Here is a 56,540-nt window from a genome sequence, read left to right on the forward strand (position 1 = left end):
CCGCGCCGGAGCCGCTGGAGCCCGGCCAGGAGCCGCCGCAGTTCGTCGTCTTCTCCTGGGACGGGGCCGGCGAGGTCGGCAACGGCCTCTTCCCGCGCTTCCTGGACCTCGCCAAGGAGCACGGCGCGTCCATGACCTTCTTCCTCTCCGGGCTCTACCTCCTGCCCGAGTCGAAGAAGCGGCTCTACGACCCGCCCAACAACACGCGCGGCGCCTCCGACATCGGCTACCTCACCGACGCGCACATCAGGGACACCCTCACCAACCTCCGCCGCGCCTGGCTGGAGGGGCACGAGATCGGCACCCACTTCAACGGGCACTTCTGCGCCGGGAGCGGCTCCGTCGGCAACTGGACCCCGCAGCAGTGGCGCAGCGAGATCGACCAGGCCAGGTCCTTCGTGAAGGAGTGGCGCACCAACACCGGGTGGACCGACCTGCCCGCGCTCCCCTTCGACTACGACAAGGAACTCGTCGGCGGCCGCACGCCCTGCCTCCTCGGCCAGGACAACCTGCTGCCCACCGCCCGCGACCTCGGCTGGCGGTACGACGCCTCCTCCTCCGGGGGCCGCCAGGTCTGGCCGGACAAGAAGCAGGGACTGTGGGACCTGCCGTTGCAGCAGATACCTTTCCCCGGACGCGGGTTCGAGGTCCTCTCCATGGACTACAACATGCTGGCCAACCAGTCGGTCAACTCCACCAACGCGCCCCGCCACAACTACCCGGGCTGGCGGGAGCAGTCCGCCCAGTCGTACATCCAGGGGTTCCGGCGGGCCTACGAGACGAACCGCGCGCCCTTCTTCGTCGGCAACCACTTCGAGCAGTGGAACGGCGGCATCTACATGGACGCCGTCGAGGAGGCCTTCACGCACATGGCGCGGGAGAAGGAGAAGGGGGCGGACGTGCGGCTGGTGTCCTTCCGGCAGTTCACGGACTGGATCGACGTGCAGCGGCCCGAGGTGCTCGACCGGCTGCGGACGCTCGACGTCGGGCAGCGGCCGGCCGGCGGCTGGAAGGCGTTCCTGGCGGACACCGCCACGGACACCGCCACGGACACGGACACCGCCACGGGCGCAGGCACGGGTGCCGACACGGGCACAGCCACGAGCACCACCACGAGCACCACCACGGGCCCGACCACCGGCGCCGCCACCGGCGCCACGGCGGAAGCCGCCTGAAATGCGCGTTTCTCCGGCGAGGGGGGGTGGGCAAGATCCCCAGAACGGGCATGCGAAACTTTTCACATGAGTGCCGCCAGCCGCGCCCCCCTGCGCTCGACCGCCAGGATCCGCTCGCGTCGCGCCGCCCTGACGACCACAGGTGGCGTCGTCGCGGCGCTGCTCGTCTCCGCCTGCACCTCCGGAGGCGTCTCCGGCGGCGGCGGTGACACCAACTTCGTCATGGGCGAGGACGGCATCTCCACCGTCGCGAAGGGCGAGCGCGACGCGGCCCCTGACCTGTCCGGCGAGACCATCGACGGCGAGCAGCTCGCGGTCTCCTCCTACAAGGGCAAGGTCGTCGTCCTGAACGTCTGGGGGTCCTGGTGCGCCCCGTGCCGCGCCGAGGCCGCCAACTTCCAGAAGGTCTCCACGGACCTGGCGGCGAAGGGCGTGCAGTTCGTCGGCATCAACGTCGCCGACCCGCAGGTCAAGAGCGCCCTCGCCTTCGAGAAGCAGTACGGCGTCACCTACCCGAGCCTGTACGACCCGAGCAGCAAGCTGATGCTCCGCTTCGAGAAGGGCACCCTCAACCCGCAGGCGATCCCCTCCACACTGGTCCTGGACCGGCAGGGGAAGATCGCGGCGCGCTCCCTGGCCGCGCTCAGCGAGGAGAAACTGCGCTCCATGATCAAGCCGGTCCTCGCGGAGAAGTGACGGAGAAGTGACGTGACCTCAGTCACCACGCTCGCCGCGGAGGGCTACAACGGCACGGTGCTCAACGGCGCCCTGCTGGTCGCCCTGCCCCTCGCGCTGCTCGGCGGCCTCGTCTCCTTCTTCTCCCCGTGCGTCCTGCCGCTGGTGCCCGGCTACCTCTCCTACGTCACCGGCGTCACCGGCACCGATCTGGGCGAGGCCCGGCGCGGCCGGATGGTCGCGGGCGCCTCGCTGTTCGTGGCCGGCTTCACCGTCGTGTTCGTCTCCGGCGGGGCCCTGTTCGGCTACTTCGGCCAGACGCTCCAGGAACAGCAGGGCGCCTTCTCCAAGGTGCTGGGCGTCCTGATGATCCTCCTGGGCGTGTTCTTCATGGGGCTGATGCCCTGGATGACCCAGCGGGAGTTCCGCTTCCACCGCCGGCCGGTGACCGGGCTGGTCGGCGCCCCCGTGCTCGGCGCGCTGTTCGGCATCGGCTGGACGCCGTGCATCGGCCCGACGCTCGCCTCCGTGCTCGCCCTGTCCTCGCAGCAGTCGAGCGCGGGCCGCGGGGCGCTGCTGACCGTCGCCTACTGTCTCGGCCTCGGCGTGCCGTTCGTGCTCGCCGCGGTCGCCTTCCGCAAGGCGCTCGGCGCCTTCGGCTGGGTCAAGCGCCACTATGTCTGGGTGATGCGGATCGGCGGCACGATGATGATCGTGACCGGTCTGCTGCTGCTGACCGGCGCGTGGGACAGCCTCGTGCAGGACATGCAGTCCTGGTCCACCGGCTTCACTGTGGGGATCTGATCCATGAGCAACACCACTACGACCGGTGCGCCGACCGGCGACACACCGGCCGCCGCCCCCGACGACCAGGACCTCGGCGCGGCCGGCTCCCAGTTGTCCACCGCACCCGAGGAGGGACCGCCCACCCTGCCCTCCCTGGGCGTCGTCGGCTGGGCCCGCTGGTTCTGGCGGCAGCTGACCTCGATGCGGGTCGCCCTGCTGCTCCTGCTGCTGCTGGCGCTCGGCGCCATCCCCGGCTCGCTGATCCCGCAGACCGGCAACGACGCCACCAAGGTGGCCGAGTTCCAGGACGACCACCCCACCCTGGCGCCGATCTACGACAAGCTCGGCCTCTTCCACGTCTACGGCTCGGTGTGGTTCTCCGCGATCTACATCCTGCTGTTCGTCTCCCTCATCGGCTGCATCGTGCCCCGCACCTGGCAGTTCACGGGCCAGCTGCGCGGCCGTCCGCCGGGCGCGCCCCGGCGGCTGACCCGGCTGCCCGCGTACACGACGTGGCGCACGGAGGCGGAGCCGGAGCAGGTGCGCGAGGCCGCGCTGGCCCTGCTGAAGAAGCGCCGCTTCCGCGCGCACCTCGCCGGTGACGCGGTCGCCGCCGAGAAGGGCTATCTGCGCGAGGTCGGCAACCTCGCCTTCCACATCGCGCTCATCGTGATGCTGACCGCCTTCGCCTGGGGCCAGCTCTTCAAGTCCGAGGGCAACAAGCTCCTCGTCGAGGGCAACGGCTTCTCCAACACCCTCATCTCCTACGACGACTTCAAGTCCGGCAACCTCTTCTCGACGGACGACCTGACCCCGTTCAGCTTCTCCCTGAACGACTTCACCGGCACCTACGAGGTCTCCGGCCCCAACAAGGGAACCGCGCGCACCTTCAAGGCCTCCCTCACCTACTCCGAGGGCGCCTACGGCAAGGACAGGAAGACCGTCGTCGAGGTCAACCACCCGCTGGAGATCGGCGACTCCAAGGTCTACCTCACCGCGCACGGCTACGCGCCCGTCATCACCGTCCGGGACGGCAAGGGCGAGGTCGTCTTCCAGGACGCCGTGCCGCTCCTGCCGCTCGACTCCAACGTCACCTCCTCCGGCGTGATCAAGGTCCTCGACGGCTACAAGAACGCCAAGGGCGTCTCCGAGCAGCTCGGCATCCAGGCCTTCTTCCTGCCGAGCTACGCCGAGGGCAACGAGACGGCCTCCACGTTCCCCGCGCTGCTGAACCCGGTGCTGAACCTGGAGCCGTACCACGGCGACCTCGGCGTCAACTCCGGCATCCCGCAGAGCGTGTACCAGCTCGACAAGACGCACATGAAGGAGTTCAAGGACTCCAAGGACCTCCAGCTGCGGGGGAACCTCACGCCCGGTGAGACCCTGACGCTGCCCGACGGCGCCGGCTCGATCACCTACGAGGGCACCAAGGAGTGGGCGAACTTCCAGGTCACGCAGCAGCCCGGCAGCGGCTGGGCGCTGGGCGGCGCGCTCGCCGCGATCTTCGGTCTGGCCGGTTCCCTGTTCATCCAGCGCCGCCGCGTGTGGGTGCGCGCGGTCAAGGGCGCCGACGGTGTGACGGTCGTCGAGATGGCCGGACTCGGCCGCAGCGAGTCCGCCAAGGTGCCCGAGGAGCTCGGTGACCTCGCCGGCCTCCTCTACGACCGGGCCCCCGGCGCGCCCGACCCCGACCCGGCCTCGGACCCCGACGCCGACGCCACACACGACGCCACCACCCCCGACCCTCACGTCGTACCTGCCGAAGGGGCTGAGAAGTGACTCTCGCCGCCGCAACCGAGTTGGCCGCCGCGACCAACGAGAACCTCGCGAGCATCAGCAACACGCTGATCTACTCCGCGATGGCCGTGTACACCCTGGCCTTCTTCGCCTACATCGCCGAATGGCTCTTCGGCAGCCGCAGCAAGGTCGGCCGCACCGCCGCCGCGCTCACCGCCGGCGCGCAGGCGAAGGCGAAGGGCCCGGCCGTCACGGTGCAGCGCAACGGCGGCACCGCCGTCCTGGAGCGGCCGCGGGTCGTCGTCCGCGCCGCGGCCGGCGCGCGGGACGTGCCCGACGGGCCGGGCGCGCACGGCGGGGACGAGCAGGGCGACCTCTACGGGCGGATCGCCATCTCCCTCACGGTGCTGGCCTTCCTGGTCGAGCTGGGAGGGGTCGTCGCCCGCGCGGCCTCGGTGCAGCGGGCGCCCTGGGGCAACATGTACGAGTTCAACATCACCTTCTCGACGGTGGCCGTCGGCGTGTACCTCGCGCTGCTCGCCCTGAAGAAGAACGTGCGCTGGCTCGGCCTGTTCCTGATCACCACGGTCCTGCTCGACCTCGGTCTCGCCGTCACCGTCCTCTACACCGCCAGTGACCAGCTGGTCCCCGCCCTGCACTCGTACTGGCTGTACATCCACGTCTCCACCGCGATCTTCTGCGGCGCGGTGTTCTACGTCGGCGCGGTCGCCACGGTCCTGTACCTGTTCAAGGACTCCTACGAGAACAAGCTGGCCGGCGGCGGCAAGCCCGGCCGGTTCGCGAACTCGGTCCTGGACCGGCTGCCCGCGTCGGCCTCGCTCGACAAGTTCGCCTACCGGGTCAACGCGGCCGTCTTCCCGCTGTGGACGTTCACGATCATCGCGGGCGCGATCTGGGCGGGCGACGCCTGGGGCCGCTACTGGGGCTGGGACCCCAAGGAGACCTGGTCCTTCATCACCTGGGTCGCCTACGCCGGCTACCTGCACGCCCGCGCCACGGCCGGCTGGAAGGGCCGCAAGGCCGCCTACCTGGCCCTGCTCGCCTTCGCCTGCTGGCTGTTCAACTACTACGGCGTCAACATCTTCGTCTCCGGCAAGCACTCCTACGCCGGCGTCTGAGAACGAAGCACGGCGTCCGAGGACCAAGCACGGCGTCCGAGGACCAAGCCGCTCACGGCAGAGGCCGGTTCCGGTGACCTGGGTCACGGGAACCGGCTTCTGCCGTGCGGGGCCGTGACCGCGTGCGTGACCCCGGGCCAGGGGTCAGGCTGGTGTCATGAGCGGTTCCATCGAGCAGGGCACCAGCCAGACCCATGGGAACACGCACATCCTGCACTTCCGGGTGCGGCTCCCGCGGCCCATGGAGGCGGTCTGGCCGGCGCTCTCCACCCCGGAGGGGCTGGGCGGCTGGTGGACCGCCGTCGACGTCCTCGAACCCCGGCTCGGCGGCACGGTCGCGCTGCGCGGCGTGGGCGGCGGGCAGGTCACCGCGTGGGACGTGGACCGGGTCGCCGAGTACACGGTGGAAGGCGGCGGCAGGATCCGGTTCCACCTGGAGCACGACGACGAGGGCGGATCGGTCCTGCGCTTCACGCGCGAGGTCCAGGGCGAGGGGGAGACCGAGCCCACCTGGCGGGCCCGGTTCGAACGCTTGATCGATCAAGTGGGGACGGCGGGTGCCTAGGACGACGGCGGCAGGCACTCCTTCGCCGGCGGCCTGCCCTCCGGCCACGCGATCCGGACGAACCGTGAGCCGCCGTCGGCGTGCAGCTCCACGATCGGCACCGCCTTGTCGTACGGGTTGCCGTGCACGTCCAGGCAGATCCAGCCGCTCGCGCCGTCGACCCGCAGCGAGCCCTTGACCTGTGGCCACTGGAGTCCGACGTCCGCCAGCGGCGGGACGGTCCCGCCCTCGGGCGTGGCCTCGCGGATGCCGTGCACGGCCAGCCGCAGCGCGTCGTAGGCGATGATCAGCTGGCCGTCGTCCAGTGCCGTGTCCCCGATCGGGCCGACCGGCGCGCGGGTGCTGCGGGCCAGCAGGTCGGTCAGCGTCCGCGCGTCCGCCGCCGAGCCGCCGGGCGTCCCGGCGGGCGCCTCCGCCCAGGCGTCCGGGTGGGCGAGGGCCGTGTAGCGCACGGAGAGCCGGTGGGTGAGGGCGGTGCGGTCGAGCTTCTCGTCGCCGGTCAGGTACGAGCCCTCGTCGCCGGTCAGCAGGGTGAACGCGCGGTCCTGGCAGCCGCGGGCGCCGAGCGCGTTGATGAACTGCCGCAGCTGGGTGTGGCGGCCGGCGAACAGGATCGTGTCCGTCCCCGGGGACGTGTCGCACACCAGGTGGGTGATCTGCCGGAACGTGTTCGCGGTCGTGCCCTCCTGGCTGCGGTCGGCGGGCGGGGTGAACGGCTGCGGCTCGTACGGCGACCCCTTGATCAGCGACGCGAACGACGTCTGGAGCGTCCGCGTGTACGGGTCGCCCGGCTTGTCGTACACCAGCAGTGCCCGCCCCGCGCTCACCTTCGCGAACGACGCCAGGGCGCGCGCCTCGTCGGTGTTGGTGGGGGATACCCGGGCCAGCCCCGGGAAGGGGTCCTCGCCGCCCGCCCCGTTGGCGAGGTCGTCGGCGGTGATGGACGCGCCGACCACCGGGATGCCCCGCCGGGTCAGCTCCGCCACCGCCTGCTTGTTCCGGTCGGTGCTCGTCCCGACCCCGGCGACCGCGCGCAGCCGGTCGGCGCCCTCCGTCATCCGCTCCAGCCGGTCCACCAGCGGCTCCCAGTGCTCGCTGGTCGCCCCGGGGTTGGCGAGCACCAGCCGGATCGCCGGGGCCTGGCCGTTGGCGGTGTGGTTGGCCTGCCACTGCGCCAGATAGGCGCCCTGCACCTCGTGCAGGATGTCGCTCAGGGTGGACGGATTGGTGGCGGTGTACGGCAGCATCAGCGCCACCGTCACGTAACTCCCCTTCTCCAGCCGGTCGTTCTCCCGGTCGATGGCCCGCACCACCTCCCGCAGCTGAGGCCGCCCGAAGTAGTACGCCGTCGACGTCACGCCCACGCACTCGTCGCTGCCCTCGGGCCGCGCCACCCCGGGCGCGCACGAGCGGTCCACCCGTGTCACCGCCCGCACCGCGACGACCGCCCCGGCCACCAGGGCCGCCGTCACCAGCAGGGCGACGTAACGGTAGAGGCGGATCTCCCAGACCTCCCGCAGCCACCGTACGAACGGGCTCCGCCCCGTTCTCGTGCCCCCACCGGTGCTCGCCATCACGCCTCCCCGTCGCCGTCGTCGGATCCGTCGTCGGCCGGTGTGCGCAGGGGGCGGCCGGCCCGCGCGTCCCGGGGCCAGGCCCGCGACGCCGCGAACAGCAGCGCACCCCCGGCGGGCCGCAGGTCGGACAGTTGCAGCAGTTCGAACTCCAGCCGCCCGCACACCCTCGGATCGGGCAGCACCAGCGGGTCGGCGACCTGCCACACGGCGTGCAGCAGCCGCCGTACCCGCAGGTGCAGCAGGGCGTCCACGCCCTCCGGCGGCCGGTGCGAGGCGTCCGTGCGGCCCAGCGCGACCGCCGCGCGCCGGTCGTGGCGCCCGGCCGGGCCCCGGTCTCCGCCTCCGTCTTCGTCGTCGTCCTCGTCGTCGTGGGCGTGGGCGTGGAAGCAGGGCGCCGACGCCAGGAAGCACAGCGTGTCCAGCCAGGCGCGGGTGTCGAGCGCGGGGAACGTGTCCCGCAGATGGGCGACCGCGTTCGCGGTCTCGCCGAGGGCGAGCTCGTGGGAGAGCCGGTAGCGGGCGCGGGCCGGATCGGCGGCCGGTGCGCCGCCGCCCGCGCCGTCTGGCCCGCCGCCCGCGCCGTCGGGCTCGCCGTCTGGCCCGCCGCCCGCGCCGTCGGGCTCGCCGTCGGGCCCGCCGCCCGCGCCGTCTGGCTCGCCGTCCGGCTCCGCGTAGTGCCGGATCAGCGTCTCGTGCACCGCGCGCCAGCCGTCGTGGCCGGCGTCGCGGTGGTACAGCCGGAGCAGCAGCAGGGTCCGCACGAACGGGTCGCCCACGAAGTGGCCCGGCGCGGACGGCAGGCCCTCCTCGGCGAGCCGCACCCGCAGCGACCGTACGCCCGAGGAACCGAAGTCGTCCGGCAGGTGGGCGGCGGCCAGCGCGACCGCGGAGTCGTGGTCGTGGGCGGCGGCCAGCACGGTCAGCTCGTCGAGCCGGTCGGCCGGGACGAGACGGCGCAGCAGCTCGCCGTAGGCCGGGCCGCCGTCGGTGCCGCCCTCCTCCGGCCGGACGTCCGCGGTGAGCAGCCGCCCCAGGGAGGCCGCCCGCCCGGGGTTCTGGCGGGCGGCGGTGGCGAGCAGGACGATGCCGAGCGGGTTCCCGCCGGTCAGCCGGTGCGTGGCGTGCGGCAGCCGGGGCGGTACCTCGATGTCGTCGCAGACCGCGCCGACCATGTGCAGGGTGTCGTCGGGGGACAGCGGCGGGAGCGCCACCAGCAGCGCCCGCGAGGACGGCGAACTCCCCGGCTCCCACCCGGCGGCCCGCGCCACCTCCGGCAGCCCGCGCCGTACGGCGTCCCCCAGCGCCGGATGCCCGTCCCCGCGCACGGTCGCCACGCACACCACCTGGTCGGCGATCCCCTCGGCCCGGTCCCGCAGCACCGCGTCCAGCAGCCCGGGACCGGGCCCGCCGCGCGCGTTGTCGAGCAGGACGACCGGTCGGCCCAGCCGCCGCAGATGCGAACCGAGCCCCGAGTAGGCCTCCGCCAGGTCGGCGAGCAGCGCCCGTACCAGCCAGCGCTCGGCGTGCCCGCGCGAGGTGTCGCCGGCCCGGAAGTTGCCCGCGAGCAGCAGCAGGCCGCGCTTGGCGTTGCCGCTCGCGTTCGGGTAGGTGCGGTACCACTGGGACGGCTTCTGCTCCTTGTGGGAGGTGAACCCCTCCGACAGCGCCTCCAGCGTGGCCTCGATCGCCGCCGCCACGAACGGGCCCTGGCCGCTCGCCGCCCCGATCACCCGCGCGGCCACCCGGGCCGCCCACCGTCCGGCCATGCCGAACCGCGAGGCCCGTTCGTTCAGCAGCAGGATCCGCACCAGCTCCCGCCGGATCCGCTCGGAGTCCGCCCGCCCGCTCCAGTCGCTGGCCCGCACCGCCACCAGGCCGGCCGTCAGCCGCGGGAAGGTGAGCTGCCCGGCCGCCTTCACCGGCTCCGTCAGCTGCTCGGCGAGCACCAGCAGCGCCTGCCACACGGGCGACCAGGACTCCGGGCTCTCCTCGTGCGGCGGCCGGGCGAACTGCTCGTCCTCGCAGTCGATCAGCGCGACCGGGGTGCGCCGACGGGCCTCACCGCCCCTGGTCCGCTCGGTGTAGGCCTCCCACACCTCGCCGAGCACCGCGCTCTTGCCCAGGCCCCGGCCGCCCGACAGGACCAGCACCGGGAGCGTGTCGGGGTGTTCGACCTTGACCGTGTGATGCTCGTAGGGGCGCAGCCCGACGAGCCGCGGCACGAGACCGGCCGGCTCGACGTCGAACAGCGCACCCCGCCCGTACAACCGTCTGTGCACCGCACCTCCCCCGTGGCCGGTCCTCAACGCCAGGGTAAAGAGGGGGAGTTGGTGTGTGCCAGAGCGTGTGATGTCCGTTGGGTCACGAAAGTGCCGTACGGGGACCCGCTCCCGGTCGCATGAGGGCCCTACGGCTCAGGCGCCGATGTCCTCGTGCCACAGGGCCGGGTTCCGCCGGACGAAGTCGCGCATCATCGCCACGCACGCGGCGTCGTCCAGCAGCACGATCTCCACGCCGTGCCCGGCGAGCCAGTCGTGGCCGCCGTGGAAGGTGGTCGCCTCGCCGACGACCACGCGGGAGATGCCGAACTGGCGGACCAGCCCGGAGCAGTACCAGCAGGGGGAGAGGGTGGTCACCATCGTCGTCCCGCGGTACGACCGCTGCCGCCCGGCCGCGCGGAACGCCGCCGTCTCCGCGTGCGCCGACGGGTCGCCGTCCTGCACACGCCGGTTGCGGCCGCGGCCCAGCAGGGCCCCGCCGGGTCCGAGGAGCGCGGCGCCGATCGGGATGCCGCCCTCGGCGAGGCCGGCGCGGGCCTCCTCGACGGCGGTGGCGAGCCAGACGCGTGCCGTCGCCTCGTCCATGGGGTTCCTCCTCCGCCCGGTGGGCCTCCGTCACCTCACTCTGCGGTGGCCGCGTCCCCGGGGGCAACGCGCCGCCCCGGCGGGAGCCCGTACGGGGCGGCGCGAGGCGGGCGGGGGCCGTACGGGACGGGGGACGGGGACGGGGGACGGGTGAGGCTCGCGGGATCCGTACGGGACGGGCGAGGCGGGTGGGAGCCGTACGGACGGGGGACGGGCGAGGCCGGCGGGAGCCCGTACGGAACGGGCGAAGCGGGCGGGGGCCGTACGGACGGGGGACCGGCCAGTCGGGCCCGCGCACAGCGCCGTCGGTGGGGTCCGGGTGGTCAAGTACCCTGTGCCGATCGCCGCCGTGGAGGCGGCAGTTGCGTCCGGGTGTGCGGGAGGAACGGTCATGGTTGCTGCTCCGGTTCTGGAGGAGCTGCGGGAGGTCTGCCAGCCGCAGGCCAAGCTGGCGAGCCGCAACGGCGAGCACTGGGCGGGCCGGCTGTACATGCGGCGGATCTCCCTGCGGTTCACCCGGCACCTCGTGCGCACCCCGGTCACACCGGACCAGCTGACCTGGACGATGGTGGTGTGCGGCGTCCTGTCCGGCGCCGCGCTCCTCGTCCCCGGCCTCACGGGCGCCGTCCTGGCCGCCCTCCTCATGCAGCTCTTCCTCCTCTTCGACTGCGTCGACGGCGAGGTCGCCCGCTGGAAGGGGCAGAACAGCGCGACCGGCATCTACGTCGACCGCCTGGGCGCCTACCTCGCGGACGCGGCGCTGATGACCGGCTTCGGCTTCCGTGCCGCCGAGTCCGGGCTCGGCGGCTGGGCGGGGTTCAACGGCTGGGTCTCCCTCGGCCTCGCGACCGCGCTCGGCGTCGTCCTGCTCAAGGCCTCCACCGACCTGGTGGACGTGGCCCGCGCCCGCCGCGGCCTCGCCGTCGCCGACGACGAGGCGACCCGGCCCCGCTCACAGGGCGTCGCCTCGGTCCGCCGCCTCGCCGCCGCCTTCAAGATCCACCGGGTGACCAACGGCATCGAGGCCTCGCTGGTCCTGCTGGCCGTCGCGGTCGCGGACGCGGTCACCGGCGGTGTCGAGCCGACCCGCTGGGCGCTGGCCGCCATCGCCGCCATCACCTGGGTGATGGTCCCGGCCCACCTGCTGTCGATCCTGTCGTCGTCGCGGCTGCGCTGACGCGCCGCCCCCCGGGGAACGGCTGAACGGCTGAGGGCGGCCTGGGCCGACGCACTGAGCAGCGGCTTTCCACCGGCGCAGGCGGAAGGAGTGCGACGCCCCCTCCCCGGGCCTGCTCACGCCGGCGCTGCCGGCGGGGGACCGGCCGATCGGGCCGTGCACGCGAGTTTCCGGTAGTGGCACACTGATGTGAGGGACTACACACGGGGGGCCGGCTGTGCGCGGGCCCGGTGAGCCACGGCGTGCGGTGGAGAGGCGGTCCGGTATGCGATCCCTGTTGGCGGTGGAAGGCCCCGAAGGGCCCGACTCCCTCGCGGACCTGAGGGACTGGCTCAGCGACGATGCGCGGTTACGGGGCCAGGTGCGCGTCGCCCCGTCCCGGCCCGGTCCCGGGGAGCTGGGCGCCTGGAGCGACACCCTTGTCGTGGCGGTCGGCGCGGGAGGCGCCCTGACGGCCCTGGCCAGGGCCGTCGCGGTCTACGTGCGCCAGCCGCGCCGCAGCACCGTACGGGTCAAGGTGGTGGCTCCCGACGGGACGCGCACCGAACTGACGGTCCAGCACGCGAAGGACCTCGATGAGGTCGAGAACCTGCTGCGCACGGCCTTGCACCCGGCGCCGGGCACCAGCGGCGGAGAGCTTCCCGGCGGAGCCGCCCCCGCTCTCGGTGAGGCGTCCGAAGCGGGGGACTGATCATGACGCGTCCCCCCGACCCGGTTCGCTCACGCGCTGTTCTGGTCGGCACGGCCGAGTACGCCGACGACGCCCTGCTCCCCGATGTCCCCGCGGTGCGCAACAACATCCGTGACCTTCAACGGCTGCTCACCGACGGACGGCCGGCAGCCTTCTCCGCCGAGTTCACCCGGACCCTTCTCGATCCGGCCACCCCGAGGGATCTCGGACTGCCGCTGCTGGAGGCCGCCCGCCAGGCCGAGGACGTGTTCCTCGTCTACTACGCGGGCCACGGCCTGATCGGCCACGAGAGGCGGGAGCTGTATCTCGGTCTGTCCAAGTCGGTCACCGACGCGCCCTCGTTCACCGCCTTTCCCTTCCAGGGGATCCGCGAGGCGTTCCTGGCCACGCCGGCACGCAACCGGGTGCTCATTCTCGACTGCTGCTTCTCCGGCCGGGCCATCACCGGCGGACTCTCCGGCACCTTCGAGCCCCTCATCGACCAGATGGAGATCGCCGGCACCTACACGCTGACGTCGGCGCCCGCCAACGAACCCGCCCGTTTCCAGGACGGCGAACGGCACACCGCCTTCACCGGCGAACTGCTGTTGACCCTGCGCGACGGCATCCCTTCGACCGCGTCGTCAGAGGTCACCCTGGGCGGTCTGTTCCGGCACCTCAAGCGGGTCCTGCCGGCCAAGGGCCTGCCCGAGCCGCAGCACTGCGGTACGGACACCGCCGAGTTCCTGGTCCTGTCCCGTCCCCCACTCCGGCGCCGGCGCGGACCGATCGCCGAAGCCGACGTGAGCGGGCCCCCCGACAGCAGGGAAGGACTACTGGCCCGTTGGGACCTCGGCCGCCGCCGCGGCGAGGAGGGCCGGACCGGAGAGGCCATCCGACTGCTGAACGAGGTCGTGCCCGATCTCACCCGGACGTTCGGGCCGGACGATCCGGCCACCTTGGTCGGGCGGATCAGCCTCGCGTACTGGACCGGTCGGCAGGGCGACCCCGACGAGGCGCTCCGGCTGTCCACCGCGGCGGTCAGTGACATGACACGGGTACTCGGTCCCGATCACCGGGCCACGCTCGTGGGTCAGAGCCAACTCGCCCACTGGGTAGGCGAATCGGGCAAACACCAGGAGGCGCTGAACCTGTCCACCTCCGTCGTCACCGACCTGACGCGGGTACTGGGCCCCGACGACCGCGAGACCCTCATCGGCCGCGCCCGGCTCGCGCGGTGGACCGGGGAGGCCACGGATCCGGCAGCCGCGGCCCGGCTGACCCGGGAACTCGTACCCGACCTCTCCCGCGTGCTGGGCGCGGAGGACCGTGAGACGTTCACCGGACGCTTGAACCTGGCGCACTGGACGGGGCGGGCCGGCGGGAGGAAGCCCGCCGTCCGGCTGCTCACCGACCTGGTGCCCGACTTGTCCTGGGCCCTGGGCCCCGACGACCGGCACACCCTGCTGGGCCGCTCGCGGCTGGCCCACTGGTCGGGCGCCGCCGGGCACCGGCGCAGGGCACTGAGCCTGTTCGTCTCCGCCGTGCCGGATCTCGAACGGGTACTGGGCCCTGACGACCGCGAGACCCTGCTGGCGCGCAGTCAACTCGCGCACTGGACGGGGGAGACCGGGGAACCGGCGGAGGCGGTGCGGATCTTCGGCCTCCTGGTGGGCGACCTCGCGTGGGTCCTCGGCCCCGAAGACAGGGCCACGCTGGTCAGCAGGGCACGGCTGGCCCACTGGACGGGGGTCGCGGGCGATGTGGGGGCCGCCGTACGCCAGTTCCACGCCGTTCTGCCGGACCTCGGCCGCGTCCTGGGACCGGAGGCTCCCGAGACCGTCGAGAACCGTGTCCTGCTGTCGTTCTGGCGCGGAAAGGCGGACCGGCGGCTGAAGAAGCAGATCTTCCACGGCGCCGGGCCCCGCAAGGACCCGCCGTGAGCCGGGGTGACATGCGGCCCGACCGGGGCACGGGAGGGCTCGGTCCCGGTCCCGGACCCGGTCCCGGTCCCGGACCCGGTCCCGGTCCCGGCCTGGCTCTGGAAGCTTCGGATCCTGCCCGGATCGGGACCTACCAGCTGCTGGGTCGGCTGGGGGCCGGCGGTATGGGCAAGGTGTATCTGGGCCGTTCCGTCACCGGGCAACTGGCCGCCGTCAAGGTGATTCACGACATGCTCGCCCAGGACGGGGATTTCCGCAGGCGGTTCGCGCGCGAGGTGACGGCGGCATCAAGGGTCAGCGGTCGGTTCAGCGCCGCCGTCCTGGGATCCAGCGACGGGAACGAGGAACGCCTGTGGATGGCGACCGAGTACGTTCCGGGGCCCTCCCTGCATCAGGCGGTCTCCGACTTCGGGCCACTGGCCCAACCGGCGCTGCGGGCTCTGTGGTTGGGGCTGCTCGGCGCGTTGGAGTCGATCCATCACGCCGGAGTCGTGCACCGCGACCTGAAACCCTCGAACGTGTTGCTCGCGTGGAACGGCCCCCGGGTCATCGACTTCGGTGTCTCCGCCCTTGCCGACTCGACCGCCCTGACGCGGACGGGGATGGTGATCGGAACCCCCGCGTACATGGCGCCCGAGGAGGCCCGGGGCGACCGGTCGGGACCGGCGAGCGACGTGTTCACCCTGGCGTGCACCATGGTGTTCGCCGCCACGGGTGCCAGCCCGTTCGGGGGCGAGAGCGGGCCGGCACAGCTCTACCGCATCGTCCATGAGGAGCCCGATCTCAGCGGGGTTCCGGACGAGCTGGTTCCGATGATCCGTCCCTGTCTGGAGAAGGACCCGAGCGGCCGGCCGTCGGTCGGCCATCTGATCGGCATGCTGCCCGCGGCGGAGACGGACGGCATCTCCCGGCTGCTGGCGCACGGCCGATGGCTGCCCGCGGCCATTCAGCGCCAGACCCGGGAGCATGCGGCCCAGGTCCTCCAGCGGGACGGGACGGGCTCGTACGTGGTGCCCACGGCGGAGCCGGGACAGCCGGGACAGGCCGAGGAGGACGCCCCCGGGCCTCCCGCCGGGGCATCGCCAGGACGGCCGCGGCCGAGGTCGGATCCGGAGGAGCGAGGGGAGCGGACCGTCAGCCTCCGCCCGGACGGGCCGGGGCGCCGGCCGATACCGGATGCCGTCACCGTCCCCCGGGGAGGCGCCGGCGCGCCGCCGGGCGGCAACATTCCGGGGCCGCCGGGCCCCTACCCCGCCGGTGACGACGGCGGCCACGAGCCCGACCCGTCGTTCGACGTGTCCTTCCGGACCCACACGGTTCCTCTGCCCGGCGAACTGCCGCCGCTGCCGAGGATTCCGCGCCGGCCCTGGCGCCGCTGGTGGCCCGGCCGCCGAGACCCGCGCTGACGCCGTCAGTCCTCCGTGGACGCCTCGCCCGCCTCGCGGTGCTCGACGCGGCGCCTCGCGGTGCTCGACGCGGCGCCTCGCGGTGCTCGACGCGGCGCCTCGCGGTGCTCGACGCGGCGCCTCGCGGCGGCGCGTGTCGGCGCGTGTCGGCGCATGTCGGCCTCCCGGTCCTTCAGGAGTCGTCGTCGTCCTTCTTCCTCTTCTCCTCTTTGAGGGACTCGAGGAACTCCGGGTTGTCGTCGGGCGCGACCCACCGCCGGTTCGTCCCGCCGCCGCGCACCCCGGACCAGCCCTCGGCGGCCGGGCTGCGCCGCTTGCCCGCGATCAGCCAGGAGATCGAGCCGACGAGGGGGAACAGCAGCACGAGGATCGCCCACAGCGGCTTCGGCATGTGGCGGATCTCGTCGTCCTTGGTGCTGATGCAGTCGATGAACGCGTACACGCTCAGCGCCAGCGGTACGAGGAACATCAGTACCCGGAGCATGGGGCCTCTCCAGCGAAGTGGTCGTCGGGGCCACGAGACGGGCCCCAGGTACTGGGCCAGGGTAGTCGCTCGGGGATACTTGACCCCATGGCTTACGACGATCTTCGTTCCCTGCTCAGGGCCCTGGAGCGGGAAGGCGACCTCAAACGCGTCAAGGCGGAGGTCGATCCGCACCTGGAGGTCGGGGAGATCGTCGACCGGGTCCAGAAGTCCGGCGGGCCCGCGCTGCTCTTCGAGAACGTGAAGGGCTCGTCGATGCCCCTCGCGATGAACGTCTTCGGCACCGACCGCCGACTGCTCAAGGCGCTCGGGCTGACGTCGTACGCGGAGATCACCGAGCGGATCGGCGGGCTGCTGAAGCCCGAGCTGCCGCACGGCTTCGTCGGGGTCCGGGAGGCCTTCGGCAAGCTCGGCGCGATGACCCACGTCCCGCCGAAGAAGGTGAAGGACGCGCCCGTGCAGGAGGTCGTGCTGCACGGCGACGACGTGGACCTGGAGCGGCTGCCCGCGCTGTTCACCTGGCCCCAGGACGGCGGCTCCTTCTTCAACCTGGGCCTGACACACACCAAGGACCCGGAGAGCGGGGTCCGCAACCTCGGCCTGTACCGGCTCCAGCGTCACGACCGGCGCACGATCGGCATGCACTGGCAGATCCACAAGGACAGCCGCAACCACTACCAGGTCGCGGCCCGGCGCGGCGAGCGCCTGCCGGTGGCGATCGCCTTCGGCTGCCCGCCCGCCGTGACGTACGCCTCCACCGCGCCCCTGCCCGGTGACATCGACGAGTACCTCTTCGCCGGGTTCCTCGCGGGCCGACGGATCGAGATGGTCGACTGCAAGACGGTGCCGCTCCAGGTGCCGGCCCAGGCGGAGGTCGTCCTGGAGGGCTGGCTGGAGCCGGGGGAGATGCTCCCCGAGGGCCCGTTCGGGGACCACACCGGTTTCTACACCCCGCAGGAGCCGTTCCCCGCGCTGACGATCGACTGCGTGACGATGCGGAAGCGGCCGCTGCTCCAGTCGATCGTCGTCGGCCGCCCGCCGACCGAGGACGGCCCGCTGGGACGCGCCACCGAGCGCTTCTTCCTCCCCCTCCTCAAGATCATCGTCCCGGACATCGTGGACTACCACCTGCCCGAGGCCGGCGGCTTCCACAACTGCGCGATCGTCTCGATCGACAAGAAGTACCCCAAGCACGCGCAGAAGGTCATGCACGCGATCTGGGGCGCCCACATGATGTCGCTGACCAAGCTGATCGTCGTCGTCGACGCCGACTGCGACGTCCACGACCTGCACGAGGTCGCCTGGCGCGCCCTCGGCAACACCGACTACGCCCGCGACCTCTCGGTCGTCGAGGGCCCCGTCGACCACCTCGACCACGCCTCCTACCAGCAGTTCTGGGGCGGCAAGGCGGGCATCGACGCGACGCGGAAGTGGCCCGAGGAGGGGTACACGCGCGACGGGGGATGGCCCGAGATGGTGCTGTCCGACCCGGAGACGGCGGCGAAGGTCGACCGCCGGTGGAAGGAGTACGGCCTGTGAGTTCGGCGTCCGCCGCGATCCCGCAGCAGCCGGGACGCACCAAGGCCTTCCTCCGCCTGGTGATGATCGAGCACTCGGTCTTCGCCCTGCCCTTCGCCTACATCGCCGCGCTGACCGCGATGTTCCAGCTCGACCGGAACATCCACTGGGGCCGGCTGCTCCTGGTCACCGTCTGCATGGTCGGCCTGCGCACCTTCGCCATGGCCGTCAACCGGATCATCGACCGCGAGATCGACGCGCGGAACCCGAGGACCGCCCACCGCGAACTCGTCACGGGCGCGATGTCGGTACGGCACGCCTGGACCGGCGCCCTGATCGCGCTGGTGGTCTTCCTGGGCGCGGCGGCCCTGCTCAACCCGCTCTGCCTGGCGCTCGCCCCCGTCGCCGTGGTCCCGATGGTCGTCTACCCCTACGGCAAGCGCTTCACGAACTTCCCGCAGGCCATCCTGGGCCTGGCCCAGGCGATGGGCCCGGTCGGCGGCTGGCTCGCGATCACCGGCGAGTGGTCCTGGGAGGCGGTGATCCTGGGCCTGGCGGTCGGCGTCTGGATCGGCGGCTTCGACCTCATCTACGCCTGCCAGGACGTCGAGACCGACCGCGAGATCGGCGTCCTGTCGGTCCCCGCCCGCTTCGGCATCCCGGCGGCGATCCGCGCCGCCCGCGTCTGCCACGCGATCACGACGGCCCTGTTCGTCTGGTACGCCGTGGCCACCGACGCCGGCGCCTTCCTCTGGCTCGGCCTGCTGATCGTCGCGGGCGCGTTCGTCTACGAGCACACCATCGTGCGCCCGCACGACCTGTCCCGCCTGAACAGGGCGTTCTTCTCGACCAACGGTTTCATCGGTATCAGCCTCTTCGTCTGTGCGCTCATCGACCTGCTGGTGCGGGGCCTGACCGTGTAGTCCGTACGGGTGGCGTCAGCCCGTGAGGCCGGCCGGTGCGCCGTCGGACGGTTATGTTGTCCGGGTTGTTCCCCGCCGTAGCAGGGATGATCCGAGGGCGATTCCGATGAACCCGTTGACGGTCAAGTAGTCCCCGCTCACGCGGGGATCCGGTCGGGCAGTCGGTGTGATCCGGCTGCCCGACCGAGTCGGCGCCCAGCCTCGCAGGGGAACCAGGGCCCCGACGGTTACCGGGGCCGCGACACCCCCGTGTACGGCCCTGGCGTCACCGTCGACTCCCCCTCGGCAAGATCACCCTTTCCACCGCCGGCCTCCCCGTCGATCCGAACGCCCCCCACCGGTCCTGAAGACCTTCCCGCCCACCGGTACGCTCAAGGTGTGAACGCAGGAGAAACGCAGCGCGTGCCTTGGATCGTGGGGGTGTCCGGGGCGTCCGGTACGCCCTATGCCGCCGCTGTCCTGCGCGCGTTGCTCGCGGCGGGCGAGAGCGTCGACCTGGTGGTCAGCCGGGCGTCGCGGCTCACGTTGCTGGACGAGACGCGGATCTCCTTCCGGGACGCGCACTGGCGCGACGACCTGCGGGAATGGCTCGCGCGGGGCGCCGACGGCAAGCCGGACGCCTTCGATGTGGACCTCGGCGGCGCGGGCGACGGGCGGGTGCGGTACTGGGGCGCGGGCGACCTGGCCGCCGGGCCGTCCTCGGGGTCTTACCCGGCGAAGGGGATGCTGATCGTCCCGGCGTCCACGGCCTGCGTCGCGGGAGTCGCCCTGGGGCTGTCCAAGGACCTGCTCCAGCGGGCGGCGAGCGTGACGCTCAAGGAGCGCCGGCCCCTGGTCGTCGCCGTCCGGGAGGCCCCGTTGGACGGACGGACCCTGCGGCACCTGGTCGCCCTGGACGACGCGGGCGCGAGCGTCGTCCCCGCCTCCCCGGCCTTCTACGCGGGCGCCGGCCACATCCAGGACCTGGTGGACTTCGTCGCCGGCCGGGTCCTCGACGTGGTGGGGGTGCCGCACCGGCTCTACCGCCGCTGGGAGGGCGAACTCGGCGGCGCCCAGCGGCCCGCCTGACCCGCCCGGCCCCCCTGACCCGCCCGACCCGGGGACGGCGGCCGGGCACCGGCACCACCACCAGCACGTACTCGGCAGCACGCACCACACACGCAGCACGTGACACAGCAGCACTCAGCACCACCCAGCACCACCCAGCACCACCCCCTCAGGAACGCGCACCTCCAGACCTCATCTTGATCGGAAGGCTTCGATTCGCATGGACGCGGTGGACAGGCAGCTCATCCAGGCCCTCAGGGAGAACGGCCGGGCCTCCTACGCCGAGCTGGGACGCCTCGTCGGCCTGTCGGGACCCAGTGTCACCGACCGCATCAACCGGCTGGAGGCGGCCGGCGTCATCACCGGCTACCGCGCCACGGTGGACGCCGCCACCCTCGGCCTCGGCGTCACCGCCCTCATCGGCATCTCCCTCTCGGACGCCGCCGACCACGAGGACGTGGCCGCCCGGCTGAAGGACTTCGGCGAGATCGAGGACTGCTGGTTCATCGCCGGCGACGACTCGTACATGCTGAAGGTCCGCGCCAACGACGTGGACGGACTGGAGAGGATCATCCGGCGGCTGTCCGGGACGAAGGGCGTCTCCCGCACCCGGACGACGATCGTGCTCTCCACGAAGTGGGAGAACCGGGTGGGTGACCTTCCCGAAGAGGTGTGACGGCGTGGGCGTACGGTGGGAGACCCCTGTCTTGAGTCTTGGAAAGGTGTGAGCATGGACGTCGGGCTCAAGCGCGAGCTGGAGGAAAAGGTCCGCTCCGGTGAGCGGCTGACCCGCGAGGACGGCATCGCCCTGTACGAGTCGGACGACCTGGCCTGGCTCGGCGGGCTCGCCCACGAGGTGCGGACCCGCAAGAACGGCGACGTGGTCCACTTCAACGTCAACCGTCACCTCAACATGACCAACGTGTGCACGGCGTCCTGCGCGTACTGCTCCTTCCAGCGCAAGCCGGGCGAGAAGGACGCGTACACGATGCGCATCGAGGAGGCCGTCAAGCTCGCCAAGGCGATGGAGGCGGAGAACCTCACCGAGCTGCACATCGTCAACGGGCTGCACCCGAACCTGCCGTGGCGCTACTACCCGCGCTCGCTGCGGGAGCTGAAGGCCGCCCTGCCGGACGTCTCCCTCAAGGCCTTCACCGCCACCGAGATCCACCACTTCGAGACCATCTCGGGGCTGTCCGCCTCCGAGATCCTCGACGAGCTGATCGACGCGGGCCTGGAGTCGCTGACCGGCGGCGGCGCCGAGATCTTCGACTGGGAGGTCCGGCAGCACATCGTGGACCACCGCACCCACTGGGAGGACTGGTCGCGGATCCACCGGCTGGCGCACGAGAAGGGCCTCAAGACGCCCTGCACCATGCTGTACGGCCACATCGAGGAGCCCCGGCACCGGGTCGACCACGTCCTGCGCCTCCGCGAGCTCCAGGACGAGACCGGCGGCTTCCAGGTCTTCATCCCGCTGCGCTACCAGCACGACTTCGTGGACATGAAGGACGGGAAGGTCCGCAACCGGCTCCAGGCGCGGACGCAGATGGCGACCGGCGCGGAGGCGCTGAAGACGTTCGCCGTCTCCCGGCTGCTCTTCGACAACGTCCCGCACGTCAAGGTCTTCTGGGTCATGCACGGCGTCCAGACCGCGCAGCTTGCCCTCCAGCACGGCGCGGACGACATGGACGGCTCGGTCGTCGAGTACAAGATCACGCACGACGCGGACAACTACGGCACCCCGAACAAGCTGACCCGCGACGACCTGCTGGACCTGATCCGCGACGCCGGCTTCCGCCCGGTGGAGCGCAACACGCGCTACGAGATCATCCGCGAGTACGACGGCCCGGACCCCCTGCGCAGGGAGTCGCCGCAGCCGATGCGGGTCTGAGATCCCGGCCGACGGGCCGACGGGAGTGTCCTGACCTCCAGGGGCGCGGGGAACTGCGCGACCGGCCACCCGCGACCCGCAGTCGGCCACCGGTCTGCCGTGTCCCCTCGTTCGCCGCTGAGGGCGAGGGGTACTCGGGGGCGGTGAGTTCCCGCACCACCTCTCCCGAGGACCGCTACACCGCGGAACCCTTCGTCCCCGACGGGGCGGACCTCACCGCCCTGCGCGAAGCCGCCGCCGGCTGCCGCGGCTGCCCGCTGCACCGGGACGCCACGCGGACCGTGTTCGGCGAAGGCGCGGCGGACGCCCGGGTGATGCTCGTCGGCGAGCAGCCCGGCGACCAGGAGGACCGGCAGGGCAGGCCCTTCGTCGGGCCGGCCGGCCAGGTGCTCGACCGGGCGCTGGCGCAGGCCGGCATCGACCCCGGCGAGGCGTACGTCACCAACGCCGTCAAGCACTTCAAGTTCACGCGGGCCGAGCCGCGCAAGCGGCGCATCCACAAGGCGCCCACCCTGCGCGAGGCGGCCGCCTGCGCGCCCTGGCTCGCGGCCGAGCTGGCCGTGGTGGAGCCCGAGCTGATCGTGGTGCTGGGGGCGACGGCGGGCAAGGCCCTGCTGGGCTCGTCGTTCAAGGTCACCGAGGCGCGCGGGACGGTCCTGGAGCGGGAGATCCACGGCCGCCCGGAGCGGCTGGTCCCCACCGTGCACCCGTCGTCGGTGCTGCGCGCGGACGACCGGGAGGCGGCCTACCAGGGCCTGGTCGCGGATCTGGACGTCGCGGCCCGCCTCCTCCGGTAAGGGCTACCATGCCCGCATGCCGCTTACCTTCACCCTCGATCCCGCCGTCACGCCCGCCCTCCGCGACGGTGTCCTCGACCTGTGGACGGAGGTGTCCAACGCGGGCGGGGCCGTCGGTTTCGTACCGCCGGTGACGCCTGAGGTGATCCGGCCCGAACTCGTCCGGCACCTCGCGCAGATGGCCGAGGGGCGCACCCGGCTGCTCGTCGGCCACGACGAGACGGGCGGGGTCGCCGCCACCGCGTTCCTCACCCTCAACACACACCGTCTGATGACCCACTGGGTGTGGCTGTACACGGTGATGGTCCACCCCCGCCACCAGGGCAAGGGCTACGGCCGGGACCTGCTCGCCGCCGCCGCGGACGCGGCCCGCACCCTCGACGGCATAGAGGCGATACGTCTCACCTGCCGGGGCGGCCTCGGCCTGGAGCGCTTCTACGGCTCCTGCGGCTACAAGGAGGTCGGCCGCGTCCCCGGCGCGATCCGGGTCGCTCCCGGTGACGACCGCGACGACATCACCATGCTGCTGCCGCTGCACTGACCCTCCCCACCCCCTGCCAAGATCCGGGGCCCGGCGTGCTTCACTGGACGACGGCCCCTTTTGGAATCGGAAGAGTGGATTGAGATGCTCCGCTACACGCTGATGCGCCTCGGTGTCTTCGCAGGCTGCCTCGTGGCCGTCTGGGGGCTCGTCTACTTCGGCCTCGTCCCGCGCGGCCTCGGCGACGCCAACGGCATGTGGATCATCCTGCTGGCCCTGGTCCTCTCCGCCCCGATCAGCTTCGTGGTGCTGCGCAAGGAGCGCGACCGCGCCTCGGAGACGGTCGTGCGCCGGGTGGACCGGATGAAGGCCGGCCTCCAGGCCAGCCAGGCGCAGGAGGACGAGGCGGTCGACGCCGCCGCCACCGACGCCGAGGTTGACGCCGACGCTGCCACCGCCAGCGACGCCACGGCGGCCGACGCCCAGGCTCAGACGACCCGCGCGTCCTAGATCCGTTCCCGTCGGGGCAGTTGCCCGCGTCGCGGGCCGAACTACGCTGACCCCATGGGTGCCGTGAAGACCAAGCGGATGCCGCGTGCGGTCCGTGAGCAGCAGATGCTGGACGCAGCCGTGGAGATCTTCGGGCGGCGGGGGTACATGGCCGCGTCGATGGACGAGATCGCCGAACTGGCAGGCGTGTCCAAGCCGTTGGTCTACCTGTACCTGAACTCCAAGGAAGACCTCTTCACCGCCTGCATCCGGCGCGAGGCCACGGCGCTGCTGGAGGCGGTGCGCGCGGGCGTCCACCCCGACCTGCCAGCCGACCGGCGGCTCTGGGACGGCCTGCTGGCCTTCTTCGCGCACACCGGGCGGCACCCGCACGCCTGGTCCGTGCTGCACCTCCAGGCCCGTACCCACGGTGAGCCCTTCGCCGGCGAGGTCGCCGCGATGCGCGCGGAGATCGTCGCGTTCGTGACGCGGTTGATCGCCGTCGCCGCCCGCGAGGCCCACCGGGACCCCGACCTCCCCGAGCACGAGGTCGCCGGTCTCGCCGAGGCCCTGGTCGGCGCCGCCGAGTCGCTCGCCGCCTGGGCCAACACCACCGAGGGTGTCACGGCGCGGCAGGCGGCGGCGACCCTGATGAACTTCGCCTGGGCGGGACTGGGCGACCTGATGGCCGGCCGCCCCTGGTCACCGCCGGAGGACCCGCCGCTCGACTGAGAGGTCCGCTCGGTGGAGAAGTTCGTTCGGTTGAGAGTCCGTACGCCTGAGGAGTCCGTACGCCTGAGGGATCCGCTCGGCCGAGAAGTCCGCTCAGCCGAGGGGATCCACCCGTCCGCTCACGTGGACCCGGTTCCCGCCGCCGCCCTCCCGCAGTTCGAAGCGGTTGCCGTCGGCCGCGAAGAACACCGTCCCGGGCAGCAGCACCGGCGCCCGGAACTCCACGTGGATCCGCGCCGCCTCCGGGGTGCCGTGGGCGGCGAGGCAGCGTGCCGCGGTCCACATGCCGTGGGCGATGGCGCGCGGGAAGCCGAAGAGGCGCGCGGTGAGCGGGTGCAGGTGGATGGGGTTCCGGTCACCGGAGACGGCACCGTAGCGGCGGCCCACATCGGCACCGAGCCGCCACTCGTCGAGAACGGGCGGCACTTCGGCCCCCGGCCCGCGCCCCCCGGACGCCGCCCCGTCCCGGTCCCTGTTCCCGTCCGCGGAGGGGGAAGCCCCTTGGGTGCGGTGCCGTGCCAGATACGTGCTGTGGGACTCCCACACCACCTCGCCCCCGTCCCGCAGGGTGGTGACGACGGTGGCCTCGGTGCCGCGGCGGTGCGGGGCCAGGGAGTCGACGTGGACGGCGAGTTCGTGGTCGCCGGTGGCCCGCAGCGGCCGGTGGCGGGTGATGCCGATCGACGTGTGGACGAGGCCGAGGAGGGGCAGCGGGAAGTCCCGGTCGCTCATCAGCCGCATCGCCAGCGGGAAGCCGAGGACGTGCGGATAGGTGACCGGCAGGCAGTCCTCGCCGGTGGGGAACCCGCAGACCCGCTCGTAGGCGGCGAGCCGGGCCAGGTCGACGCGCAGGCCGGGCAGCACCAGACGGGTGCGCGGGTGGCCGGCGTCCGGGCGGGGGCGCTTGAAGGGCGACAGGAGCGCGCCCCGGGCCAGCAGCGGCGTGAGGGCGGGCGGGCTCGTCAGGGTCCGCCCGCTCGTCGGGGTCCGCATCACGCCCCCAGCAGGCTCTGGCCGCACACCCGCACGACCTGGCCGTTGACGGCCTGGGAGGCCGGGTGGGCGAGCCAGGCCGTGGTCTCGGCGACGTCGACGGGCAGCCCGCCCTGGGCGAGGGAGTTCATCCGGCGCCCCGCCTCCCGGATGAACAGCGGCACCGCCGCCGTCATCCGCGTCTCGATGAAGCCCGGCGCGACCGCGTTCACCGTCACGCCGTGCCCGGCGAGCGCGCGCGGCGCGAGGGCCCGGACCAGCCCGGCGATGCCCGCCTTGCTCGCGCCGTAGTTCGTCTGGCCCGCGTTGCCCGCGAGCCCGGCGATGGAGGCGGTCGCCACGATCCGCCCGCCGGGCCGCAGGGCGCCCTTGGCGAGCAGGGCGTCGGTGGTCCGCAGCACGCTCGCCAGGTTGACGTCGAGGACCTGGCTCCAGCGCTCGGCCGGCATGTTGACCAGCCGGCGGTCGCGGGTGACGCCCGCGTTGTGGACGAGGACGTCCAGCCCGTCGGGGAGCGCGGCGGCGATGCGCTCGCCCGCGTCGGCGGACGTCATGTCGAGGGAGAGGGCGAACGCGCCGCCGCCGAGCCGTTCGGCGACCCGGCGGGCGTCGGACTCGGCCTGCGGCACGTCGAGGACGACGACCCGGGCGCCGTCCCGCGCCAGGGCCTGGGCGACCGCCTCGCCGATGCCGCGCGCGGCGCCGGTGACGAGGGCGGTCCGGCCGGCGAGGGGGCGCTCCCAGTCGACGGGGCCCTCGGCGCGCTGTCCGCTCGTCTCGACGACCTGGCCGCTGACGTACGCGGACTTGGGGGAGAGGAGGAAGCGCAGGGTGGACTCGGCGGCGGCCGCGTCGGTCAGCCGCAGCAGGTTGACGGTCCTGCCCCGGCCGATCTCCTTGCCCAGGGAGCGGGTGAAGCCCTCCAGGGCCTGCTGGACGGCGGCCTGGTGGTGGTCGTCGGGGTCGAGCGGCGCGCCCAGCACCACGACCCGTCCGCTCGCCGCGACCGACCGGACGACCGGGTGCAGGGCCGCGTGCACCTCGGCGAGCGTCTCGACGTCGCGTACGCCGGTGGCGTCGAGGACGACGGCCACCGGGTTTCCGGACCCGGCCGTCGGGTTTCCGGACCCGGCCACCGGGTTTCCGGACCCGGCCACCGGGTTCCCGGTCCCGGCCGTCGGGTTCCCGGTCCCGGCTGCCGGGTTCCCGGTCCCGGCTGCCGGGTTCCCGGTCCCGGCCGTCGGGTCGGAGGAACCGGCCGTCGGCTCCGTGGACCCGGCCGTCGGGCCGGAAGAGCCGGCCGACACGCCGGAGGAGTCGGCCACCGGCCCCGAGGAGCCGGCCGACAAGCCTGAGGAGTCGGCCACCGGGCCCGCGGACCCCGGCGCGAGCCCGGCCGCGGACCCCGCCGAGAGCCCGGCCGCGGACCCCGCCGCGGACCCGACCGTCAGCCCCGTCCGGGCCAGGACCGGCGCGAGGTCAAGGGCGGACGGGCCCGCCGTGAGGTGCAGCAGGGGGCCGTCGAGGGACGGGTGCTCCGGTGACCAGCGCCTGAGCGCCGCCGGCTGGGGGAGGCCCAGTCGGCGGGTGAGGAAGCGGCCGGGTGCGGTGGCGGTGAAGCTCAGGTAGCGGTCGGCCACGTTCGTCTCCTTGTGGTTCCAGGTGGTTCCAGGTGGGTCCCGGGTGCTGCGCCAAGTCCTTACTTTGGAGTAAGGTTACCGGTGGTAAGCCTAGAGTAGTGGTGAGGAGCAGGTCGAGATGACAACCGTGCAACGGCCGGAGGGGGTCCGCCGCGTCGCGATCATCGGCGGCAGCCGTGTCCCGTTCGCGCGCTCCGACGGCCCGTACGCCACCGCCTCCAACCAGGAGATGCTCACGGCGGCGGTGGACGGCCTGGCCGCCCGGTACGGGCTCGACGGGCCCGGCGCCGTGGGCGAGCTGGTGGCCGGCGCCGTCCTCAAGCACAGCCGCGACTTCAACCTCGCCCGCGAGACCGTCCTCGGCTCGCGGCTGGACGCGCGCACCCCGGCCTACGACATCCAGCAGGCCTGCGGGACGGGCCTCCAGGCCGTGATCGCCGCCGCCAACAAGATCGCCCTCGGCCAGACCGACTCGGCCGTGGCGGGCGGCGCCGACACCGCGAGCGACGCCCCGCTGGGCGTCAACGACCGCCTGCGCCGCATCCTGTTGGAGGCGCGGCGGGCCAAGTCGGCCGGTGCCCGACTGAAGGCCCTCGCCCGCGTCCGCCCCTCCCACCTGGTCCCCGACATCCCCCGCAACGCCGAGCCGCGCACCGGCCTGTCCATGGGCGAGCACGCGGCGGTCACCGCCCGCGCCTGGGGCATCGGCCGCGCGGCCCAGGACGAACTCGCGGCCGCCAGCCACCGCCGGCTGGCGGCCGCCTACGACCGCGGCCTCTTCGAGGACCTCGTCGTCCCTTTCCGCGGCCTGGCCCGCGACCAGAACCTGCGCCCCGACTCGACGGTGGAGAAACTGGCCCGCCTCAAGCCGGTGTTCGGCCTCGACGCGCCCGACCCGACGATGACGGCCGGCAACTCCACCCCGCTCACCGACGGCGCCGCCGTGGTCCTCCTCGCCTCCGAGGAGTGGGCGCAGGCGCGCGGCCTCGAACCGCTGGCCTACCTGACCGCCTACGAGACGGCGGCCGTGGACTTCGTCCGCGGTGACGTCGCCGACGGCGAGGACGGACTGCTGATGGCCCCCGCGTACGCCGTGCCGCGCATGCTGGAGCGGGCCGGACTCGGCATCGAGGACTTCGACCTGGTCGAGATCCACGAGGCGTTCGCCTCCCAGGTGCTGGCCACGCTGGCGGCCTGGGAGAAGCGGGGGCTGGCGCCGGTGGACCGGGAACGCCTGAACGTGGCCGGCTCGTCCCTCGCGACCGGCCACCCCTTCGCGGCGACCGGCGCCCGGATCGTCGCCACCCTCGCGAAGCTGCTCGCCGGACGCGAGGGCCCCGCACGCGGGCTGATCTCGGTGTGCGCGGCGGGCGGCCAGGGGGTGACGGCTGTCCTGGAACGCCCCTGACCTGCATACTTGAGGGTAAGTCAGATAACCGCCGAGGATGCACAGCCCCGACTCCGGAACACCTTCGAACCCGCACAGCCTCCACACGACAACGCCGTACGATCTCCATCCTGACCGGGCGTGATCCCTCAGTTCCGGGGAGCGACCGGTCGACGCCTCGGTGCGCGAGGCCGTACGTCATGCAGGGGCGGTTCCCGTCGCTGCGCGCCCAGGGAGCCGCCCGTGTCCACCCCGTACACCCGTTCCAGCGATTACGACGACGCTCCGCCCGCCCTGGTGGCGCCCGAGACGCGGCGGCTGGACGGCGTCGTGCGGGAGGCGGCCGTACCGGCCTTCGCGCGCCCGGTGACCCACGGGTCGCTCGCCGACCTGCCCTTCGAGAACGCGGACGCGGCCCCGCACACGGTGGTCCTCAGCCGCCGGGGACAGGACGGCGACCGGTGGACGGACGTGACGGCCGAGAGGTTCGCGGCGCAGGTGCACGCCGTCGCGAAGGGGCTGATAGCCGAGGGCCTGGTGCCGGGCGACCGGATCGCCGTCATGGCCCGGACCCGGTACGAGTGGACGCTGCTCGACTTCGCCGCCTGGGCCGCCGGCCTGGTCACCGTGCCCGTCTACCCCACCTCCTCCGTCTTCCAGACCCGCTGGATCCTCCAGGACTCCGGCGCCGTCGCCCTGATCACGGAGACCCTCGGCCAGGCCGCCGCCATCGGCCCCGAACGCGACCGGCTGCCCGACCTGCGCCACGTGTGGGTGATGGAGAAGGGCCACGTCGAGACCCTCGCCGAGATCGGCGGCCAGGTCCCCGACGCCGAGGTCGACGTCCGCCGGGGCGTCCTCGGCCCCGACACCCTCGCCACCCTCATCTACACCTCCGGCACCACCGGCCGGCCCAAGGGCTGCGCGCTCACCCACGGCAACTTCCTCGCCGAGGTCGACAACGCGATCGAACTCCTCTACCCGGTCTTCAAGTCGTCCACCGACGACCTCTCCGTCCTCCTCTTCCTGCCGATGTCGCACGTCTTCGGCCGGATGGTCGCCGTCGCCTGCGTCCGCGCCCGCGTCCGCCTCGGCCACGCCCCGAGCCTGAAACCCGCCGAACTCCTCCCGGACATGGCCGCGTTCAAGCCCACCTGCCTCCTGGCGATCCCGTACATGCTGGAGAAGGTCTTCAACACGGCCCGCGCGAAGGCGGAGGCGGGCGGCCGGCTCACCTCCTTCGACCGCGCCGTGAACACGGCCGTCCGCTACGGCGAGGCCGTCGAGGCCCAGAAGACCGGCACCGGACACGGCCCCGGCGCCACCCTCCGCGCGGCCCGCTCCTTCTACGACCCGCTGGTCTACCGCCGCATCCGCAACGCCATGGGCGGCCGCGTCCGCCACGCCATCTGCGGCGGCTCCCCGCTCGGCCGCCGCCTGGGCGCGTTCTACCTGGGCGCCGGCATCGAGATCTACGAGGGCTACGGCCTGACCGAGACCACGGGCGCCTCCACGGTCACCCCGCCGCAGAAACCCCGCCTGGGCACCGTGGGCTGGCCCCTGCCCGGCACGAAGATCCGCATCGCCTCCGACGGCGAGATCCTCATCGCCGGCGGCCACGTCCTGCGCGGCTACTGGGACCCGGCGGCCGGCGGAGTCGTCCCCGCCGCCCCCGACGGCTGGCTCGCCACCGGCGACCTCGGCGAACTCGACGACGAGGGCTACCTGACCATCACCGGCCGCAAGAAGGAGATGCTCATCACGGCGGGCGGCAAGAGCGTCGCCCCCGCCCCGCTGGAGAACTGGCTGCGCTCCCACCCCCTGATCTCCCAGGCCATGGTCCTCGGCGACGGCCGCCCCTACGTCTCCGCCCTGCTCACCCTCGACCCCGACGGCCTCACCCACTGGCGCCAGATGAACGGCAAGCACCCCGTCCCGGCGAAGCTGCTGATCGGCGACGAGGAGTTGGAGGCCGTGCTCCAGCGGGCGATCGACGAGGCGAACAAGCTGGTGTCCCGCCCCGAGTCGATCCGCCGCTTCGCCGTCCTCCCGCACGACTTCACGGAGGCCGGGGGCCACCTCACGCCGTCGATGAAGCTACGGCGTGAGGCGATCATGCGGGACTTCGCCGTGGAGGTGGAGGGGTTGTACCCGCGGTGATGCGCTCGGGCGGGAAGGCCCGGGGCACCTGGATTCTGCCCCCCTGCTGACGACGTGGCCGTCGGGGCCGCCCGCTTCCCGGCCAGTGTCGTGCCTCCACGAGCCGAGTAAAGGGCGCTCCGCGTCGGCTGCGCCGATCGGCCTGCGGCCGACCCTTGACTCGGCTCGTTCCGGCACGGGAGAGAAGCGAGCGGGCGGCCGGGAGAGGCGGGGGCCGGGGTCGGCCGCCCCTTACGTACGTCGTGGGGTGAGCCGGTGACGGGGGCGCGTCTGCAACGTGGCGGCACGCCGTCCAGGCTCAGCGGCTGCGGCCCGGCCGGTGGGGAGGTGTGGTGCAGTGGGGTTCACGTGTGAACGGCTGCTGCCGGGTCTCCTTCCGGGGAGGTGCCGCCCCCGAGGGTGGATGTGAACGCAGCCCAGGAGAGGGGGGAGAGGGTGAGGTGGGGCCCGTCGGGGCTCTTGGAGTCGCGGATGTGGATGGTGTGGGGGCAGTCGGCCACTTCGAGGCATTCGCCGCCTTCGCCATCGCTGTACGTCGACTTGCGCCAGGTGTAGGCGGCTTCCAGGCATTCGCCGCCCTCGCCGCCGCTGTGGCTGGACTTGAACCAGTTGAGTTCTTGGCTGCTCACAACTCCCCCAGCTTCTTTTCGATCAGTGCCCGGGACTCCGTGGGCGCGAGTGCCATCGCCCGCATGATCCCATAGCGGTCAACGATCGTCCGGACCTCTTCCGGGTCGGTGATCAGACGGGGGTAACCCTGTACCTCCGTGTACGCCACCTGAGGGTGTTTCTTCGGGGTCAGCAGGTTGAATCCACCGTCCATGTTGGGGTGATCCGCGATACCGGTCGGCATCACCTGGAGCTCTACGTTCCGCAATCCGCTGATGCGGAACAACTGCTGCAACTGGGCCTCGCGGACGGCCCGGCCTCCGATCGGCCGATCCAGGATGACTTCTTCCAGGACGAAACTGCACATCGGTGCGGGCCACTTGTCGAGGAGCTGCTGGCGTGACAGTCGGTCCGCGATGCGCTTCTCGATGGTCTCCTCGTCGAGGAGCGGCCGTCGACGGGAGAACACCGCCCGCGCGTAGTCCTCGGTCTGCAACAGGCCTGGCACGCCTTGATTGGCGTAGAAGTGCAGCTCTCGTGCCTCAGCCTCCAAGGCTGCGTAGCTCCGGTACCACTCCGGATGCCGAGTCCGAACCTTGCCCACCGCCTCCCGCACCTCGGGAATGGCGTCCGCGAGCATGCCCCCGGCGTCCAGCAGTTCGTCCGCCTTCTCCAGCACCTCCGGCCGGATGAGCCGTACCCCGCGCTCCATGGAGGAGATGGCGTCGGGCCCGTACCCCACCAACTGCCCGAACTCCTTCTGCGTCAGCCCCTTCCGCTCGCGCAGCCGCTTCAGCATCTTGCCGAGGGCGGTGAACAGTCCCGTCGTCCCGTCGGCCTCCGCCGGTGTCTCCGGCCGCCGCTCGCGTTCGTCCGTCACGCCACTCCGCCTTCCGTCTCGCTGGTCACGCCGACACCACGTACGCCCGCGCGACCGTAGCCGTACCGCTACGGAGAGTCGCCAGGTCGCCCCTGGCCAGCGTAGATACAACCGGCCAGGCTCGGTGAGGTGAACAGCAGAATCTCCCCCCAGATCTCCATCCCTCTCGGCGAACTGACCCTGCGGCTCAGCTCCACACCACGCGGGGCCCGCCTGGCCCGGCGGCTCACGGTGCAGCAGCTCGACGCCTGGGGCCACCCGCACGACACGGAGGTGAGCGAGAACGCCCAGCACGTGGTCGCGGAGCTGGCCGCCAACGCCGTCACGCACGGCCGGGTGCAGGGACGGGACTTCGGTCTACGGCTCCTGCTGCTCCCGGAAGGCGTGCTGCGGGTGGAGGTGAGCGACGAGCGGGCGGACCGGGGCCTGCGGATCGTGCCGGGCTCCGAGGAAGCGGAGGGCGGCAGGGGCCTCGTCCTGGTCGCCGTCCTGGCCCGGACGTGGGGCGTCACCGAGCGGGAGACCGGCAAGACGGTGTGGGCGGAGCTCCCCCTCAGCTGAACGGGTGCTCAGGCCTGCGGAGCCTCCGAGGCCTGGGGTGCTGCCTGGGCGTCGGAGGCCTGTGCCTTCCCCCTCCCGGAGGCGAAGCCGACCGGGGCGAGGAACAGCGCGAGCGTCGGGACCAGGTACACGAGCCACGCCGTGCACTGGAGGACCGTGGGGTCGGGCTGGAAGTTGAGGACGCCCTTGAGCAGGGTGCCGTACCAGCTGTCCGGCGGGATCGTGCCGCTGATGTCGAAGGCCACGCTGGTCAGGCCGGGGACGATGTCGGCCTCCTGGAGGTCGTGGACGCCGTACGCGAGCACGCCCGCCGCGACCACGACGAGCATCCCGCCGGTCCAGGTGAAGAACTTGGAGAGGTTGATCTTCAGCGCGCCCCGGTAGAACAGCCAGCCCAGCAGGACGGCGGTGGCCAGGCCCAGGGCGACGCCGATCAGCGGGCGCGGGGTGCCGTCACCGGCCGCGTGCACCGACGCCCACACGAACAGCGCGGTCTCCAGGCCCTCCCGGCCCACCGCGAGGAAGGCGGTCGCGACCAGCGCGCCGGTGCCCATCACCAGGGCCGCGTCCAGCTTGCCGTGCAGCTCGGTCCGCAGATGGCGGGCGGTGCGCCGCATCCAGAAGACCATCCACGTCACCAGGCCCACCGCGACGATCGACAGCGAGCCGCCGAGCGCCTCCTGCGCCTGGAACGTCAGCTCCTGGGAGCCGTACTCCAGGACGCAGCCGAAGCCGAGGGCGAGGGCGATCGCGATGCCGATGCCCGTCCAGATCGGCCGCAGGGCGTCCCGGCGGCCGGTCTTGACCAGGTAGGCGACCAGGATGCAGACGACGAGGCTGGCCTCCAGCCCCTCGCGCAGACCGATCAGGTAGTTGGAGAACACGGATCTACGCCTCCTCGGAGAACAGCGTCCGGCCCCACCAGTCGCTCGCGTCGCGAACGCCGGGCGGGATCGCGAAGACCGCCGAACCCACGTGCTGGATGTACTCGTTGAGCGCGTCGGACGCCGAGAGCCGGCGCTGAAGCGGGATGAAGCCCTTGCGCGGGTCGCGCTGGTAGGCCAGGAAGAACAGACCGGCGTCCAGCCGTCCGAGGCCGTCGGTGCCGTCGGTGAAGGAGTAGCCCCGGCGCAGGATGGTGATGCCGTCGTTGGAGTCGGGGTGGGCGAGCCGCACGTGCGCGTCGGGTTTCATCGCCTTCAGGAACGGGGCGTCGTGCTCCCCGGCCTTGCCGACCGGCGCGCCCTCGCCCTTGTCGCGGCCGAAGACGTCCTCCTGCTCCTGCAACGACGTACGGTCCCAGACCTCGATGTTCATCCGGATGCGCCGGGCGACCAGGTACGAGCCGCCCGCCATCCAGCCGTCGTGCGCGCCGCCGTCCCCGTCGCCGACCCACACGTACTTCTTCAGCCGGGCCGTCTCGGTCCCCGCGATGTTGCGCGTCCCGTCCTTGAACCCGAACAGGTTGCGGGGGGTCTGGGCGTCGGGGGTCGTCGACGAGGTCTTGCCGAAGCCGAGCTGGGACCAGCGGACGGCGACCTTGCCGAAGCCGATGCGGGCCAGGTTGCGGATGGCGTGCACGGCGACCTGCGGGTCGTCGGCGCACGCCTGGACGCACAGGTCGCCGCCGGTGCGGGACTTCTCCAGGTTGTCGCCGGGGAACCTGGGCAGGTCGACGAGGGCCCCGGGCCGCTTGCCGGCGAGGTCGAACCGCTCGAAGAGGGAGGGGCCGAAGCCGAGGGTCAGCGTCAGCCGGGACGGGCTGAGACCCAGCGCCTCGCCGGTGTCGTCCGGCGGCGCCTCGGCGAGTCCGCCGTAGGCGCCGTCACCGACCGCCTCGCCGGCCGTCATCCGCCGCGCGGCCGCCGTCCAGTCCTTGAGCAACCGCACGAACTCCGCGCGGTCCTCGGTCTTCACGTCGAACGCGGCGAAATGCAGCCGGTCCTGCACCGCGGTGGCGATCCCCGCCTGGTGCGTGCCGTGGAAGGCGGCCGGGCCGCCGGTGTCGGCCGGGTCGCCGTCGTCACCGGCGCGGGCCACGACCGCCGCGCCGCCGGCCGCGGCGGCACCGAGCGCGAGGCCGGCACCGCCCCAGCCGATGAGCGCGCGGCGGGTGGGCGCCGCCTCGGCCCGCACCGGCCCGGAGACGGCCGGGCCTTCGGCTCCGGGCGGCCCGTCCTCACGGTCCCGGCCGTCCTGGCGGACGCGGGGCTCCTCGCTGTCCACGCTGTCCTGGCTGCTCTGCCCGTCCTGGCTGTGCGTCATGGCCGCGGTCCGTTCCTCAGGTCGCCTCGGTCCCGCTACTTCACGACGGCGGCGGCCAGCTTGGACAGCGGCTCGGCGAGCGCGTTGACCGCGTCCGACAGCTCCTTGCGGTCGTCCGCGCCGACCTTGTCGTAGGAGGTGAAGTCGTACGAGCTCGTGCTCGGGCGGTACTGGTCGAGCAGGGCGGTCAGCGTGGCGAACTGCTTGTCCAGCTCGGTGGTCAGCGCGGTGTCGTTCTTCTTGGCGACGGGCTTGAGCAGCTCGTACGCCTTCTGCGCGCCCTCGACGTTGGCCTTGAAGTCGACCAGGTCGGTGTGCGAGTAGCGGTCCTCCTCACCGGTGACCTTTCCGGTGGCGACCTCGTCGAGGAGCTCCTTGGCGCCGTTGGCCATGGAGGTCGGGGTGATCTCGGCCTTGCCGACCCGGTTCTGCCAGTCCTCCAGGTCGGTCACCAGCTGGTCGGCGAGGGTCTTCTCGGCGGCGCCGATCTTCTTGTCCTGCCACAGGGCCTTCTCCAGCCGGTGCCAGCCGGTCCACTCCTGGCCCTCTTCCAGACCGTCGGCGCGGGTGTCGACCTTGGGGTCGATGTCGCCGAAGGACTCGGCGACCGGCTCGGTGCGCTCCCAGCCGATGCGGGAGGGCGCGTACGCCTTCTTCGCGGCGGCCAGGTCGCCGTCCTTGATCGCCTGAGCGAACGTCTCGACCTCGGGCAGCGTGGCGTCGGCCTGCTCCTGCGCGTACTTGCGGTAGGCGGCGACGGCCGTGTCCAGCTGGGGGTCGCGCTGGGCGACCGTGCCACCGGTGACGGTCAGCTTCTGCCGTACGCCGTCGCCCTTCATGCCCGGACGGCAGGCGATCTCGTACGAGCCGGCCTTGACCTCGGCGGTCAGCGTGTACTTGGTGCCGGGGCCGATGTTCTCCTTCTCCGACACGATCCGGTCGTCCGGGAAGAGGATCTCGACCTCGGTCGCCTTGGAGCCCTTGTTCTGGATCTGGAGGGTGACCTGCCCGGCCGGAACGGACTTCGTGGAGGTGGTGCACGTCGAATCGGCGGCGGTGACCTGGATGACGCCACTGCCCTCGGCGTCGGCCTTCTGGGTACAGCCCGTGACGGTGGCCAGGGCCGCCGCGGTGGCGGCGGCGGTGACGACGGAGAGGCGGACGGCTCGCATCAGGGCTCCAGGGCAGCGGGGGAGAACGGCGCGGACGCCGAACGGCGGCCCGTCCGGCATGGTGAGGCTGCCCTAACTTAACCGAGGATTACCTCGGTCATACCTACCGGAGTCGTGATTCGTCTCTCACGGAGGACCCACTGTCATGGCTTGATATCGACGGCGGAAAGTCGACCCCAAGGGCCGGTCAAGTGATGGTCAACGCGCCGGTGTCGACCGCCGACCGTCGACCGAGTGGATGTGGCCTCCGTCACGGCACTCTCGGTGGCTGCCCCCGCATGGGGCATGGATGTACGGCGGTCGACCGACCTTTGACGAAAACCTTGCACCCTAGGTTTTGGTGACCTATGTTCGCGGAGCGCCGGGACGACCCGGTGCAGCGAAGGAGCATCCATGACCCAGCGAAGCTGCCGGGACCTGCGCGTCGAGCACCTGTGCCGCCCCCTCGCGGTGGGTGCCGTCTCCCCGCGCTTCTCGTGGATCGCCGACCACGCGCAGACGGCGTACCGCCTCGTCGTGACGGATGCCTCGGGCTCCGTGACGTGGGACTCCGGTCGCGTCGACAGCTCCGAGACGTCGCTCGTCGCGTACGCCGGCACGCCGCTCGCGGCCGGCGCCGACTTCGACTGGCGGGTCGAGAGCTGGTCGCGGGACAGCGTGCTCGATGGCGGTTCGACCTTCGGCACGGCCCCCGACCTGGACGCGTGGAGCGCTCCGTGGGTCGAGCCCGTGCAGGTCTCCGCCGTCGTCGAGCGCTGGTCGCTCCTCGACTGGATCCGAGGCGGCGGCCCGACGGCGCCGGTGGAGGAGCGCCTGCGGCCCGCGAACCTGCTGCGCCAGGCGTTCGTCCTCGACGAGGCTCCCGTCCGTGCCCGCCTGCACATGACGGCACGGGGCGTGTACACGGCCTGGCTGGGCGGCGAACGCGTCGGGGACGAGGTGCTCGCGCCGGGCTTCGACAGCTACGCACACCGCATCAGCGTCCAGACGTACGACGTCACGCGGCAGCTGACCGCCGGTGAGAACGTGCTCGCGGTCGCCCTCGCCGACGGGTGGTGGGCGGGGCGCATCGGGCTCACGGGTTCGAGCGCGCAGTTCGGCGACCGCACCTCCGTGACGTGGGAGCTGCACGCGGCGTTCGCCGACGGCCGCACCCGCGTCATCCGGCCGGGCGCCACCGACGTGCGCAGCGGCACGGGTCCGTGGCGGTACACGGACCTCTTCGTCGGAGAGTGCTACGACGCCCGCGCGCTCCCCGACGGATGGCGGGAACCCGGCTTCGACGACAGGGCGTGGACGCCCGTGGTCCAACGCGGCGTGGACGCCCGTGCCCTCGTGCCGTTCCGGGGCGAGCCCGTCCGCCGCGTCCAGGAGGTCCCGGCGCGCACCGTCCGCGCCACGCCGGACGGGTGGATCGCCGACTTCGGCCAGGTGATCGCCGGCCGCGTGCGCCTGACGCTGCCGGCACTGCCGGCGGGCAGCCGCGTCGTCGTCGAGCACACGGAGACGCTGGACTCCGACGGCTCCTGGTTCGTCAACATCGCCGGCATCAACAAGGAACAGACCGACGTCTTCGTCGCCGACGGCGAGGAAGCGGAGTGGGAACCCGAGTTCACCTTCCACGGCTTCCGGTACGCGCGTGTCCGCGGCGTCGACGAGCTGCGCCCGGAGGACGTCGTCGCCGTCGTCCTGTCGAGCGACCTGGAGCAGACCGGCCGCTTCTCGACCTCCGACGCCCGACTGAACCGCCTGCACGAGAACGTCGTGTGGAGCCAGCGCGCCAACTTCCTCTCCATACCCACCGACTGCCCGCAGCGCGAGCGCGCGGGATGGACGGGCGACCTCCAGGTGTTCGCACCCGCGGCGGCGAACAACGCGCTCGTCGCACCGTTCGTCTCGCGCTGGCTCGACAACCTGCGCTCCGACCAGCGCTCCGACGGACGCGTCACCATCACGTCGCCCTACTCCCCCTTCGACGCCGAGGCCGCGGAGAAGGCCACCGGCCTCGGCGGGATCGTCGCCGCCGCCGGGTGGAGCGACGCGATCGCGATCGTGCCGTGGACGCTCTACGAGCGGTACGGCGACGTCCGGGTCCTGGAGGACAACTACGACGCCGTCCTCGCCTGGATCGGCTTCCAGACACGGACCGCGGCCGACGAACTGCCCGCCACGCTCGCCGCCGGGGACCTGTCGCCCGAGCGACGCGCCCGGCAGGCGCTTCTGTACAACACGGGCGAACACTTCGGGGACTGGCTCACGCCGAGCACGATGGAGGGGCGACCGACGCACGAGGCGATCGGCATCGCTCCGGCGCTCACCTCCGAACTGGTCGCGCCGATGTTCCAGGCGCACACCCTGACCCTGGCGTCGCGGATGGCGGAGGTCCTGAACCGGCCGGAGGCGGCCGGACTCGCCGCACGTGCCGCGCGCGTGCGGGAAGCGTTCGCCGCGGAGTACGTCTCCGCGGACGGTGGGCTCCCCGTACGACTTCAGGGCATGTACGCCCTCGCGCTGGGCCTCGGCACGATCCCCGACGACCTGCGGGAGGCGGCGGGCGACCGGCTCGCCGAGCTGGTGCGTGAACGCGGCAGCCGCCTCGACACGGGCTTCCTCTCCATGCCGTACCTCCTCGACGCGCTGTGGGACACCGGACACCGCGATCTCGCCCGCGCCGTGCAGTGGCAGAGCGAGGCGCCCTCCTGGCTGTCCCAGGTCGACCGCGGTGCGACGACGATCTGGGAGACCTGGGACGCGATCGCTCCCGACGGCACCATCCGCGCGATGTCCTTCAACCACTACGCGTTCGGCTGCGTGGACGACTGGCTCTTCCGCCGGGTCGCCGGCATCACCCCCACGGCGCCCGGGTACCGCCGAGTGCGCATCGAGCCCGACCTCGACGCGGGCGTGACCCGCGTCGACGCCGCGGTCGGCACGCCCTACGGCGAGATCGCGGTGGTCTGGCGACGCGCCCAAGGGACCGTGACCGTCCGGGTGACCGTGCCCTTCGGCGTCGAGGCCACCCTCGTCGTCGCGGGTGAGACCGTGCCGCTGGGACCGGGAACGACCGAGCGCGCCTGGGACCGTGTCGAGGAACGCGCCCGGGACCGTGCCGACGAAGGAGCGGAACACGTCTAGTCCCTTCTCGCGCGTCTAGTCCCTTCTCACGCGTCTAGTCCCTTCTCACGTCGCGTGGCCGACGGACCGCTCCTGACGGTGTGGTCCGGTCACGGCGACGAGGACTGCCACGGACGGTGCGACCTTCGGGGTCCCGGGAACGTCCCAGGGCCCTGAGGGCAGCTCGACGTACCCCTGTGGGCCCGCGACGGAGGGCACGGCATCCTCCCGACCGCGTCCCACGGCGCCGACCACCTCGCCTTCCTCACCTCGCCTTCCCCACCGCGCCTTCCCCACCCCGACGACTCGCCCGCGAGAACGCGCGCCCCCTCGTCCACCCCGCCATCGATCGAGCTCAGGTCCGCACCGACCGCGGCACCGAACCGGCTCCCCGATCCCGACACGCGCCACCCCTGTTCGAAGGAGAACACGATGTCCCGCGCTGTCCAGGTCGTGCCCAGCACGTCCGCCGAGAAGGCCGCAAGACCCCGCCCGGCCTTCCTCCTCCTGCTCGCCGCCGCCGTCGCGACCGTCTACGGCGTCCTGCTCTCGAACACCATCCTGACCCTGTCCCTCAAAGCCACGGAGATCGACGCGCAGGGCGCCACCACGGTGCTGTCCGTCGTCGTCGGCGTCGGCAGCGTGTTCTCCGTCGTCGGGTACCCCGTGGTGGGGCGTCTGAGCGACCGCAGCCTGTCGCGGCTGGGACGGCGCCGGCCGTACCTCTTCGCGGGTGCGGTGCTGATCGCACTCGGCGCCGTCGTGACGGTGGCTGCGGTCGACGTGCGCACGCTCACCGCCGGGTACATCCTCACGACGCTCGGCTCCGTCTCCGCGCTCGTCGCGTGCACCGCGCTCGTGCCCGACCAGTTCCCCCCGGCGGAGCGAGGGCTGCCGTCGGCCGTGCTCGGACTGGGCGCGCCGGTCGGCGCCGTCCTCGGTCTGTTCGTCGCGCAGCTCGTACAGCCGGACCTCGCCGCGATGATCTTCCTGCCCGCCGGCATGGCGGTGGTCGCGGTGGTCGCCCTCGCCCTGACGGCACGCGATCGGCGGCTCTCCCGCGACGAGCGCCCCGACTTCTCGCTGCGCGAGTTCCTCGGCACGTTCTGGGTGAACCCGGTGCGGCACCCGGCGTACGGCTGGGCCTGGTTCAGCCGCCTGATGATCTTCTTCGGTGTCGCCGCCGTCAACGGGTACCAGGCGTTCTACCTGATCATGGTGCACCACATCGACCCCGCCACGGTCGGTACCTCGGTCTTCGTGGCGTCGCTCCTCTCCACAGGGCTCTCGCTCACGTTCGCGCCGCTGCTCGGCAAGTTCTCGGACATGGTCGGTCGCCGCAAGCCCTTCGTCATCGCGTCGGCGACCGTGTTCGCGATCGGCCTCGGCATCACGGCGATCGCCACGACCTATCCGATGTTCCTCCTCGCCGTGGCCGTCATCGGCATCGGCCAGGGCGTCTACTTCGCCGTCGACTACGCGCTCGTCCTCGACGTGCTGCCGGACCCGGACAATCCCGCGAAGGACCTCGGCCTCATGAATCTCGCGAACTCGCTGCCGACGTCGATCGTCCCCGCCGTGGCGCCAGCCCTGCTCGCCCTCGGCGCGACCGCGTCGAACCCGCAGAACTTCACCACGCTCTTCCTGGCCGGCACCGCCGCGGCCGTGCTCGGCGCCCTGCTCATCCTGCCGATCAAGGGCGTGAAATGACCCTCTGACGGGGCGGCCGTCGGCGGGACCACCGGCCCACCCCACGGCCCGAACGGGCCCCCTGGCCGCCCCCCGCCGACAAAGCCACTCCGAGAACGGCCGCTACGGCCGCTACGGCCGCTACGCGACCCCGACCGCCCGCAGCCCGGCCGTCGCCACCGCCGCCCCCAGCACCACCGCCGGGAACGGCGCCCGCTTCCACGCCAGTACGGCGCCCACCAGCACCCCGGCCGGCCGCGCCCACCCGGCGAAGCCCCCGCCCTCGGTCAGCGCGCCCGTCGCCAGCAGCGCAACCAGCAGCACCACGGCCCCCGCCGACAGCAGCTCCCGCACCCGCGCGGGCAGTTCGACCCGCCCGTGCAGCGCGGGCCCGACCAGCCGGAAGGCGTACGTCCCCACCGCCAGCACCGCGATCACCGCGACGACCGACGCACTCATACGGCGGCCCCCTCACGGCCGTACAGGAACAGCCCGGCGAGCGCCAGCAGCACCGGCACCCCGGCCGGGACGAAGGGGGTCGCCGCGAGGGCGATCAGGGCGCCGAGGGCGGCCGGGCGCCGCAGGGGGCGGCTCGCGCGGAGGGACGGGAGGACCAGGGCCACCAGGACGGCGGGGAAGGCGGCGTCCAGGCCGTAGACGGTGATGTCGCCGAGCGCGGTGCCCACGAGCGCCCCGGCGAGGACGCCCAGGTTCCACACGGCGAACAGGCCGAGACCGGACACCCAGAAGGCGGCGCGGCGGCGCGCCGGATCCGGCTGGGCCAGGGCGAAGGCCACGGTCTCGTCCGCCACCAGGTGCGCGCCCAGCAGACGCGTCGCACGGCCGGGGCCGAGCAGGTCGGCGACGGCGAGGCTGAACGCGGCCGCCCGGGTGTTGAGGAGCAGACCGGTGGCCGCCGCGGCGAACGGGCCGCCCCCGGCCAGCAGCACCCCGACCGCGCTGAACTGCGCCGAACCCGCGTACACCACCAGCGACATCACCACCGGCACCCAGACCGGCAGCCCTCCGGCGACGGAGAGCGCGCCGAACGAGACGCCGACGACCCCGCTCGCCGCCCAGACGAGGGAACTGTCACGGACCAATGACCCGAACGACTGAGTCCGGAGGAGCGAACGCATGTTTTCTACAATGAACAGACCCACTGGTGTTCGTCAAGGCGAACGAACGTACCGACGGAGCGAACGGCATGTCCGACGTCCCCGCCCGCCTGCCCCTCGACTGGATCGCCGCCTCCCTGCGGCGCGAACGCACCCGCGCCGGGCTCTCCCTCTCCGAGCTGGCCAAACGGGCCGGCATCGCCAAGTCCACGCTGTCCCAACTGGAGGCGGCGGGCGGCAATCCGAGCATGGAGACCATCTGGGCGCTGGGCGTGGCGCTGGGGGTGCCGTTCAGCGCGCTGGTCGAGCCGCCGGTGTCCGCCGTCCAGGTGATCCGCGCCGGGGAGGGCCCGACGGTCGCCTCGGAGCAGGCGCCGTACGTGGCGACCCTGCTGTCGGCCAGCCCGCCGGGTGCCCGGCGCGACCTCTACCACCTGCGGGCCGAGCCGGGGGCCGTTCGGGCCTCGGAGCCGCACATCCCGGGCACGGTGGAGCACCTGATCGTGAGCACCGGACGGGTGAAGGCGGGGCCGGCCGGGGAGACGGTGGAGCTGGAACCCGGCGACTACATGACGTACCGGGGCGATGTGCCGCACTCGTACGAGGCGTTGGTGCCGGGCACGACGTTCGTGCTCGTGATGCAGCATGTGTGACAGGCGGGGAAATTCGCCGGGAATTCACCTGAACGTAGAAGATCCGGGCGCCGGACGGCGGAAGGGGCGGGAAAAGGCAGGAGCCCCGTTGCCTTGCGGCACGGGGCTCCTTGGGTACTGCTCTCAGACTTGCGATCTCACGGGTGTGACGATCAGACGGGGGTGACGTTCTCCGCCTGCGGGCCCTTCGGACCCTGGGTCACGTCGAAGGAGACCTGCTGGTTCTCCTCGAGGGAACGGAAACCCTGCGCGTTGATCGCGGAGTAGTGGACGAAGACGTCGGGGCCGCCGCCCTCCTGGGCGATGAAGCCAAAGCCCTTTTCGGCGTTGAACCACTTCACGGTTCCGGTAGCCATAAGCCCTCCTTGGGCCCAAAGGGTTGCCCTGCTCCAGAACCCTGCAAGCGTGAAAGCAAGTGCCGCACAACTGCATACGTCTGAAAACGACGAGAGCCCGCGGTTACATGCTCCGCAGGCTCTGTACTGCAAGGGAAACCAAACTGCAACTTGCGGCGAGCCTAGCACGCGGGCACCCGAAAGCAATAGAGGTCAAGATCACGTCACCCGGATGTTTGAAGATCCGGTGAAGGCGTTGACCCGGGGGCCGGAGATCGGAGCGTACCGGACGGGGTCTAGTCTCGCGATGTGGACAATTCTCGCACCCGGCCGCGCGTCGGCCACATCCAGTTCCTGAACTGCCTGCCCCTGTACTGGGGGCTCGCGAGAACCGGCACGCTCCTCGACTTCGAACTGACCAAGGACACCCCGGAGAAGCTCAGCGAGCGGCTGGTCGCGGGAGAACTGGACATCGGCCCCGTCACCCTCGTCGAGTTCCTGAAGAACGCCGACGACCTGGTCGCCTTCCCCGACATCGCCGTCGGCTGCGACGGCCCGGTGATGTCCTGCGTGATCGTCTCCCAGGTCCCGCTGGACCGGCTGGACGGCGCCCGGGTCGCGCTCGGCTCGACCTCGCGCACCTCCGTGCGCCTCGCGCAGCTGCTGCTCTCCGACCGCTACGGCGTCCGGCCCGACTACTACACCTGCCCGCCCGACCTCAGCCTGATGATGCAGGAGGCGGAGGCGGCCGTCCTCATCGGCGACGCGGCGCTGCGGGCCAACCTGCTGGACGGCCCCCGGTACGGGCTCCAGGTGCACGACCTCGGGGCGCTGTGGAAGGAGTGGACCGGCCTGCCGTTCGTCTTCGCCGTGTGGGCCGCCCGCCGCGACTACCTCGCACGCGAGCCGGAGATCACCCGCCAGGTCCACGAGGCCTTCCTCGCCTCCCGCAACCTCTCCCTGGACGAGGTCGGCAAGGTCGCCGAACAGGCCGCCCGCTGGGAGGCCTTCGACGAGCGGACCCTGGAGCAGTACTTCACGACGCTCGACTTCCGCTTCGGCGGCCCGCAGTTGGAGGCCGTGACCGAGTTCGCCCGGCGCGTCGGCCCCACGACCGGCTTCCCGGCGGACGTGAAGGTGGACCTGCTCCGACCCTGAGGCCCCCGCGAAGCGGCTGCCGTTCCGCCCCTGAGGCCTCCTCCGCGAGGCGCCCCCGTTCCGCCCCTGAGGCCTCCTCCGCGAGGCGCCCCCGTTCCGCCCCTGAGATCCGGCGGGCCCGGGCACTACCCTGCTGGGGAGTGAGGCGTTACGTGAGGCGTTACGGGGGAGAGGGGACGCCATGCAGCCGCTCGGAGCCGACGAACCCACCGAGGTGGGGCCCTACCGGCTGCTCGGCCGGCTCGGCTCCGGCGGGATGGGCCGCGTCTACCTGGGGCGCAGTGCCGGCGGCCGCACGGTCGCGGTGAAGATCGTGCACCCGCACCTCGCCCTCGACGAGGAGTTCCGCGCCCGCTTCCGGCGCGAGGTCGAGGCCGCCCGGCGGGTCGGGGGCGCCTGGACCGCGCCGGTGCTGGACGCCGACCCGGAGGCGGGCGTGCCCTGGGTCGCCACGGCGTACGCGGCGGGCCCCTCCCTGGCGGCGGCCGTCGCCGGTACGGACGGGGGAGCGCTGCCCGAGCACACCGTACGGGTCCTGGGGGCGGGGCTGGCGGAGGCGCTGGTGACCGTCCACGGACTCGGACTCGTGCACCGGGACGTCAAGCCGTCCAACGTCCTGCTGACCGTCGACGGCCCCCTCCTGATCGACTTCGGCATCGCGCGCGCCACGGACGGCACGGCGTCGCTGACGTCCACCGGCGTCTCCGTCGGCTCGCCCGGATACATGGCCCCCGAGCAGATCCTCGGCAAGGGCGTCACCGGAGCCGCCGACGTCTTCTCCCTCGGCGCGGTCCTGGCGTACGCGGCCACCGGCGAGCCGCCCTTCCGCGGCGACACCTCCGCCGCCCTCCTCTACAAGGTCGTCCACGAGGAGCCGGAGCTCGACGGACTCGGCGGTGTCCTGCGGGAGATGGCCGAGGCCTGCCTGGCGAAGGACCCGCGCGCCCGGCCCGCCCCCGGGGAGGTGGCCCGACGGCTGGCCCCCGAGGGCGCCGCCCGGCTGGTGGCGGCCGGATGGCTGCCGGGGGCGGTGGTGGAACAGGTGGGGCGCAGCGCCGTACGGGTGCTGAACCTGGAGGGGACCGGGGCGGGGACCGGCGCCGGAGCGGCCCCGCCGTGGGACCCGGCATCGGTCCCGACCTCGACCCCGGCCGCGGCCCCGGCCGCGGCCCCGGGTCCGGTCTCCGGGCCCGTGGAGTTCAGCAGCCCTTCGGTGGGGCAGCCGCATCGCCCCGTCAGCGTCGGCGAGTTCGGACCGCCCCCCGTGATGCCTGCCCCCGTGATGCCGCCCCCCGTGATGCCGTCTGACGTCACGTCGTCTGCCGCCACGTCGCCACCCGAGACGCTGCCCCCGGCGGACGCGATCCCCGCGCCCCGCCACGGCGGTGACCGGCCCGGCGACCGGCCCGGAAAGCTCTCCGTGAGCCTCGCGGCCACCGCCGGCCCGGGCGAGGCCGGCGGTGGTCGCCGCCTGAGCTGCACCGTCGCCCTGGCGGTCGCGGGGGCGCTGGCCGCGGTGACGGTGGGCTCGGTGTTCGTCCTCGACCTGCTGCCGGGATCGTCCGACAGCGGGCACGACTACGCCGACGGCGCCCCCACCTCGACATCCCCCACGGCCACGGAGCTTCCCGGCTCCGGCGACGGCGAGGGCGACGGCGAGGGCACCGCCACGCCCGCCGCCGCCCTCCCGACCGGCTACCTCGGCACCTGGGAGGGCCAGGCCACCGGCCTCGACGGCCAACTCCCCATGGGCACCTTCCGGGTGACCGTCCACCAGGCGGCCGTGGGCCGGGAACTGGGAGAGATGCGCCAGACCGACCTCCTGGGCGCGGTCTGCGTCGATGTCCTCACCCTGAAGCAGGTGACGGCGAAGGAGGTCGTCGCCACCGCGAAGGGCGCCACCGGCAACCACGCCGGCTGCAACCCCGACCCCCACACCGTCCACCTGACCCCGACGGGCGACGACCTGACGTACACCTCGGACAGCGATGCGGAGGGGCGGCCGGTGGCGCGGATGGCACGGGTGGACTAGCAGGACGGGAGCAGGTACGGATCCGGCCACGGGAACGAGCGCATGACTCCTCGAGCAGTGACGGATCGTCCGCCGACGAGGGTCACCGCGACTCGGCCTTCCGGCGGCACAGATGGTTCGACAGGAAGCGGTGGCTCTGCATCGCGGGACAGAGGTGCGTGGCCGGCCGGGGACGAAGAACAGCCTCATTCTTCGGGGGTACTCCCGCGAGATCGACCAGGACATGGCAATCTGGAGAGGAATGAATGCGCTGCATTGCAGCAGCTGGTGAGAGCGAAGGGTGGCATCACTGCCGTTCCTCGGCTGACGAGAAACCCTCGGTTCGTGAATAATCCGCAGGCCGTTCGGAAGGTGATGGAAATCCACAACCGGACCTATCGATGACCTGCAACCTTTTCACTGTTGATCGCCCGCCGTCGTCCTGGATCGCCGACTCTTTGGCGTCAGTATTCCACGTGACATCAAATGCGGTCTTCTTCCTCCAGGAAGCGGTGACCGAGCGGCCGACAGAAGCGGAATGCGCTGCCAGATTCGCAGCAACGGCACAGACCGTCGTCCTGCACCCGGCGGAGGAGCGCATCCCAGCGCGCACTGGCTGGTGACCCCTACCGGCCTGGTGACCCGCGCTCGTCTCCTGGCCTCGGACGACGAGTCGCCCGTGTACTCCCTCGACGCCGTCGAGGACGCGGTGCCCGAACTTCCCGAAGCGCGCGTCATGCAGCCTTCCGGAGTTCGTGCGTGAGCAGCTCGTCCCGACGCCGACCGCCAGGGACTTCCTGTCGGCTGTGCATGCTCACGGTCAGAACGAGAACAACTGCGCTGATTCGGTTCTCAGTGAGGACGTGGGAACTCCGCTGGACAGCGCCCGCGTGCACCTCGCCGAGTGGGAGAGGACGGTCCGCCGAATGCGATCGGGCTGGCAGCCGACCGGCCGCTATCCAGTCGAGCCTGTTGTTCTGCACTGGAGCGACAGCTGATTCTGATCGGCGGCCCGGTGAGGGATGACCAGAAGCAATGGAAAGGCAAGTTCGGTTCGCGGGCGGCATCCTGAACGGGCCGTGACCGCTGTGCGTCCGGGCCTTCATGACGGGCCTTCGTGACGGGCCTTCGTGACGGGGCGTCGGGTCCCGGCCGCGGCATGGGAAACATCCGTCCAGGAGATCGACGTCTCGGTACGCTCGACGCACCACTGCGACTTCGACAGGAAGGCCGGCGTCATGACCGAACTCACGTCGGTCGACGCCGCGCTGATCGTCGTCGCGGCGCTGTGGGGTGTGGTGGCGGGTGCGCTGCTGCCGCGGGCGGTCTACCGGTTCTCGGTGGAGCTGCCCCCGGAGGAGGAGCAGGACGAGCAGGAGGCCGAGGGGGCCGTGCCTGCCCCGGTCCAGGAGGGCTGGCGGAGCACCTGTCCGGGCGGACACCCGATCACGGGCTGGCTCGGCCCGGCCCGCTGCCCCGACTGCGCCGCCCCCTCCCCGCCCGCATCCCAGGCCCCCGGCGCCTCCCCGCCCGCATCCCAGGCCCCCGGCACCTCCCCGCCCGCACCCCACACCCCCGGCGCCGCCCCCTCCGCCCGCTACGGCCCCGGCGCGGCCCGTCTCGCCGTCGTCACCGCGCTCGTCTGTGGCCTCGCCGCCGTCGCCACGGGGCTCCGGCCCGAGCTGGCCGTCTGGCTGCTGCTCGCGCCCGTCGGCGTGCTGCTCGCGGTCGTCGACCTGCGGGTGCGGCGGCTGCCCGACCCGCTCACCCTCCCGCTCGCCGCGGCCGCCCTCGCCCTGCTCGGCGTGGCCGCGCTGCTGCCCGAGCACGCCGGGCACTGGACGACGGCCCTGCTCGGGTCGCTCGCGCTCGGCGCCGGTTATCTCGTCCTGCACCTGATCAACCCGGCCGGCATGGGCTTCGGCGACGTGAAGCTGGCGCTCGGCGCGGGCGCCGTGCTCGGCTGGTACGGCTGGGCCGCGGTCATGCTGGGCACGTTCGCCGGGTTCCTGCTGGGCGCGCTGTACGGGGGCGCGCTCGTCGTCGCGGGCCGGGCGGGACGCGGGACGACCATCCCGTTCGGGCCGTTCCTGATCGCGGGGGCGTTCACGGGGCTGCTGATCGGCGCGTACGCGGCCTGAAGTCCAGTGGTGCGAAGGGCTGGCGTAGGCTGGGTCGGTCCGTCCACAACCCTTGACGAAAGGGACGCTCCGGTGACCGAGAAGGCCGACCTCCAGTCCGTCCTCGACCGTGCCGCCGAGGGCGGGCGGATCACCCCAGAGGAGGCGCTCGACCTCTACCGCGACGCGCCCCTGCACGCGCTGGGCGCCGCCGCCGACGCCGTACGCCGTCGCCAGTACGCCGGGACCGAGCACATCGCGACGTACATCATCGAGCGGAACATCAACTACACCAACGTGTGCGTCACGGCGTGCAAGTTCTGCGCCTTCTACGCGGCCCCCAAGGACAAGGACAAGGGCTGGACCCGCGACCTCGACGACATCCTGCGCCGGTGCGCGGAGACGGTCGAGCTGGGCGGCACCCAGATCATGTTCCAGGGCGGACACCACCCCGACTACGGCGTGGAGTACTACGAGAAGCACTTCTCCGCCATCAAGAAGGAGTTCCCGCAGCTCGTCATCCACAGCCTGGGGGCGAGCGAGGTCGAGCACATGGCGCGGATCTCGAAGGTGTCGGTCGAGGAGGCCATCACCCGGATCCACCGGGCCGGGCTGGACTCCTTCGCCGGCGCCGGCGCCGAACTGCTGCCGGCCCGCCCGCGCAAGGCGATCGCCCCGCTGAAGGAGTCCGGCGAGCGCTGGCTGGAGATCATGGAGGCGGCCCACGACCTCGGCGTCGAGTCCACCTCCACCATGCTCATGGGCACGGGCGAGACGAACGCCGAGCGCATCGAGCACCTGCGGATGATCCGTGACGTGCAGGACCGCACGGGCGGCTTCCGGGCCTTCATCCCGTACACGTACCAGCCCGAGAACAACCACCTGAAGGGCCGTACCCAGGCGACCCTCTTCGAGTACCTGCGGATGATCTCCATCGCCCGCCTCTTCCTCGACAACGTCCGCCACATCCAGGGCTCCTGGCTGACGACGGGCAAGGAGGTCGGCCAGCTGTCCCTGCACTACGGCGCGGACGACCTCGGCTCGATCATGCTGGAGGAGAACGTCGTCTCCTCGGCCGGCGCCAAGCACCGCTCCAACCGCCTGGAGATCATCGACCTGATCAGGAAGGCGGGCCGCGTCCCGGCGCAGCGCTCCACGACGTACGAGCACCTCGTCGTCCACGACGACCCGGCGAACGACCCCGTCGACGAGCGCGTCGTCTCCCACATCTCCTCGACCGCGATCGAGGGCGGCACGGCCCACCCCGAGCTGAAGCTCCTCGCCTCCAACTAGCCGCCCGATGCTCACGATCCACGCCGACTCCAGGGGCTGGGCGTTCGCCGTCGACGGCGCCCGGATCGCCGAGGCGGGCCCGCTGGAGAAGCTCCTCGCCGACCGCCCGCGGGCCCGGGTGCGCCGGTGGCCCGGCATCCTCACCCCCGGGCTGGTCAACCCCCACGGCACCGAGCTGCTGGAGGAGACGTACCACCCCGATCCGCGGGAGGCCGACGAGCTCGGCACCGAGCCGCTGACCGGGGACGCGCTCACCGCGCTCGCCATGGACGACGCCCGCTGGGGCGCGAGCGCGCGGCGCGGGGTGCAGCGCATGCTGGCGCACGGCACGGTCGCCGCGGCCTGCGGGAGCTTCCGCAACCGGGCCGTGCGGGACGCCGTGCGCCGCTCCGGCCTCGGGGTGGTGGACCGGATCGGGCGGCCCCCCGGGGCGCCCTCGCTCGACCCGTACGCGGGCGGGCGGCAGGGGGAGTTCGCGCCCCCCAGGGAGAGCGGTTCCGCCGCCCGGTTCGCCGTCTTCGACGTGCCGGACGAGGCCGCCCTCGTCGAACGCGGCGCCGCGACCTGCGTGGCCACCGTCCTCGAAGGACGCCTCGTGTACCGCCGACGCTGAGCGGGGCGGTACACGAGACGGCCGGCGCTGAGCGGGCGGTACACGAGACGGCCGACGCTGAGCGGGCGGTACACGAGACGGCCGACGCTGAGCGGGCGGTACACGAGACGGCCGACGCTCAGCGGCGTGGTACGCCGAGACGGCCGGTCCCGGCTCGTCTGCTCGCCTACTCGCCCGCGAAGGCCTCGGCGAACGCCCCGTCCTCCTGCTCGACCCCGCTGCACGTGGTCAGCGCGTCCTCCGTGGAGGCGCCGTCCTCGCACTGCGTGTCGCGGAAGGTCACCCACATCGACACCCAGGAGATGCCGTTCTCCTCGGCGAACGTCCGCACCTCGGCGGCGTCGGCGAGCGTGAACGTCTCGTTGGCGACGTCGTTCACGCCGATCATCGAGGTGAGCGCCATGCCCTTCCAGGCCGCCTCGTCCGACGTGCCGAACATGTCCTTCAGCTGGGTGTGCGCGGCCGTGGCCGAGGTGACCGCGTACTCGCCCATGTCCCCGGTGTACGACGAGCCGTAGTTCATCGTCATCAGGTTGATGGTGGAGACCTGGACGTCGTACTTGTTCGCCGACGTCAGCAGCGCGAGGGTGTCGGAGTCCAGGCCGGACGGCATCACCGGGACGGTGAAGGAGACCTCCAGGTCCGGGCGGTCCGCCTGGAGTTGGGCGATCGCCTGCGACCGCAGGGCGACCGACGCCGAGTCGGTCAGGTCGTCGCCCTCGATGTCGAAGTCGGCCTTCGTGGAACCGGCCGCGTCGAGGGCCGCGCCGTACGCCTCCGCCAGCTCCGACACGCTGTCACAGGTCGAGGCCAGCTCGTCGCCGGAGGCCCCGCCGAAGGAGACGCGGACGGAGGCGCCCGTGTCCGTGAGCTTCGCTATGCGGGACGCCACGGTCGTGTCGTCGATCGCGTGCGTGCCGTTCCACTCCGGCGTACAGCTGCTGCTGTCCGAGATGACGAACGCCAGGTTGTAGGTCGAGGGCGAGCCCGTCGAGTCGGTGTCGTAGGACGTGGTGGCGCTCACATAAGGGGCGTAGGTGGTGCCCGAGGACGCCGTGGCGCTCTCGGACGGGGAGGCCGTCGCGGATTGTTCGGGCGTAGCGGGTGCTGCGTCCGACGAGTCGTCGGACCCCGCGGAGCATCCCGCCGTGGCCAGGGCAAACAAGCAAGTGAGCCCGGCCGCCGGCTTCAGGAGACTCCTCATTGCGCATGCACCCGCTCTCGTGATTTCTGTCTCAGGATGGAAACAAAGTGTGGTGTCGAAGTGGAAATGTCTCACATGCGGGCGGCCCGCGCGGGGGTCCTCAGGGCATGGACAGCCGGTGGACATAAGGGCCCAAAGATGGTTCATTTTCCACCTGAAAGGGGCAAATGGTCCTGCCTTCCGGTCGGTAGGCCCCATGGGGGGACGGTGGGACTCTCAGGCAAGAGACAGGTTCGGCCGTTCCTCATGGCTGCCTCACATGAAGTACAGAGTTTGGATCACATAAACGCTCCCTAATCTCTGTGGAATGCATTCCGAGCCTGGTATCGAAAGCCGTGCGGCCGCTCGCGGTCGCCGTCGCAAACGCGGCAGCGACTCCGCGGAAGGGCCCGTGTTCGTCGACAACTCCGGACGCAGGTCCAAGCTGCTGCGCCGGATCGGCCTCCTCATCAGCGTCGGCTGTCTCGCCTACGCGGGCGTCCTCGGTGCCGCGTTCATGGGCTGGGGCACCTCGCTGACCCCGTCCTCGCTGCTGCCGTTCGGCGGGAGCGGCCAGGGTGCCCAGGGCGGTCAGGGACCCGCCGGCATCCGCCCGGACGGCGGCGTGGGCAACCAGGTCGGCCTGCCCGGCACCACCCCGCCCTCGGGCACCGCCTCACCGTCCCCGTCCGCCTCGGCGACCGCCAACTGACGCCCACACCGACCGGAACGCAGCCACCCTCATGACGACGACTCCCTCCCGCCGGCGGCGCCGTGCCCCCTCCCGCATCGAGCGGGCGGCGGGCAAGGCCGCGGCGCTGCAGAAACCGCGTGTCATCCTCGCCCTGCTGCTCCTGCTGGGGCTCACCAGCGTGATGCTGCTCGACGGCTACCTGCGCTCCGAGGTCGGCAACGACCAGCGCGTCCGCGACGGCGCCAGCGCCAGCAAGGTGCCCGACGAGGTCCTCGAGGGCGGCCCGATCCTGACCTTCCGGGGCGGACAGGCCACCATGCTCTCGGTGCCGGACAAGACGATCGCGCTCACCTTCGACGACGGCCCCAACCCCACGTGGACGCCGCAGGTGCTGGAGATCCTCGAGGAGTACGACGTACCGGGCACGTTCTTCGTGGTCGGCTCGATGGTCTCGCGCTACCCGAGCATCGTGAACGACATGGTCGAGCAGGGCAACGAGATCGGCATCCACACCTTCACCCACGTCGACCTCTCCTACCAGAGCGACGCCCGCATCGAGCGCGAGATGACACAGACCCAGCTCGCGCTGGCGGGCGCGGCCGGCATCACCACCACGCTGTTCCGCGCGCCGTACTCCTCGGAGACGGACGCCATCGACAACTACAGCTGGCCCGTCTACGAGAAGCTCGGCGAGGACGGCTACACCAGCGTCTTCATCGACACCGACAGCGACGACTGGAAGCGGCCGGGCGTCTCGAAGATCATCAAGTGGGCCACGCCGGAGGACGACAAGGGCGCGTCGGTGCTGTTCCACGACGCCGGTGGCGAGCGTTCGCAGACGATCAAGGCGCTGCCGAAGTACATCGAGAAGATGAAGGCGAAGGGCTACACCTTCACCACCGTCAGCGGCGTCATGCAGGAGCAGACCGCAGGCGCTCCGGCGGCGGCGAACTCCGGGCAGCAGCAGGACACGGGGACCGCCACGACCGAGGCGGGCACCCCCACGGCGGGCGCGACCGCCGGCACGGGCGGGCAGCCCGGCACCGCGCCGAACGGTGCGGGCGAGGCCGTCAACTCCCTCCAGGCCGCGCACCGCGAGGCCACCGGCGTCACCCTGTACGAGGGCAAGGCCCTCATCGCGGCGGTCGCCTTCGCCGAATGGACGGTCCCCGCGCTCTCGTACGGACTGATGGTCGTCGGCGTGGCGGTCATGGGCCGCTTCGGGATGATGCTGATCCTGGCCCGCCGGCACTACAGAATCCGCAACAAACGCCGCTTCAGCTGGGGACCGACGGTCACCCGGCCGGTGAGCGTGATCGTCCCGGCGTACAACGAGAAGGAGTGCATCGCCAACACCCTCGAGTCGCTGGCGCGGAGCACCCATCCGATCGAGATCCTCGTCGTCGACGACGGCTCGACGGACGGCACGTCGGAGATCGCGCGCGCCGCGGCCGACAAGCTCGGCATGACGAACGTCCGGGTGATCCGGCAGGAGAACGCGGGCAAGCCGGCCGCGCTCAACAACGGTGTGCGCAGCGCCAGTTACGACATCGTCGTGATGATGGACGGCGACACCGTCTTCGAGCCGGAGGCCGTGCACCAGCTGGTGCAGCCGTTCGCCGACCCGAAGGTGGGCGCGGTCGCCGGCAACGCCAAGGTCGGCAACCGCAACACGATCATCGGCGCCTGGCAGCACATCGAGTACGTGATGGGCTTCAACCTCGACCGCCGCATGTACGACCTGCTGCGCTGCATGCCGACGATCCCCGGCGCCATCGGCGCGTTCCGCCGGGACGCCGTCCTGGAGGTCGGCGGCATGAGTGAGGACACCCTCGCCGAGGACACCGACATCACCATCGCCATGCACCGCGGGGGATGGAACGTCGTCTACCAGGAGCACGCCATCGCCTGGACGGAGGCGCCCGGCTCCCTGAAGCAGCTGTGGTCGCAGCGCTACCGCTGGTCCTACGGCACCATGCAGGCGCTGTGGAAGCACCGCAAGTCCCTCACGGACAAGGGCCCCTCGGGCCGCTTCGGCCGCGTGGGCATGCCGCTGGTCGTCCTCTTCCAGATCATCACGCCGATCTTCGCCCCGCTCATCGACGTGTTCACCATCTACTCGATGATCTTCGTCGACTTCCAGGCGGCCCTGCTGGCCTGGCTGGCGGTGCTCGCGGTCCAGCTGTTCTGCGCGGGGTACGCCTTCCGGCTCGACCGGGAGAAGTACCGCTACCTGCTGATGATGCCGCTCCAGCAGCTCGCCTACCGCCAGATGATGTACCTCGTCCTCATCCACTCCTCCATCACCGCTCTCACCGGCGGCCGTCTGCGCTGGCAGAAGCTGAAGCGGACGGGCGAGGTGGGAACCCCGGCCGGGGTGAGCTGATGAGCTGGGAGCAGCAGGGCCAGGGGGAGGGGTACGGCCAGGGCCGGGGGCAGGGGTACGGCCACGGACACGGCCAGGACCAGAGTCACGGCCAGGGCCATGGACACGGCCAGGGCCATGGACACGGCCAGGGCCACGGTCAAGGGGGCGGGCAGGAGGGCTGGCCGCAGCAGGGCTGGCCCGCCCAGCCCCACCAGCAGCCGTACCCGCAGGGGTACGAGGGCGGCTACGGGTCCGGCTACGGGCAGCAGCAGTACACGCAGCAGCAGTACGGGCAACAGCAGTACGCGGGGCAGGGGCAGCCGTACCCCCAGCAGTACGCGGGGCAGGGGCAGCCGCCGGTCCAGGCGCCGCCCCGGCCCCAGCCGGTGGACCAGACGGCACCGCTGCCCGCGGTCGCGGTGGACGAGCCGGAGCAGACGGGGGAGCCCGCCGAACCGGTGGAGGCGGGGGAGCCCGCCGAGCCGGGCCGGCCCCGTCCCGCCGGCGCCGCGGAGCCCGGCAGCCCCGCGGCCGCCGCGGAGGGGGAGAAGTCCTCGGGGGCGCCCAGGGCGGGCGTCCGCGACCGGTACTTCGACACCCTGCGCGCCCTGGCGCTGATCCGTGTCGTCACCTACCACACCTTCGGCTGGGCCTGGGCGAGCGTGGTCTTCCCGTCCATGGGGATCATGTTCGGCCTGGCCGGCACCCTGATGGCGAAGTCCCTGGAGCGCCCCGCGCTCAAGGTGATCAAGAGCCGGATGCGCCGGCTCCTGCCGCCGTTCTGGTTCTGGGGCGTCTTCGTCGTCGTCGCGATGCTGATCCACGACTGGATGCCGGGCTGGCAGATCGTCTACTGGATCGTGCCGCTGGGGGACCCGCCGGGCAACGCCTGGGGCGAGCAGGCCTGGGAGATCCTCTGGTACCTGCGGACCTACCTGTGGTTCGTCCTGCTGTCCCCGCTCCTGCTGCGGGTGTTCCGCCTCGCCCCGATCCCGGTGCTGGTGCTGTCCCTCGTGCCGATCATGGTCCTGACGTTCGTCTGGGCCGGTCCCGACAACCGCGTCGGCACCGCCCTGTGGGACCTGTCGACGTACCTCTTCTGCTGGATGCTCGGCTTCGCGCACCGCGACGGCGTCCTCCAGCGGATGAAGCCCGCCCTGGTGGTCGTCCTCTCGCTCGCCGCGATGGCCTACGGCGGCTGGTACGCCCTCGCCCACCAGGCCGAGTTCGGCACCTACGACCTGGACGAGAACCCCCTCGCACAGGCCTTCTGGTCGGCCGGTTTCGTGATGCTGCTGATGTGGGCCAAGGCGTACTTCGGCATCGACTTCGCCTGGCTCACCCGCTACCGGCGCACCAACCGGATCGTCACGGTCTTCAACGCGCGCGCCGTGACGATCTACCTCTGGCACGAGATCGCCCTGGTGCTGGCGGTCCCGCTGATCGACACGTTCTGGAACGTGCCCGCGTTCGAGAAGTACCTGCCGCTGGAGAGCATGTGGTTCATGTTCGGCGTCGGCTGGGTGCTGATCGTGCTGTTCGTGCTGCTGTGCGGGTGGGTCGAGGACGTCGCGGGGAAGAAGCGGCCGCGGCTCCTGCCGTGAGCCGCTCCCGGCCGGGCTGCAAGAATGGCGGGGTGACCCGCGCTTCCCTGAACAAGCAGCCGCACGAAGTCGCCTCGATGTTCGACGACGTGGCGGAACGGTACGACCTGACGAACGACGTCCTCTCGCTCGGTCAGGACAGGAGATGGCGCAAGGAGGTCGCCCGCGCGGTCGACGCCCGTCCCGCGCAGAAGGTCCTGGACCTGGCGGCCGGGACGGCCACCTCCTCCCTGCCGTTCGCCCGGACCGGCGCCTACGTCGTCCCCTGCGACTTCTCCCTCGGCATGCTCCAGGTAGGCAAGAAGAAGCACGCCTGGCTGCCGTTCACGGCGGGCGACGCGACGCGGCTGCCGTTCAAGGACGACACCTTCGACGCCGTCACGATCTCCTTCGGGCTGCGCAACGTGCAGGACTTCGACTCCGCCCTGCGTGAGATGCACCGGGTGACCCGGCCGGGCGGACGGGTCGTGATCTGCGAGTTCTCGCACCCGACCTGGGCGCCCTTCCGCACCGTCTACACCGAGTACCTGATGCGCGCCCTGCCCCCGGTGGCGCGCGCGGTCTCCTCGAACCCCGACGCGTACGTCTACCTCGCCGAGTCCATCCGTGCCTGGCCCGACCAGCCCGCCCTGGCCGAGCACCTGCGGAAGGCCGGCTGGTCGAAGGTCGCCTGGCGCAACCTGACCGGCGGTGTGGTGACCCTGCACCGGGGCTTCAAGGAGAGCTGACCCCGGGCCGCCGCGGCACCCACGCGACGCCTACCCGATGACCGGCTCGAAGGCGTCTCCCGGCCGGTCCAGCTCGCGCTCCAGCCCGCCCCCGCCCGGTCTCGGCAGACGGG

The 56,540-nt window shown here is 72.1% G+C and carries 50 protein-coding genes (2 of these 50 cut by a window edge); 34 read left to right on the forward strand and 16 right to left on the reverse strand.

What is annotated here, in order from left to right; genetic code table 11:
- From ACFYWQ_RS05150 to ACFYWQ_RS05175, 6 genes are all read left to right on the forward strand, one after another.
- A protein-coding gene (locus ACFYWQ_RS05150; RefSeq protein ID WP_389512977.1) for a hypothetical protein crosses the window boundary here: on the forward strand, positions 1 to 1,175 show its 3' portion. The gene continues 235 nt to the left of window position 1, outside the view; the window shows 1,175 of its 1,410 coding nt (coding positions 236–1,410); the start codon falls outside the window, past its left edge; the stop codon is at positions 1,173 to 1,175.
- Positions 1,176 to 1,241: 66 nt separating this feature from the next.
- Positions 1,242 to 1,871: a TlpA family protein disulfide reductase gene (locus tag ACFYWQ_RS05155; protein ID WP_389512979.1), complete on the forward strand. Its 630-nt coding sequence runs from the start codon at positions 1,242 to 1,244 to the stop codon at positions 1,869 to 1,871.
- Between the two features lie 12 nt (positions 1,872 to 1,883).
- Entirely contained in the window at positions 1,884 to 2,654 is a 771-nt protein-coding gene (locus ACFYWQ_RS05160) for a cytochrome c biogenesis CcdA family protein (RefSeq protein WP_389512982.1), read from the forward strand.
- Positions 2,655 to 2,657: 3 nt separating this feature from the next.
- Entirely contained in the window at positions 2,658 to 4,415 is a 1,758-nt protein-coding gene (locus ACFYWQ_RS05165) for a cytochrome c biogenesis protein ResB (RefSeq protein ID WP_389512985.1), read from the forward strand.
- Positions 4,412 to 5,512, forward strand: coding sequence for a c-type cytochrome biogenesis protein CcsB (ccsB, locus tag ACFYWQ_RS05170; protein WP_389512987.1), 1,101 nt, complete (start codon positions 4,412 to 4,414; stop codon positions 5,510 to 5,512). Before ACFYWQ_RS05165 ends, ccsB begins: the two co-directional genes overlap by 4 nt.
- Positions 5,513 to 5,669: 157 nt before the next feature.
- On the forward strand, positions 5,670 to 6,077 hold the full coding sequence (locus tag ACFYWQ_RS05175; RefSeq protein WP_389512989.1) for an SRPBCC family protein: 408 nt from the start codon (positions 5,670 to 5,672) through the stop codon (positions 6,075 to 6,077).
- Here ACFYWQ_RS05175 and ACFYWQ_RS05180 read toward each other — a convergent pair.
- The 3 genes from ACFYWQ_RS05180 to ACFYWQ_RS05190 all read right to left on the reverse strand — a co-directional run bounded on the left by ACFYWQ_RS05180 (position 6,074) and on the right by ACFYWQ_RS05190 (position 10,518).
- The gene (locus ACFYWQ_RS05180) at positions 6,074 to 7,651 is read right to left on the reverse strand and encodes a hypothetical protein (protein WP_389512991.1); all 1,578 of its coding nucleotides are present in this window, start codon (positions 7,649 to 7,651) and stop codon (positions 6,074 to 6,076) included. The genes ACFYWQ_RS05175 and ACFYWQ_RS05180 overlap by 4 nt on opposite strands.
- A complete protein-coding gene (locus ACFYWQ_RS05185) occupies positions 7,651 to 9,933 on the reverse strand; it encodes a hypothetical protein (RefSeq protein WP_389512993.1) in 2,283 nt (760 codons plus the stop codon). The genes ACFYWQ_RS05180 and ACFYWQ_RS05185 overlap by 1 nt, the downstream gene beginning before the upstream one ends.
- A gap of 135 nt (positions 9,934 to 10,068) precedes the next feature.
- Complete coding sequence (locus ACFYWQ_RS05190; protein ID WP_389512995.1) at positions 10,069 to 10,518, reverse strand: nucleoside deaminase; 450 nt, start codon at positions 10,516 to 10,518, stop codon at positions 10,069 to 10,071.
- Between the two features lie 391 nt (positions 10,519 to 10,909).
- Between ACFYWQ_RS05190 and ACFYWQ_RS05195 the strand changes: the two genes are divergently transcribed.
- The 4 genes from ACFYWQ_RS05195 (at position 10,910) to ACFYWQ_RS05210 (ending at position 15,714) form a co-directional block, all read left to right on the forward strand.
- Positions 10,910 to 11,695: a CDP-alcohol phosphatidyltransferase family protein gene (locus ACFYWQ_RS05195; protein ID WP_389512997.1), complete on the forward strand. Its 786-nt coding sequence runs from the start codon at positions 10,910 to 10,912 to the stop codon at positions 11,693 to 11,695.
- A 265-nt stretch (positions 11,696 to 11,960) separates the two neighbouring features.
- On the forward strand, positions 11,961 to 12,386 hold the full coding sequence (locus ACFYWQ_RS05200; protein WP_389512999.1) for a hypothetical protein: 426 nt from the start codon (positions 11,961 to 11,963) through the stop codon (positions 12,384 to 12,386).
- 2 nt (positions 12,387 to 12,388) lie between these two features.
- Positions 12,389 to 14,308, forward strand: a complete 1,920-nt coding sequence (locus ACFYWQ_RS05205; protein ID WP_389513001.1) for a tetratricopeptide repeat protein — start codon at positions 12,389 to 12,391, stop codon at positions 14,306 to 14,308.
- An 11-nt stretch (positions 14,309 to 14,319) separates the two neighbouring features.
- Positions 14,320 to 15,714: a serine/threonine-protein kinase gene (locus tag ACFYWQ_RS05210; protein ID WP_389514336.1), complete on the forward strand. Its 1,395-nt coding sequence runs from the start codon at positions 14,320 to 14,322 to the stop codon at positions 15,712 to 15,714.
- Between the two features lie 172 nt (positions 15,715 to 15,886).
- Here ACFYWQ_RS05210 and ACFYWQ_RS05215 read toward each other — a convergent pair whose 3' ends face one another.
- Positions 15,887 to 16,198 (reverse strand): PLD nuclease N-terminal domain-containing protein, encoded by a 312-nt coding sequence (locus ACFYWQ_RS05215; protein WP_389513003.1) that lies wholly within the window; start codon positions 16,196 to 16,198, stop codon positions 15,887 to 15,889.
- Between the two features lie 87 nt (positions 16,199 to 16,285).
- Here ACFYWQ_RS05215 and ACFYWQ_RS05220 point away from each other — a divergent pair, with 87 nt between their 5' ends.
- The 9 genes from ACFYWQ_RS05220 (at position 16,286) to ACFYWQ_RS05260 (ending at position 24,079) form a co-directional block, all read left to right on the forward strand.
- Positions 16,286 to 17,737 (forward strand): menaquinone biosynthesis decarboxylase, encoded by a 1,452-nt coding sequence (locus ACFYWQ_RS05220; protein WP_389513005.1) that lies wholly within the window; start codon positions 16,286 to 16,288, stop codon positions 17,735 to 17,737.
- The gene (gene mqnP, locus ACFYWQ_RS05225) at positions 17,734 to 18,639 is read left to right on the forward strand and encodes a menaquinone biosynthesis prenyltransferase MqnP (RefSeq protein ID WP_389513007.1); all 906 of its coding nucleotides are present in this window, start codon (positions 17,734 to 17,736) and stop codon (positions 18,637 to 18,639) included. Before ACFYWQ_RS05220 ends, mqnP begins: the two co-directional genes overlap by 4 nt.
- A 402-nt stretch (positions 18,640 to 19,041) precedes the next feature.
- Entirely contained in the window at positions 19,042 to 19,707 is a 666-nt protein-coding gene (locus tag ACFYWQ_RS05230; RefSeq protein WP_389514338.1) for a UbiX family flavin prenyltransferase, read from the forward strand.
- Between the two features lie 199 nt (positions 19,708 to 19,906).
- On the forward strand, positions 19,907 to 20,362 hold the full coding sequence (locus ACFYWQ_RS05235) for an Lrp/AsnC family transcriptional regulator (protein ID WP_385070144.1): 456 nt from the start codon (positions 19,907 to 19,909) through the stop codon (positions 20,360 to 20,362).
- Positions 20,363 to 20,416: 54 nt separating this feature from the next.
- Positions 20,417 to 21,580, forward strand: a complete 1,164-nt coding sequence (mqnE, locus tag ACFYWQ_RS05240) for an aminofutalosine synthase MqnE (protein WP_385070141.1) — start codon at positions 20,417 to 20,419, stop codon at positions 21,578 to 21,580.
- 143 nt (positions 21,581 to 21,723) lie between these two features.
- Positions 21,724 to 22,377, forward strand: coding sequence for a UdgX family uracil-DNA binding protein (locus ACFYWQ_RS05245; RefSeq protein ID WP_389513010.1), 654 nt, complete (start codon positions 21,724 to 21,726; stop codon positions 22,375 to 22,377).
- A gap of 16 nt (positions 22,378 to 22,393) precedes the next feature.
- Positions 22,394 to 22,918 carry a GNAT family N-acetyltransferase gene (locus ACFYWQ_RS05250; RefSeq protein WP_389513012.1) on the forward strand — a complete coding sequence of 175 codons (525 nt, stop codon included), beginning with the start codon at positions 22,394 to 22,396 and terminating at the stop codon, positions 22,916 to 22,918.
- Between the two features lie 84 nt (positions 22,919 to 23,002).
- Positions 23,003 to 23,368 carry a DUF4229 domain-containing protein gene (locus ACFYWQ_RS05255; RefSeq protein ID WP_389513014.1) on the forward strand — a complete coding sequence of 122 codons (366 nt, stop codon included), beginning with the start codon at positions 23,003 to 23,005 and terminating at the stop codon, positions 23,366 to 23,368.
- A 54-nt stretch (positions 23,369 to 23,422) separates the two neighbouring features.
- Positions 23,423 to 24,079 (forward strand): TetR/AcrR family transcriptional regulator, encoded by a 657-nt coding sequence (locus ACFYWQ_RS05260; protein ID WP_389513016.1) that lies wholly within the window; start codon positions 23,423 to 23,425, stop codon positions 24,077 to 24,079.
- 93 nt (positions 24,080 to 24,172) lie between these two features.
- Here ACFYWQ_RS05260 and ACFYWQ_RS05265 read toward each other — a convergent pair whose 3' ends face one another.
- Together ACFYWQ_RS05265 and ACFYWQ_RS05270 are read right to left on the reverse strand one after the other, a co-directional pair.
- Entirely contained in the window at positions 24,173 to 25,072 is a 900-nt protein-coding gene (locus ACFYWQ_RS05265) for a MaoC family dehydratase (RefSeq protein ID WP_389513018.1), read from the reverse strand.
- Positions 25,072 to 26,712 carry a 3-oxoacyl-ACP reductase gene (locus ACFYWQ_RS05270; RefSeq protein WP_389513020.1) on the reverse strand — a complete coding sequence of 547 codons (1,641 nt, stop codon included), beginning with the start codon at positions 26,710 to 26,712 and terminating at the stop codon, positions 25,072 to 25,074. The genes ACFYWQ_RS05265 and ACFYWQ_RS05270 overlap by 1 nt, the downstream gene beginning before the upstream one ends.
- Positions 26,713 to 26,830: 118 nt before the next feature.
- Between ACFYWQ_RS05270 and ACFYWQ_RS05275 the strand changes: the two genes are divergently transcribed.
- Entirely contained in the window at positions 26,831 to 28,120 is a 1,290-nt protein-coding gene (locus ACFYWQ_RS05275) for an acetyl-CoA C-acetyltransferase (RefSeq protein ID WP_389513022.1), read from the forward strand.
- Between the two features lie 222 nt (positions 28,121 to 28,342).
- A complete protein-coding gene (locus tag ACFYWQ_RS05280) occupies positions 28,343 to 30,259 on the forward strand; it encodes an AMP-dependent synthetase/ligase (RefSeq protein WP_389513024.1) in 1,917 nt (638 codons plus the stop codon).
- 344 nt (positions 30,260 to 30,603) lie between these two features.
- On the opposite strand, the gene ACFYWQ_RS05285 is transcribed toward ACFYWQ_RS05280, so the two are convergent.
- Together ACFYWQ_RS05285 and ACFYWQ_RS05290 are read right to left on the reverse strand one after the other, a co-directional pair.
- Positions 30,604 to 30,888: a DUF397 domain-containing protein gene (locus tag ACFYWQ_RS05285; protein WP_389513026.1), complete on the reverse strand. Its 285-nt coding sequence runs from the start codon at positions 30,886 to 30,888 to the stop codon at positions 30,604 to 30,606.
- A complete protein-coding gene (locus ACFYWQ_RS05290; protein ID WP_389513028.1) occupies positions 30,885 to 31,748 on the reverse strand; it encodes a helix-turn-helix domain-containing protein in 864 nt (287 codons plus the stop codon). Before ACFYWQ_RS05290 ends, ACFYWQ_RS05285 begins: the two co-directional genes overlap by 4 nt.
- Positions 31,749 to 31,877: 129 nt before the next feature.
- Between ACFYWQ_RS05290 and ACFYWQ_RS05295 the strand changes: the two genes are divergently transcribed.
- Entirely contained in the window at positions 31,878 to 32,309 is a 432-nt protein-coding gene (locus ACFYWQ_RS05295) for an ATP-binding protein (RefSeq protein WP_389513030.1), read from the forward strand.
- An 8-nt stretch (positions 32,310 to 32,317) separates the two neighbouring features.
- On the opposite strand, the gene efeU is transcribed toward ACFYWQ_RS05295, so the two are convergent.
- The 3 genes from efeU to efeO are packed head-to-tail and all read right to left on the reverse strand — an operon-like array spanning position 32,318 to position 35,746.
- Positions 32,318 to 33,193 (reverse strand): iron uptake transporter permease EfeU, encoded by an 876-nt coding sequence (efeU, locus tag ACFYWQ_RS05300; protein ID WP_389513032.1) that lies wholly within the window; start codon positions 33,191 to 33,193, stop codon positions 32,318 to 32,320.
- A 4-nt stretch (positions 33,194 to 33,197) separates the two neighbouring features.
- On the reverse strand, positions 33,198 to 34,574 hold the full coding sequence (gene efeB / locus ACFYWQ_RS05305) for an iron uptake transporter deferrochelatase/peroxidase subunit (RefSeq protein WP_389513034.1): 1,377 nt from the start codon (positions 34,572 to 34,574) through the stop codon (positions 33,198 to 33,200).
- A 35-nt stretch (positions 34,575 to 34,609) separates the two neighbouring features.
- Positions 34,610 to 35,746 carry an iron uptake system protein EfeO gene (efeO, locus tag ACFYWQ_RS05310; RefSeq protein ID WP_389513036.1) on the reverse strand — a complete coding sequence of 379 codons (1,137 nt, stop codon included), beginning with the start codon at positions 35,744 to 35,746 and terminating at the stop codon, positions 34,610 to 34,612.
- A 393-nt stretch (positions 35,747 to 36,139) separates the two neighbouring features.
- Here efeO and ACFYWQ_RS05315 point away from each other — a divergent pair, with 393 nt between their 5' ends.
- Both ACFYWQ_RS05315 and ACFYWQ_RS05320 read left to right on the forward strand, forming a co-directional pair.
- A complete protein-coding gene (locus tag ACFYWQ_RS05315) occupies positions 36,140 to 38,881 on the forward strand; it encodes a family 78 glycoside hydrolase catalytic domain (RefSeq protein ID WP_389513038.1) in 2,742 nt (913 codons plus the stop codon).
- Between the two features lie 411 nt (positions 38,882 to 39,292).
- Positions 39,293 to 40,570, forward strand: a complete 1,278-nt coding sequence (locus ACFYWQ_RS05320) for an MFS transporter (RefSeq protein ID WP_389513040.1) — start codon at positions 39,293 to 39,295, stop codon at positions 40,568 to 40,570.
- A 120-nt stretch (positions 40,571 to 40,690) separates the two neighbouring features.
- On the opposite strand, the gene ACFYWQ_RS05325 is transcribed toward ACFYWQ_RS05320, so the two are convergent.
- On the reverse strand, positions 40,691 to 41,008 hold the full coding sequence (locus ACFYWQ_RS05325) for an AzlD domain-containing protein (RefSeq protein WP_389513042.1): 318 nt from the start codon (positions 41,006 to 41,008) through the stop codon (positions 40,691 to 40,693).
- Entirely contained in the window at positions 41,005 to 41,688 is a 684-nt protein-coding gene (locus ACFYWQ_RS05330; protein WP_389513044.1) for an AzlC family ABC transporter permease, read from the reverse strand. The genes ACFYWQ_RS05325 and ACFYWQ_RS05330 overlap by 4 nt, the downstream gene beginning before the upstream one ends.
- A gap of 68 nt (positions 41,689 to 41,756) precedes the next feature.
- On the opposite strand from ACFYWQ_RS05330, the gene ACFYWQ_RS05335 reads away from it, so the two are divergent.
- A complete protein-coding gene (locus ACFYWQ_RS05335) occupies positions 41,757 to 42,320 on the forward strand; it encodes a helix-turn-helix domain-containing protein (RefSeq protein ID WP_389513046.1) in 564 nt (187 codons plus the stop codon).
- 152 nt (positions 42,321 to 42,472) lie between these two features.
- Here the strand turns inward: ACFYWQ_RS05335 and ACFYWQ_RS05340 are convergent, their stop codons facing one another.
- Positions 42,473 to 42,676 carry a cold-shock protein gene (locus ACFYWQ_RS05340; protein WP_003974443.1) on the reverse strand — a complete coding sequence of 68 codons (204 nt, stop codon included), beginning with the start codon at positions 42,674 to 42,676 and terminating at the stop codon, positions 42,473 to 42,475.
- 288 nt (positions 42,677 to 42,964) lie between these two features.
- Here ACFYWQ_RS05340 and ACFYWQ_RS05345 point away from each other — a divergent pair, with 288 nt between their 5' ends.
- The 5 genes from ACFYWQ_RS05345 (at position 42,965) to ACFYWQ_RS05365 (ending at position 49,850) form a co-directional block, all read left to right on the forward strand.
- Positions 42,965 to 43,813, forward strand: a complete 849-nt coding sequence (locus tag ACFYWQ_RS05345; protein ID WP_389513048.1) for a menaquinone biosynthetic enzyme MqnA/MqnD family protein — start codon at positions 42,965 to 42,967, stop codon at positions 43,811 to 43,813.
- 181 nt (positions 43,814 to 43,994) lie between these two features.
- Positions 43,995 to 45,845 (forward strand): serine/threonine-protein kinase, encoded by a 1,851-nt coding sequence (locus tag ACFYWQ_RS05350; protein ID WP_389513050.1) that lies wholly within the window; start codon positions 43,995 to 43,997, stop codon positions 45,843 to 45,845.
- 1,217 nt (positions 45,846 to 47,062) lie between these two features.
- Positions 47,063 to 47,965: a prepilin peptidase gene (locus ACFYWQ_RS05355; protein WP_389513052.1), complete on the forward strand. Its 903-nt coding sequence runs from the start codon at positions 47,063 to 47,065 to the stop codon at positions 47,963 to 47,965.
- 72 nt (positions 47,966 to 48,037) lie between these two features.
- Positions 48,038 to 49,237, forward strand: a complete 1,200-nt coding sequence (gene mqnC, locus ACFYWQ_RS05360) for a cyclic dehypoxanthinyl futalosine synthase (RefSeq protein WP_389513054.1) — start codon at positions 48,038 to 48,040, stop codon at positions 49,235 to 49,237.
- A 7-nt stretch (positions 49,238 to 49,244) separates the two neighbouring features.
- Positions 49,245 to 49,850 carry a hypothetical protein gene (locus ACFYWQ_RS05365; protein WP_389513056.1) on the forward strand — a complete coding sequence of 202 codons (606 nt, stop codon included), beginning with the start codon at positions 49,245 to 49,247 and terminating at the stop codon, positions 49,848 to 49,850.
- A gap of 166 nt (positions 49,851 to 50,016) precedes the next feature.
- Here the strand turns inward: ACFYWQ_RS05365 and ACFYWQ_RS05370 are convergent, their stop codons facing one another.
- Positions 50,017 to 51,054 carry a chitinase gene (locus ACFYWQ_RS05370; RefSeq protein WP_389513059.1) on the reverse strand — a complete coding sequence of 346 codons (1,038 nt, stop codon included), beginning with the start codon at positions 51,052 to 51,054 and terminating at the stop codon, positions 50,017 to 50,019.
- Positions 51,055 to 51,445: 391 nt separating this feature from the next.
- On the opposite strand from ACFYWQ_RS05370, the gene ACFYWQ_RS05375 reads away from it, so the two are divergent.
- Genes ACFYWQ_RS05375 through ACFYWQ_RS05390 form a run of 4 tightly spaced genes read left to right on the forward strand, consistent with a single transcriptional unit; the run spans position 51,446 to position 56,427 of the window.
- A complete protein-coding gene (locus ACFYWQ_RS05375; protein WP_389513062.1) occupies positions 51,446 to 51,745 on the forward strand; it encodes a hypothetical protein in 300 nt (99 codons plus the stop codon).
- 31 nt (positions 51,746 to 51,776) lie between these two features.
- Positions 51,777 to 54,113, forward strand: coding sequence for a bifunctional polysaccharide deacetylase/glycosyltransferase family 2 protein (locus tag ACFYWQ_RS05380; RefSeq protein ID WP_389513063.1), 2,337 nt, complete (start codon positions 51,777 to 51,779; stop codon positions 54,111 to 54,113).
- On the forward strand, positions 54,113 to 55,699 hold the full coding sequence (locus tag ACFYWQ_RS05385) for an acyltransferase family protein (protein ID WP_389513065.1): 1,587 nt from the start codon (positions 54,113 to 54,115) through the stop codon (positions 55,697 to 55,699). The genes ACFYWQ_RS05380 and ACFYWQ_RS05385 overlap by 1 nt, the downstream gene beginning before the upstream one ends.
- 32 nt (positions 55,700 to 55,731) lie before the next feature.
- Entirely contained in the window at positions 55,732 to 56,427 is a 696-nt protein-coding gene (locus ACFYWQ_RS05390) for a demethylmenaquinone methyltransferase (protein WP_389513068.1), read from the forward strand.
- A gap of 30 nt (positions 56,428 to 56,457) precedes the next feature.
- On the opposite strand, the gene ACFYWQ_RS05395 is transcribed toward ACFYWQ_RS05390, so the two are convergent.
- Positions 56,458 to 56,540, reverse strand: the 3' end of a protein-coding gene (locus tag ACFYWQ_RS05395) for a PASTA domain-containing protein (protein WP_389513070.1). The gene runs 232 nt beyond the window's last position; only the last 83 of its 315 coding nucleotides appear in the window; its start codon lies off the right edge, out of view; it ends in the stop codon at positions 56,458 to 56,460.

Source organism: Streptomyces sp. NPDC003247 (assembly GCF_042888135.1).
GTDB lineage: Bacteria > Actinomycetota > Actinomycetes > Streptomycetales > Streptomycetaceae > Streptomyces.

What these genes read in the sequence shown, in the direction of transcription:
- ACFYWQ_RS05155 (WP_389512979.1), top strand. Translation starts at nt 1,242, where the DNA reads ATGAGTGCCGCCAGCCGCGCCCCCCTGCGCTCGACCGCCAGGATCCGC.
- ACFYWQ_RS05165 (WP_389512985.1), top strand. Translation starts at nt 2,658, where the DNA reads ATGAGCAACACCACTACGACCGGTGCGCCGACCGGCGACACACCGGCC.
- ACFYWQ_RS05175 (WP_389512989.1), top strand. Translation starts at nt 5,670, where the DNA reads ATGAGCGGTTCCATCGAGCAGGGCACCAGCCAGACCCATGGGAACACG.
- ACFYWQ_RS05180 (WP_389512991.1), bottom strand. Translation starts at nt 7,651, where the DNA reads ATGGCGAGCACCGGTGGGGGCACGAGAACGGGGCGGAGCCCGTTCGTA.
- ACFYWQ_RS05190 (WP_389512995.1), bottom strand. Translation starts at nt 10,518, where the DNA reads ATGGACGAGGCGACGGCACGCGTCTGGCTCGCCACCGCCGTCGAGGAG.
- ACFYWQ_RS05195 (WP_389512997.1), top strand. Translation starts at nt 10,910, where the DNA reads ATGGTTGCTGCTCCGGTTCTGGAGGAGCTGCGGGAGGTCTGCCAGCCG.
- ACFYWQ_RS05200 (WP_389512999.1), top strand. Translation starts at nt 11,961, where the DNA reads ATGCGATCCCTGTTGGCGGTGGAAGGCCCCGAAGGGCCCGACTCCCTC.
- ACFYWQ_RS05205 (WP_389513001.1), top strand. Translation starts at nt 12,389, where the DNA reads ATGACGCGTCCCCCCGACCCGGTTCGCTCACGCGCTGTTCTGGTCGGC.
- ACFYWQ_RS05210 (WP_389514336.1), top strand. Translation starts at nt 14,320, where the DNA reads ATGCGGCCCGACCGGGGCACGGGAGGGCTCGGTCCCGGTCCCGGACCC.
- ACFYWQ_RS05215 (WP_389513003.1), bottom strand. Translation starts at nt 16,198, where the DNA reads ATGCTCCGGGTACTGATGTTCCTCGTACCGCTGGCGCTGAGCGTGTAC.
- ACFYWQ_RS05220 (WP_389513005.1), top strand. Translation starts at nt 16,286, where the DNA reads ATGGCTTACGACGATCTTCGTTCCCTGCTCAGGGCCCTGGAGCGGGAA.
- ACFYWQ_RS05235 (WP_385070144.1), top strand. Translation starts at nt 19,907, where the DNA reads ATGGACGCGGTGGACAGGCAGCTCATCCAGGCCCTCAGGGAGAACGGC.
- mqnE (WP_385070141.1), top strand. Translation starts at nt 20,417, where the DNA reads ATGGACGTCGGGCTCAAGCGCGAGCTGGAGGAAAAGGTCCGCTCCGGT.
- ACFYWQ_RS05250 (WP_389513012.1), top strand. Translation starts at nt 22,394, where the DNA reads ATGCCGCTTACCTTCACCCTCGATCCCGCCGTCACGCCCGCCCTCCGC.
- ACFYWQ_RS05255 (WP_389513014.1), top strand. Translation starts at nt 23,003, where the DNA reads ATGCTCCGCTACACGCTGATGCGCCTCGGTGTCTTCGCAGGCTGCCTC.
- ACFYWQ_RS05260 (WP_389513016.1), top strand. Translation starts at nt 23,423, where the DNA reads ATGGGTGCCGTGAAGACCAAGCGGATGCCGCGTGCGGTCCGTGAGCAG.
- ACFYWQ_RS05265 (WP_389513018.1), bottom strand. Translation starts at nt 25,072, where the DNA reads ATGCGGACCCCGACGAGCGGGCGGACCCTGACGAGCCCGCCCGCCCTC.
- ACFYWQ_RS05275 (WP_389513022.1), top strand. Translation starts at nt 26,831, where the DNA reads ATGACAACCGTGCAACGGCCGGAGGGGGTCCGCCGCGTCGCGATCATC.
- efeB (WP_389513034.1), bottom strand. Translation starts at nt 34,574, where the DNA reads ATGACGCACAGCCAGGACGGGCAGAGCAGCCAGGACAGCGTGGACAGC.
- efeO (WP_389513036.1), bottom strand. Translation starts at nt 35,746, where the DNA reads ATGCGAGCCGTCCGCCTCTCCGTCGTCACCGCCGCCGCCACCGCGGCG.
- ACFYWQ_RS05315 (WP_389513038.1), top strand. Translation starts at nt 36,140, where the DNA reads ATGACCCAGCGAAGCTGCCGGGACCTGCGCGTCGAGCACCTGTGCCGC.
- ACFYWQ_RS05320 (WP_389513040.1), top strand. Translation starts at nt 39,293, where the DNA reads ATGTCCCGCGCTGTCCAGGTCGTGCCCAGCACGTCCGCCGAGAAGGCC.
- ACFYWQ_RS05325 (WP_389513042.1), bottom strand. Translation starts at nt 41,008, where the DNA reads ATGAGTGCGTCGGTCGTCGCGGTGATCGCGGTGCTGGCGGTGGGGACG.
- ACFYWQ_RS05330 (WP_389513044.1), bottom strand. Translation starts at nt 41,688, where the DNA reads ATGCGTTCGCTCCTCCGGACTCAGTCGTTCGGGTCATTGGTCCGTGAC.
- ACFYWQ_RS05335 (WP_389513046.1), top strand. Translation starts at nt 41,757, where the DNA reads ATGTCCGACGTCCCCGCCCGCCTGCCCCTCGACTGGATCGCCGCCTCC.
- ACFYWQ_RS05340 (WP_003974443.1), bottom strand. Translation starts at nt 42,676, where the DNA reads ATGGCTACCGGAACCGTGAAGTGGTTCAACGCCGAAAAGGGCTTTGGC.
- ACFYWQ_RS05350 (WP_389513050.1), top strand. Translation starts at nt 43,995, where the DNA reads ATGCAGCCGCTCGGAGCCGACGAACCCACCGAGGTGGGGCCCTACCGG.
- ACFYWQ_RS05355 (WP_389513052.1), top strand. Translation starts at nt 47,063, where the DNA reads ATGACCGAACTCACGTCGGTCGACGCCGCGCTGATCGTCGTCGCGGCG.
- ACFYWQ_RS05365 (WP_389513056.1), top strand. Translation starts at nt 49,245, where the DNA reads ATGCTCACGATCCACGCCGACTCCAGGGGCTGGGCGTTCGCCGTCGAC.
- ACFYWQ_RS05370 (WP_389513059.1), bottom strand. Translation starts at nt 51,054, where the DNA reads ATGAGGAGTCTCCTGAAGCCGGCGGCCGGGCTCACTTGCTTGTTTGCC.
- ACFYWQ_RS05380 (WP_389513063.1), top strand. Translation starts at nt 51,777, where the DNA reads ATGACGACGACTCCCTCCCGCCGGCGGCGCCGTGCCCCCTCCCGCATC.
- ACFYWQ_RS05385 (WP_389513065.1), top strand. Translation starts at nt 54,113, where the DNA reads ATGAGCTGGGAGCAGCAGGGCCAGGGGGAGGGGTACGGCCAGGGCCGG.